The sequence below is a fragment of the Alkalimonas delamerensis genome, from assembly GCF_030717955.1.
Classification (GTDB): domain Bacteria; phylum Pseudomonadota; class Gammaproteobacteria; order Enterobacterales; family Alteromonadaceae; genus Alkalimonas; species Alkalimonas delamerensis.
In genome coordinates this window covers 1-57,671 of sequence record NZ_JAUZVY010000006.1, presented here as the reverse complement: position 1 = coordinate 57,671, position 57,671 = coordinate 1, and the positions used below count along the sequence as shown (strand labels likewise).

At 54.5% G+C, this 57,671-nt stretch carries 48 protein-coding genes (1 of these 48 running past the window's edge); 28 read left to right on the top strand and 20 right to left on the bottom strand.

Annotation, left to right across the window (positions count from 1 at the left end):
* Positions 1 to 39, top strand: partial view of a DUF3010 family protein gene (locus tag Q3O59_RS13400; RefSeq protein WP_305946067.1) — the 3' end only. 390 nt of this gene lie to the left of the window's left edge; 39 of the gene's 429 nt are visible here — the last part of the coding sequence; the start codon falls outside the window, past its left edge; its stop codon occupies positions 37 to 39.
* A gap of 36 nt (positions 40 to 75) precedes the next feature.
* On the opposite strand, the gene Q3O59_RS13395 is transcribed toward Q3O59_RS13400, so the two are convergent.
* Positions 76 to 429: a replication protein RepA gene (locus Q3O59_RS13395; protein WP_305946066.1), complete on the bottom strand. Its 354-nt coding sequence runs from the start codon at positions 427 to 429 to the stop codon at positions 76 to 78.
* Positions 389 to 1,084, bottom strand: a complete 696-nt coding sequence (locus Q3O59_RS13390) for a nucleotide-binding protein (protein ID WP_228592393.1) — start codon at positions 1,082 to 1,084, stop codon at positions 389 to 391. Before Q3O59_RS13390 ends, Q3O59_RS13395 begins: the two co-directional genes overlap by 41 nt.
* A 251-nt stretch (positions 1,085 to 1,335) precedes the next feature.
* Here Q3O59_RS13390 and Q3O59_RS13385 point away from each other — a divergent pair, with 251 nt between their 5' ends.
* Positions 1,336 to 3,171 (top strand): coiled-coil domain-containing protein, encoded by a 1,836-nt coding sequence (locus tag Q3O59_RS13385; protein WP_305946065.1) that lies wholly within the window; start codon positions 1,336 to 1,338, stop codon positions 3,169 to 3,171.
* Between the two features lie 17 nt (positions 3,172 to 3,188).
* Here the strand turns inward: Q3O59_RS13385 and Q3O59_RS13380 are convergent, their stop codons facing one another.
* From Q3O59_RS13380 to Q3O59_RS13365, 4 genes are all read right to left on the bottom strand, one after another.
* Positions 3,189 to 3,959 (bottom strand): peptidylprolyl isomerase, encoded by a 771-nt coding sequence (locus Q3O59_RS13380; RefSeq protein WP_305946064.1) that lies wholly within the window; start codon positions 3,957 to 3,959, stop codon positions 3,189 to 3,191.
* A gap of 160 nt (positions 3,960 to 4,119) precedes the next feature.
* Positions 4,120 to 4,926 carry a kinase gene (locus Q3O59_RS13375; RefSeq protein ID WP_305946063.1) on the bottom strand — a complete coding sequence of 269 codons (807 nt, stop codon included), beginning with the start codon at positions 4,924 to 4,926 and terminating at the stop codon, positions 4,120 to 4,122.
* Entirely contained in the window at positions 4,910 to 6,304 is a 1,395-nt protein-coding gene (locus Q3O59_RS13370; protein WP_305946062.1) for a sigma-54-dependent transcriptional regulator, read from the bottom strand. Before Q3O59_RS13370 ends, Q3O59_RS13375 begins: the two co-directional genes overlap by 17 nt.
* Positions 6,301 to 7,788 (bottom strand): sensor histidine kinase, encoded by a 1,488-nt coding sequence (locus tag Q3O59_RS13365; RefSeq protein WP_305946061.1) that lies wholly within the window; start codon positions 7,786 to 7,788, stop codon positions 6,301 to 6,303. Before Q3O59_RS13365 ends, Q3O59_RS13370 begins: the two co-directional genes overlap by 4 nt.
* A gap of 167 nt (positions 7,789 to 7,955) precedes the next feature.
* On the opposite strand from Q3O59_RS13365, the gene Q3O59_RS13360 reads away from it, so the two are divergent.
* From Q3O59_RS13360 to Q3O59_RS13340, 5 genes are all read left to right on the top strand, one after another.
* A complete protein-coding gene (locus tag Q3O59_RS13360; protein ID WP_305946060.1) occupies positions 7,956 to 8,327 on the top strand; it encodes a DUF4168 domain-containing protein in 372 nt (123 codons plus the stop codon).
* A gap of 130 nt (positions 8,328 to 8,457) precedes the next feature.
* Positions 8,458 to 9,765, top strand: a complete 1,308-nt coding sequence (locus tag Q3O59_RS13355; RefSeq protein WP_305946256.1) for a short-chain fatty acid transporter — start codon at positions 8,458 to 8,460, stop codon at positions 9,763 to 9,765.
* 52 nt (positions 9,766 to 9,817) lie between these two features.
* Positions 9,818 to 10,480, top strand: a complete 663-nt coding sequence (locus Q3O59_RS13350; RefSeq protein ID WP_305946059.1) for an SDR family oxidoreductase — start codon at positions 9,818 to 9,820, stop codon at positions 10,478 to 10,480.
* 144 nt (positions 10,481 to 10,624) lie between these two features.
* Entirely contained in the window at positions 10,625 to 11,953 is a 1,329-nt protein-coding gene (locus tag Q3O59_RS13345; protein ID WP_305946058.1) for a T6SS phospholipase effector Tle1-like catalytic domain-containing protein, read from the top strand.
* A gap of 164 nt (positions 11,954 to 12,117) precedes the next feature.
* Entirely contained in the window at positions 12,118 to 12,648 is a 531-nt protein-coding gene (locus tag Q3O59_RS13340; protein WP_305946057.1) for a DUF3617 domain-containing protein, read from the top strand.
* A gap of 20 nt (positions 12,649 to 12,668) precedes the next feature.
* Here the strand turns inward: Q3O59_RS13340 and Q3O59_RS13335 are convergent, their stop codons facing one another.
* The 4 genes from Q3O59_RS13335 to Q3O59_RS13320 form a co-directional block, all read right to left on the bottom strand.
* On the bottom strand, positions 12,669 to 12,992 hold the full coding sequence (locus Q3O59_RS13335; protein WP_305946056.1) for a DUF2845 domain-containing protein: 324 nt from the start codon (positions 12,990 to 12,992) through the stop codon (positions 12,669 to 12,671).
* A 166-nt stretch (positions 12,993 to 13,158) separates the two neighbouring features.
* A complete protein-coding gene (locus tag Q3O59_RS13330) occupies positions 13,159 to 13,902 on the bottom strand; it encodes an ABC transporter permease (protein ID WP_305946055.1) in 744 nt (247 codons plus the stop codon).
* Positions 13,899 to 14,810 (bottom strand): ABC transporter ATP-binding protein, encoded by a 912-nt coding sequence (locus tag Q3O59_RS13325; RefSeq protein WP_305946054.1) that lies wholly within the window; start codon positions 14,808 to 14,810, stop codon positions 13,899 to 13,901. The genes Q3O59_RS13330 and Q3O59_RS13325 overlap by 4 nt, the downstream gene beginning before the upstream one ends.
* Positions 14,811 to 14,815: 5 nt before the next feature.
* A complete protein-coding gene (locus tag Q3O59_RS13320; RefSeq protein WP_305946053.1) occupies positions 14,816 to 15,757 on the bottom strand; it encodes an alpha/beta fold hydrolase in 942 nt (313 codons plus the stop codon).
* A 186-nt stretch (positions 15,758 to 15,943) separates the two neighbouring features.
* Between Q3O59_RS13320 and Q3O59_RS13315 the strand changes: the two genes are divergently transcribed.
* The 3 genes from Q3O59_RS13315 to Q3O59_RS13305 all read left to right on the top strand — a co-directional run bounded on the left by Q3O59_RS13315 (position 15,944) and on the right by Q3O59_RS13305 (position 18,946).
* Positions 15,944 to 17,020 (top strand): sensor histidine kinase, encoded by a 1,077-nt coding sequence (locus tag Q3O59_RS13315; RefSeq protein WP_305946052.1) that lies wholly within the window; start codon positions 15,944 to 15,946, stop codon positions 17,018 to 17,020.
* Positions 17,017 to 17,613, top strand: coding sequence for a response regulator transcription factor (locus tag Q3O59_RS13310; RefSeq protein WP_305946051.1), 597 nt, complete (start codon positions 17,017 to 17,019; stop codon positions 17,611 to 17,613). Before Q3O59_RS13315 ends, Q3O59_RS13310 begins: the two co-directional genes overlap by 4 nt.
* A 103-nt stretch (positions 17,614 to 17,716) precedes the next feature.
* The gene (locus Q3O59_RS13305; protein ID WP_305946050.1) at positions 17,717 to 18,946 is read left to right on the top strand and encodes a hypothetical protein; all 1,230 of its coding nucleotides are present in this window, start codon (positions 17,717 to 17,719) and stop codon (positions 18,944 to 18,946) included.
* Here the strand turns inward: Q3O59_RS13305 and Q3O59_RS13300 are convergent.
* Complete coding sequence (locus Q3O59_RS13300) at positions 18,943 to 20,361, bottom strand: hypothetical protein (protein WP_305946049.1); 1,419 nt, start codon at positions 20,359 to 20,361, stop codon at positions 18,943 to 18,945. The two genes, Q3O59_RS13305 and Q3O59_RS13300, sit on opposite strands and share 4 nt — an antisense overlap.
* A 262-nt stretch (positions 20,362 to 20,623) precedes the next feature.
* Here Q3O59_RS13300 and Q3O59_RS13295 point away from each other — a divergent pair, with 262 nt between their 5' ends.
* From Q3O59_RS13295 to Q3O59_RS13260, 8 genes are all read left to right on the top strand, one after another.
* The gene (locus Q3O59_RS13295) at positions 20,624 to 23,464 is read left to right on the top strand and encodes a TonB-dependent receptor (RefSeq protein WP_305946048.1); all 2,841 of its coding nucleotides are present in this window, start codon (positions 20,624 to 20,626) and stop codon (positions 23,462 to 23,464) included.
* Positions 23,465 to 23,504: 40 nt separating this feature from the next.
* Complete coding sequence (locus tag Q3O59_RS13290; protein WP_305946047.1) at positions 23,505 to 27,479, top strand: alpha-1,6-glucosidase domain-containing protein; 3,975 nt, start codon at positions 23,505 to 23,507, stop codon at positions 27,477 to 27,479.
* Between the two features lie 111 nt (positions 27,480 to 27,590).
* Positions 27,591 to 27,884: a hypothetical protein gene (locus tag Q3O59_RS13285; protein WP_305946046.1), complete on the top strand. Its 294-nt coding sequence runs from the start codon at positions 27,591 to 27,593 to the stop codon at positions 27,882 to 27,884.
* Positions 27,885 to 28,048: 164 nt separating this feature from the next.
* A complete protein-coding gene (locus tag Q3O59_RS13280) occupies positions 28,049 to 29,956 on the top strand; it encodes an alpha-amylase family protein (protein WP_305946045.1) in 1,908 nt (635 codons plus the stop codon).
* Between the two features lie 3 nt (positions 29,957 to 29,959).
* Entirely contained in the window at positions 29,960 to 32,383 is a 2,424-nt protein-coding gene (locus Q3O59_RS13275; protein ID WP_305946044.1) for a glycoside hydrolase family 31 protein, read from the top strand.
* Positions 32,384 to 32,544: 161 nt separating this feature from the next.
* A complete protein-coding gene (locus tag Q3O59_RS13270) occupies positions 32,545 to 32,985 on the top strand; it encodes a YybH family protein (RefSeq protein WP_305946043.1) in 441 nt (146 codons plus the stop codon).
* Positions 32,986 to 33,097: 112 nt separating this feature from the next.
* Positions 33,098 to 34,603 (top strand): MFS transporter, encoded by a 1,506-nt coding sequence (locus Q3O59_RS13265; protein WP_305946042.1) that lies wholly within the window; start codon positions 33,098 to 33,100, stop codon positions 34,601 to 34,603.
* 3 nt (positions 34,604 to 34,606) lie between these two features.
* Entirely contained in the window at positions 34,607 to 36,337 is a 1,731-nt protein-coding gene (locus Q3O59_RS13260; RefSeq protein WP_305946041.1) for an alpha-amylase family glycosyl hydrolase, read from the top strand.
* Between the two features lie 61 nt (positions 36,338 to 36,398).
* On the opposite strand, the gene Q3O59_RS13255 is transcribed toward Q3O59_RS13260, so the two are convergent.
* Both Q3O59_RS13255 and Q3O59_RS13250 read right to left on the bottom strand, forming a co-directional pair.
* Positions 36,399 to 37,433 carry a LacI family DNA-binding transcriptional regulator gene (locus tag Q3O59_RS13255; RefSeq protein WP_305946040.1) on the bottom strand — a complete coding sequence of 345 codons (1,035 nt, stop codon included), beginning with the start codon at positions 37,431 to 37,433 and terminating at the stop codon, positions 36,399 to 36,401.
* Between the two features lie 148 nt (positions 37,434 to 37,581).
* On the bottom strand, positions 37,582 to 38,631 hold the full coding sequence (locus tag Q3O59_RS13250) for a S66 peptidase family protein (RefSeq protein ID WP_305946039.1): 1,050 nt from the start codon (positions 38,629 to 38,631) through the stop codon (positions 37,582 to 37,584).
* Positions 38,632 to 38,817: 186 nt separating this feature from the next.
* On the opposite strand from Q3O59_RS13250, the gene Q3O59_RS13245 reads away from it, so the two are divergent.
* From Q3O59_RS13245 to Q3O59_RS13230, 4 genes are read left to right on the top strand one after another with little or no spacing between them, the layout of a single operon-like run.
* The gene (locus Q3O59_RS13245; protein ID WP_305946038.1) at positions 38,818 to 39,672 is read left to right on the top strand and encodes a MipA/OmpV family protein; all 855 of its coding nucleotides are present in this window, start codon (positions 38,818 to 38,820) and stop codon (positions 39,670 to 39,672) included.
* A 14-nt stretch (positions 39,673 to 39,686) separates the two neighbouring features.
* Entirely contained in the window at positions 39,687 to 40,058 is a 372-nt protein-coding gene (locus tag Q3O59_RS13240; RefSeq protein ID WP_305946037.1) for a DUF3019 domain-containing protein, read from the top strand.
* The gene (locus Q3O59_RS13235) at positions 40,058 to 40,753 is read left to right on the top strand and encodes a response regulator (protein WP_305946036.1); all 696 of its coding nucleotides are present in this window, start codon (positions 40,058 to 40,060) and stop codon (positions 40,751 to 40,753) included. The genes Q3O59_RS13240 and Q3O59_RS13235 overlap by 1 nt, the downstream gene beginning before the upstream one ends.
* Complete coding sequence (locus Q3O59_RS13230) at positions 40,753 to 41,970, top strand: ATP-binding protein (protein ID WP_305946035.1); 1,218 nt, start codon at positions 40,753 to 40,755, stop codon at positions 41,968 to 41,970. The genes Q3O59_RS13235 and Q3O59_RS13230 overlap by 1 nt, the downstream gene beginning before the upstream one ends.
* Here the strand turns inward: Q3O59_RS13230 and Q3O59_RS13225 are convergent.
* Positions 41,959 to 42,633, bottom strand: a complete 675-nt coding sequence (locus Q3O59_RS13225) for a DUF3334 family protein (RefSeq protein WP_305946034.1) — start codon at positions 42,631 to 42,633, stop codon at positions 41,959 to 41,961. The genes Q3O59_RS13230 and Q3O59_RS13225 overlap by 12 nt on opposite strands.
* A gap of 38 nt (positions 42,634 to 42,671) precedes the next feature.
* The gene (locus Q3O59_RS13220; RefSeq protein WP_305946033.1) at positions 42,672 to 44,504 is read right to left on the bottom strand and encodes an SLC13 family permease; all 1,833 of its coding nucleotides are present in this window, start codon (positions 44,502 to 44,504) and stop codon (positions 42,672 to 42,674) included.
* Between the two features lie 148 nt (positions 44,505 to 44,652).
* On the opposite strand from Q3O59_RS13220, the gene pyrC reads away from it, so the two are divergent.
* Positions 44,653 to 45,684, top strand: a complete 1,032-nt coding sequence (gene pyrC / locus Q3O59_RS13215; protein ID WP_305946032.1) for a dihydroorotase — start codon at positions 44,653 to 44,655, stop codon at positions 45,682 to 45,684.
* Here pyrC and Q3O59_RS13210 read toward each other — a convergent pair.
* The gene (locus Q3O59_RS13210) at positions 45,681 to 47,186 is read right to left on the bottom strand and encodes a YifB family Mg chelatase-like AAA ATPase (RefSeq protein ID WP_305946031.1); all 1,506 of its coding nucleotides are present in this window, start codon (positions 47,184 to 47,186) and stop codon (positions 45,681 to 45,683) included. The genes pyrC and Q3O59_RS13210 overlap by 4 nt on opposite strands.
* A 240-nt stretch (positions 47,187 to 47,426) precedes the next feature.
* Between Q3O59_RS13210 and Q3O59_RS13205 the strand changes: the two genes are divergently transcribed.
* The 3 genes from Q3O59_RS13205 to Q3O59_RS13195 are packed head-to-tail and all read left to right on the top strand — an operon-like array spanning position 47,427 to position 52,141.
* Entirely contained in the window at positions 47,427 to 49,739 is a 2,313-nt protein-coding gene (locus tag Q3O59_RS13205) for an efflux RND transporter permease subunit (protein WP_305946030.1), read from the top strand.
* Entirely contained in the window at positions 49,708 to 50,502 is a 795-nt protein-coding gene (locus Q3O59_RS13200; RefSeq protein ID WP_305946029.1) for an outer membrane lipoprotein-sorting protein, read from the top strand. Before Q3O59_RS13205 ends, Q3O59_RS13200 begins: the two co-directional genes overlap by 32 nt.
* A complete protein-coding gene (locus Q3O59_RS13195; RefSeq protein WP_305946028.1) occupies positions 50,462 to 52,141 on the top strand; it encodes a FimV/HubP family polar landmark protein in 1,680 nt (559 codons plus the stop codon). The genes Q3O59_RS13200 and Q3O59_RS13195 overlap by 41 nt, the downstream gene beginning before the upstream one ends.
* A 7-nt stretch (positions 52,142 to 52,148) precedes the next feature.
* On the opposite strand, the gene Q3O59_RS13190 is transcribed toward Q3O59_RS13195, so the two are convergent.
* Positions 52,149 to 52,778 carry a trimeric intracellular cation channel family protein gene (locus tag Q3O59_RS13190; RefSeq protein WP_228592912.1) on the bottom strand — a complete coding sequence of 210 codons (630 nt, stop codon included), beginning with the start codon at positions 52,776 to 52,778 and terminating at the stop codon, positions 52,149 to 52,151.
* 112 nt (positions 52,779 to 52,890) lie between these two features.
* Here Q3O59_RS13190 and Q3O59_RS13185 point away from each other — a divergent pair, with 112 nt between their 5' ends.
* Positions 52,891 to 53,850 (top strand): aq_1923 C-terminal domain, encoded by a 960-nt coding sequence (locus Q3O59_RS13185; protein WP_305946027.1) that lies wholly within the window; start codon positions 52,891 to 52,893, stop codon positions 53,848 to 53,850.
* A gap of 53 nt (positions 53,851 to 53,903) precedes the next feature.
* Here Q3O59_RS13185 and Q3O59_RS13180 read toward each other — a convergent pair whose 3' ends face one another.
* Entirely contained in the window at positions 53,904 to 55,034 is a 1,131-nt protein-coding gene (locus Q3O59_RS13180) for a fatty acid desaturase (RefSeq protein WP_305946026.1), read from the bottom strand.
* A 98-nt stretch (positions 55,035 to 55,132) separates the two neighbouring features.
* Here Q3O59_RS13180 and fabR point away from each other — a divergent pair, with 98 nt between their 5' ends.
* Positions 55,133 to 55,729 (top strand): HTH-type transcriptional repressor FabR, encoded by a 597-nt coding sequence (gene fabR / locus Q3O59_RS13175; protein WP_228592905.1) that lies wholly within the window; start codon positions 55,133 to 55,135, stop codon positions 55,727 to 55,729.
* A 4-nt stretch (positions 55,730 to 55,733) separates the two neighbouring features.
* Here fabR and trmA read toward each other — a convergent pair whose 3' ends face one another.
* Positions 55,734 to 56,828, bottom strand: a complete 1,095-nt coding sequence (gene trmA, locus Q3O59_RS13170) for a tRNA (uridine(54)-C5)-methyltransferase TrmA (RefSeq protein WP_305946025.1) — start codon at positions 56,826 to 56,828, stop codon at positions 55,734 to 55,736.
* A gap of 83 nt (positions 56,829 to 56,911) precedes the next feature.
* Positions 56,912 to 57,379 (bottom strand): RNA recognition motif domain-containing protein, encoded by a 468-nt coding sequence (locus tag Q3O59_RS13165; RefSeq protein WP_305946024.1) that lies wholly within the window; start codon positions 57,377 to 57,379, stop codon positions 56,912 to 56,914.
* Between the last annotated feature and the right edge of the window lie 292 nt (positions 57,380 to 57,671).

Below are 57,671 nucleotides of genomic sequence, written 5' to 3'. Positions count from 1 at the left end.
TTTGAAACGGCATACAGCTGGTTGCAGCGTAAAGAATAACCAAGGTTCATCCTGCAGCAGAGCCGAGGATGAACACTAACTCGAGCCTGTTTTTCCCGGTGGCGTTGTCACAGGCTCTATCACGACATCCGGCCTTTGGCTGGCTTGCTGAATGGCTTGCAGGACCAGGTGTCGGACAATTTTCGACTTTGCCTCTCCGGTCATTTCACTTAATTGATTTAAGGCCTCAATGGCTTCCGGGCTAAGCGTAAAGGTAGCATGGCGCATTGGCAAACGCGGCCCACTCTCCTCGTCAGGAAGCAACTGACGCAAACTCACCACCTTGGGCAAGCCCATGGCGTAATTGTTGGCGTCCTCGATAAAGTCGTCTACATTAACGGGCCGTTTTTCAGACGGCGTAGACTTTTTTTTCAGATCCCGCAGACCCATCTTCTTGAATTGCCTTCATTGATAAAAGTTCAGTGATTATATCGCGGATTTCTTGCGCGGCTTTGCCTTCCGGATCAATGTCCATCACGGATAAGCCTTTTTCTTCGCTGTCATCGTAGATATTCCGACTGTGCGTAATGGCTTCTAGCACCCGAAGGTTAAACGATTTGCAGACTTCTTTGGCATCCAAAATTCGGTTGGCTTGATTGGGCAGCGACGGGCACTGTGTCATCACACAGCCAACAATCATGTCAGGATTCACCACATTGCTGGCGCTGACCAAGTCTTCCAGATGCTCCAGGGTTTTCAAGTCACGACGTTTGGGACGCAATGGTAACAACACATGGCTGGCCACCACCATGGCTGAACGCAGGGCGACACTGTCCTGACCGCCACAATCCACCACCACCACATCGTAATGCATTTCCAGGCTTTTCAATTCGTAGCGGATTTTGCCATACATCTGGACACAGTTGATCCAGGGCAAGTCTGCATTCAGATGCCGCTCTTGCACCCAGTCTGATGTGGTGCGCTGCGGATCGCAATCGACCAGCATGACATTGGCTTGCTTTTCCCGGGTAAAATACACGGCGATATTCTGTGCCAGACAACTTTTTCCGCTACCGCCTTTTTCTCCACCAACCAACAGAATCATCTGTCTTTCCTCATGTTGCTTCAAACCGACACTAAGGCCCAGCAGGACCAGTTTTCAGTATAGGCGGTAAATTAGCTTTCTGCGAACATTCAGATACTTTGTCAGCTTGCAGCACTGGTGCAGTAAAAATAGCCCCATGCTGTGTACCTAATGTAATCACTGCGCAAAAAAACAGCGGGAAAAGTTTCCTGTTTCTGTCAAAACGAAGTAATCTATAAGGCTCAGTGGTAGAAAATGACAGTGGGTACGCAATGGCAAATTACAGTGAAGTTAAAGCAGTGTGTGAGCGGTTGCATCGGGAGGGGCGCCCCATCACCCTGGATATTCTGGCAAAGCACCTGGATGGCAGTCGCTCCAGCATGATGGTGCACTTTGATCACTGGTGCAGTGAAAATCAATACACCCCTCCGCAGGACGAGCCAACCAGTGGAGGCAGCGTAGGCAAGGGGATGGCATCCTTGAGTGCGCTGACCGAAAAGATGCCTGGCTCGCTGAGTAAGATGTTGCAATTCGGCAAAAAGGTTTTGAAAGAGCAAGACAAAGTGGCCCCAGAACAAAACGTTGCCGATAGCTCAAAGGCGACTGCTCCGATCGGTGCCAGGCAAGAGCCGGCGCCTGCTGCCAAGGTACCGCAGGAAGCCTCTGCCAGTGATAAGCAGGGACAGGATAAAGATAAGCAAGCACCTGCCAAGGAAAAAGAAACCGCAGGCAGCGATAAGGCTGTAGCAGAGCCGTTGCAAGGCGAGTCAAAAGAAAACAAAAAAGCAGCGGTGCCAAAGCCTGCAGCTGCCAGTGCCAGTCAGGATGAGGCCATTGTGCGTGCAGCCGCCGCTGCTCAATCTAAATCACAGCCAGAAACAAAAAAAACAACCAGTCAGCAACCAGCCAGGGCCAATGCGCCAGAGGCTGCTTCATCCAATGTCGCAGGAGATTCAAAGGTGACCACCCCTACCGAAGATACCGATGCTTTAGTGTCGCAGCTGGAGCTGCATATTGAGAACCTGGAGCAGCAGCAGCAAGACTTGCAGCAAGAGATTGCTCAGTTGCGTGAGCGGGCTCGTGAATTAACCGAAGACAGTGAAGATCTGCACCAGCAGTTCACCGATGCTCAGCAGCTGGCTATCGAGCGTCAAAAGGCACTGAATGAACTGCAACAGACTCTGGTGCAACATCAGGCGGAGCTGAACCGGGTTAAAGATCAACTGTTAGAAGCAGAGCAGCAGCGTGATGAGGCTGTGCAGGCTAAGCGGCAGGGTGATGAACAGTATGAATTGCTGGCGCAAAAGCTGGATGCACTGCAGATGGCCAATGCTGAGTTGCAGGCTCAGGCTGGCTCCAAGCAGGCGGAACATGTCAGTCAGCTGGAAGAAAAGCTGGAACAAACCCAGCAAGAGCTTTCATTGCAAAAGCAAGAGTTGCCTGTGCTGCAGCAGCAGTTGAAAAAAGCCGAGGAAGCCCGAGCCGCAGCTCTGAAGCAGGTGGAAGAAGCTGATCAGCGTTATAAGCAACTGGAAAGTAAACTGAGTGAAAGTGAGCAGAGTGCCGCCGACCAAAGTGGTGCTGTGCAAAAGCTGGAACAAGAACGCGATGATTTGCGCCGACAGCTGGACGATGTCATTGATGCCAAAAATGAGATGACAGATCAGCTGAAAGAGCAAGCGCAGCAAATTGAGCAATTATCCTCCAAGCTACCTGAAATGCGCTCGCAGCATGAGTTTGTTGAGCAAGAGCAGGAGCTACAGCGGTTACGCTCGCGTGTGCAGGTGATGGAAAGCAAAATAGCGCACCTGCAAAACACCAACAACATGCTGAAAGAGCAAAGTGAGGTCACCTCAGGTCATCAGAGTCGTCAACGTGAAACCATTAAGTTGCAGCGCGAAGAAAACAAGCAATTGCGTGAGGCCCAGCAGCAGTATCTGCAGGAAAAAGAGCAATTGCAGCAGCGGTTGGCGAAGATGGAAGAGCAGCTCAGCTTTGTGAAAAGCAACTCGACCTCCACCATTGAGCGCTTGACCTTGTCGAACCAGCAGGCGCAACAGAAAATAACCATGTTGGAGCAAAAACTGAGCAAAGCCGGGGTGAGTTGAGACCCCGGCTTTAGCCACTAACCTCGTCTGCGGCGTATCAGTGTCACCAGGCCAAGCCCCATCACCAGCCAGACTAAGGCGCTGGCCTTAGCTTGGTCGGGTTCTTCGGCTTGGCTGGTATTTTGAACCGGGTTTAATCCGGCAGCCGTGTCGGCTCTGGCATCCACCACCACCACGCTTTCAATCAACACCAAATGCTCCTCAGTGACCGCTGTGTCTGCATCCGCATCCGCACTGGTGTAATTTCGTAATGGCATTTCGCTGGCCGCTCCGCCTAAATTAAAGCGCGGTAGCTCGGCAATGGCTTGCAGTACTTCCATGCCTTGTTCAGACACCTGACCAAAGACAGTAAAACCGCCATTTTGTGCATCCAGCTGCGGTCCGCCAGCATGATTGTCACTCAGGTTAAAAAACCATTGATTGGTGGCACTGTTGGGATTGCCCGCCAGTTTCGCCATGGCGATGGTGCCGCGGCGGTTGGACAGTCTGGGCTCATTCTGGACCGGCGCCCGGGCCGGGATCACAGTCAGTGGCAGGGAGCCTTCGTAGGCAAAGCCGCCGCCCTGCACCACAAAATCCGGCACAACACGGTGAATCACGCTGTTGTGATAACTTTCATCCTCAACATAGGCCAGGAAGTTTGCCACTGTTTGTGGCGTGATGTCATCAAAGAGGTTGACTTCGAAGGTTCCGAGTGAGGTGCGGAATTCAACAATGGTGGCCTGAAGTGATAGAGGCAACAAGCTGAGTAAGCAAGCACTGAGCCAGGGGGCGAGCCGGTGTTTCATGGTGTTTTCCTATGATGTTATTTGACCGCTTAGCATACTGCAGCAGGGAACCCGCTGCGAGAGCGGGTAACACTTAATCACTAATGGCTACCAAAAACCACAATCTATACCGTAGCGAGGCTGCGTAAAGGAGCAGCCTTGAAGTCGAGCTGGTCTTATTTCACCATGAATTGATGATGACAGTTGTGATGGGCTGCTGCTGATGATCCAGTTGGATTTGCAGATCTGCCCGACTCGGCAACTGCTGCCAGCTGGCGAGAGTTAAACGTTCAAAACTTAGCATAAACTGCGCCAGTTGCGCTTTGCTCATCCCCATGCCGCGCTGTTGCCACAGTTGTTGTTCCTGCTTTTGGCGCCAACGACAGACCGTCTGCCAATCTGGGGCTTGCAGCCAAATCAGCGGCTTTAGCAACTGCCAGTAATCGGCATAAGCCGCAGTTAGTTGTTGATTGACATAGCGCCGCCAGCGACCATCGGCATCCTGCTGATGCTCCAGCGCATTGATGGGTTGCTGCAGCGCCTGGTCACTCTGGGGAGCCAGCCCAAGACACCAGCCCTCAACCAGTAAGAGTTCGGCTTTCTGCGGCGAACAAGGTGAACCGGGTTCATCCAATGCTTTGTCGAAGTGAGGCCAGGCGACCGCTTTGCCTTGCAAAAAGTTGTGCGCATCGTCCAGTGCTTGCTCGATGCGGTGGGTGCCGGGCACGCCGCGTTGGGCCAGCAAAGGATGGACCTGCTTGGCCAGTTGCTGCCGCTGCGTGCGGTTTAGGTAGTAGTCATCCAGCGAGACAGCGGCAGTAGGACGTCCTTGGGCTGTGAGCTGCTTGGCCAATCGTGCTGCCAGAGTGCTTTTCCCTGTGCCTTGTGCGCCTGTGATGCCAATAATGGCAGGCCCGTCGATGGGCAACAGCAGTGCGGCTAACTGACTGACCCACTGCGCATAGAGATGATTAGTGGGCATTGTCATTCGGGCTGTCTTCTGTGTCTGCAGCGGTGGGCTCGGTGTTTTCCAGCCAGCGATACAGGGTGCGGCGGGTGATACCGAGCAGCTGCGCTGCTTTTTGTTTGTTGCCACCGGTATGTTGTAGCACCTGGCGGATGTAATTCAACTGAACCTGCTGCAAACTGGGCCAGCTGGTATGGCTCTGCGGTTGCTGGCTGGCCTCCGGCTGATAGCTGAGGATACGGCGGGGCAAGTCATCGGCCTGAATTTCGGTGCCACTGGCAAAGGTAAAACCACGCTCTATGGCGTTTTGCAACTCCCGCACATTGCCGGGGAAGGGATAGCGGTACAGGCAGTCCAGTGCTTCGCTACTGAGTCGCTGCACTGCTTTGTTTTGTTGTTGCTGCAGACGCTGCAAGAACGTCTGAGCCAGCAGCTCCAGATCGTCGGCGCGCTCTCGCAGTGGCGGTATCGAGAGGCTGAAGGTCTCCAGCCGGTAAAACAAATCGGCCCTAAAGTCACCGGCCGCGACTTTCTCGTCCAGATCCTGATGGGTGGCGGCTAAAATTCGCACATCGATCTGCTCTTCCTGATCGCTGCCGACCGGACGGATCTTCCCTTCCTGCAGTACCCGCAATAGCTTGGCTTGCAGCAACAAAGGCATTTCGGCAATTTCATCCAGCAGCAAGGTGCCGCCATCGGCTTCTTTTAACAAGCCTGCCCGGCTGTGTCTGGCGCCGGTAAAAGCACCGGCAGCATGCCCAAAAAACTCGCTTTCCATCAATTCAGCCGGGATGCCGGCACAGTTCACCGCAATAAAGGCTTGTTTGCTGCGGCTACTTTGCTGGTGAATGGCCCGGGCAACCAGTTCTTTGCCACTGCCACTTTCACCCAGAATCAATACTGCCCCCTGCGCCGGTGCTACCTGGGCGATTTGTTGATACAAGCGACGCATGGCCCGGCTTTGGCCAATCATACCGGCTGGCCCGGCCTGTTGTTGCCGTAATTGCTGAACCTCTCGCTGCAGCGCCTGGTGATTGAGCAGGCGCTGCACCGACAAAGTCAGGTGATCCAGGTCCAGCGGTTTGGTCAGAAAATCGTCGGCACCTTGCTTTAATGCCGCCACCGCCTGACGGACGGTGCCAAAGGCCGTGATCAGCAATAAGGCCGGTGCGGATGGCTGCTGCTTTAAACGGCTCAGCAGTTCCAGCCCGCTGATACCTGGCAACTGGATGTCACTGATCACCAGTGCAAAGGGCTGCTCTGGCAACAGGGCCAGCAAATCCTCTGCCTGGCTAAAGGCCGTTACCAGATAACCTTGCCCGGTCAGTTCTTCTTGCAGCAGCTCGAGCAGCGCTGGATCGTCCTCGACTATGGCCAGACGGCAAGGGGATGCGTTCATGGCTGTGTTTCCTTGGTTGGGGGCAGTGGCAGGCTTAGTGTTAAGCGGCAGCCTCCCTGTGGTCGGTTGCTGAGCTCTACCTTGCCCTGGTGCTCCTGCATAATTTGCTGAACTATCGCAAGACCCAGGCCAGTCCCCTGACCGGCAGGCTTGGTTGAGACAAAGGGTTGCATCACGCTGCTGGCACTTTGCGCTTCAGCTAAACCAGGGCCATCGTCTTCAATAATCAGGTGCAGCCAATCGTGCTGCAGGCTGACGCTTAAACAGACCGCTGAATCGGCTGCCTGAATGGCGTTGCGTAAGCCATTGACCAGGGCCAGCTCAAAGCGGTCGGGATCCAGATACAGCAGCAAATCAGGACAAGAGCCGGTAAGCCTTGGCTCCGGCTGTGTCGGTTGCAGCTCAAAGCTGATGCTGGTCAGGGCTTGTTGCAACAAGGTGGGCAGCGGGGTGCGCTGCCAGTTGGCAACCGGCGTATGCGCAAAGGCCTGCAATTGTTTGACCATGCGGCTGAGCCGCTGCACCTGGCCACGGATGGCATCCAGTTGACGCTGGCACTCGGCATCGGGCTGCATGCGGGCCAGCCGTTGCGCCCGGCCATCAATCACACTGAGCGGGGCACCCAGCTCGTGAGCCACCCCACTGACGACCTGACCAATGGCAGCCATGGTTTCTTGCTTTTTCAGTTGCTGCTCCATCTGCCGCTGTTGTTGTTGTTGTTGCAGCAGTTGCTGTTGTGCCTGGCTGATGTCATCCAGCATCTGGTTTAAGCCGGCGGCTACTTCGCTCAGCTCGGCCGGGCCTTGTTGCTCCGCCCGGTGCCCAGTGTCGCCGGCAGCGACCTGGCGCATGCTGGCCACCAGGCGGCGTACCGGCTCACCGATGGCTCTGTGATGACCGCGCCACATAATCAGCAAGCTCAACAGCGCCAGCGCCAGCCAGCTGAGCCAGGCCAATGTGGTCATCCGGGCCAGGCTGGTTTCAAAGTCACTGCCTTTGCGGTTAATTTGCAGCAGGCCATGGATTTGGCCGCTGCGGTCGATCACCGGTAAAAAGTGCGAGTACAAGGAGCGACCGGAGACGGAGCGGTAGCCATCTTGCTGCAAACCGGTGCGGACCACCTCTGAGGCCAATTGACTGTCGGATAAGTCGGTTTCGGTGACTCCGGTCGCTGCAACCAGGCGGCCATCGGTATCGTAGACGGAAGCGCCATAGACCCGGCCAATGGTGAACACCGACTCCAGATGCGCCTCAATGGCGGCCAGATCGTGTTGCAGCAGTGCATCGCTGATGGGCACCCGAATCGCCCGGCCAATCAGTTCTAGATCGGTGCGTAAGCTGTCGGTCACCAGCTCTGAAGTCAGGGCCAGACCAAAGCGGATGGTCAGGCCAACCAGCAACAGCATTGGCAGGATGACAAAAAGCAGCAGTCGTCGTTGCAGGCTGGCTTGCGGCCAGCGGCGCAGGTTGGATAATAATGTCACATAGCCTCCAAAAGTGTATCCTTAGTATACATCAATTGCTGGCATGGCACAGCAAGCGCGAGAAGATACCAATACTTCTCCTTTAAAAACAAATAGATAAATTTTATTTTCGTGTTGGCATGACTTTGGCAATACAGTAGGCGAATGCAAACTACAGGAGTGTTACTATGAAAAAAACAGCCATTGCCCTTTGCCTTGCCGCTTTTTCTGCCACTGTGTCTTTAGGTGTCGCGCAAGCCGATCCGGCTGCGATGCAGCCGCAGCAGCAACAGGTTGAAATCACCGAAGCGAAATTATTGCAATTTACCATGGCGATGGATGCCATTGGTGAGATCGGTGCCAAGTATGAAGCCCAGTTCCAGAATGCTGAAAGTGCTGAGCAGGCTCAGCAAATTCAGCAACAAGCACAAAACGAAATGGTTGAGGCCGTGGAAGCTGCAGGCTTAACCGCTGCCCAGTACAACGCCATTGCGCAACAAGCCCAGCAAGACGAAGAACTGCGTGATCGTATTCTGAGCATGTCGCGCGCTGATTCGTAACCGCAGCTTGCAACAATGAACCCTGCCCCTGAGGCAGGGTTTTTTTATGGTCGGAGCTGGCGTGAAACGCTGGCACTCGACGGCCAAAGCCGTTAGGCTAAATTCATGTTTCTCCAATGAATTGCTCAGCATGCTGCGTAACCTCTCCAAACCCTTCGTTCGCCTGACCGAGCGTTACCTGCCGGATCCTTTTGTGCTGGTGCTGTTGTTGACGCTGCTGGTCTTTGCACTGGCAGTAACCCTACAACAGCAGTCGCCTTTGGCGGTTCTACAGTACTGGGGCGATGGTTTTTGGGGCTTGCTGGGTTTTGCCATGCAGATGATGCTGGTGCTGGTGACTGGTTTTTTACTGGCCACCACACCTCTGGTGCAGCGAGCGTTGGATGGGTTGGCTGCCAAGGTGCAGAGTGCCGGTACGGCCATTGTGCTGGTGACCCTGGTGGCGCTGATGGCCAGTTGGCTGAATTGGGGCTTTGGTCTGGTGGTCGGTGCTTTTTTTGCCAAAGCGCTGGCACGGCGGGTGGCGGTGGATTACCGGCTGTTGGTGGCCAGTGCTTATTCCGGTTTTGTGGTCTGGCACGGTGGTCTGGCCGGCTCTGTGCCTTTGACCATTGCCACCGAAGGGCATTTTGCTGAAAACCTGATCGGGGTGATCCCAACCAGCCAGACCATCTTCTCTGGCTTTAACCTGACATTGACACTGTTGTTGGTACTCTTGATCCCTTTGCTGAACCGCTTGATGCTACCGAATAAAGGCGAATCGGTTTTCGTGGATCCTGCCAAACTGGCTGAGCCGGTTCAAGCTGCATCTGGGCCAGAGCGCCCGGCTGAGCAATTGGAGCACAGCCGCTGGCTCGGCTGGCTGTTCGGTGGTCTGGGACTTGGTTACTTGTGGCTGTATTTTAGCGATGGCGGTGGGCTGAATTTAAACAGTGTCAACTTTCTATTTTTATTTGCGGCTGTTTTTCTGCACCAAAGTCCGCGCAACCTGCTCAACAGTTTGCAGCAAGCAATTGGTGGCAGTGCCGGCATTTTGCTGCAGTTTCCATTTTACGCCGGCATGATGGCGGTGATGGTCCAATCGGGCATGGCCCAGAGCCTCTCCCAGGCCTTTGCCGGTTTTGCCAGCAGCGAGTCTTTGCCACTGTGGAGCTTTTTGAGCGCTGGGCTGGTGAATATTTTTGTACCCTCTGGCGGTGGTCAGTGGGCGGTGCAGGCGCCGGTGATGTTACCGGCGGCCCTGGAGCTGGGGGCCGACATCGAGCGGGTGGCGATGGCCATTGCCTGGGGCGATGCCTGGACCAACCTGATTCAGCCTTTTTGGGCTTTGCCGGTGCTGGCCATTGCCGGCTTAAAGGCGAAAGATATTATGGGTTTTTGTCTGCTGCAGCTGCTGCTGACCGGCCTGGTGATTGCCGCTGTGCTAAGCTGGTATTGATCGGTCTGCAGCCGTAATGGTTTCTTTAGATTGAACAGAACAGGAGTTTTTCATGCAACATGTTGTCATTACCGGTGGAAACCGTGGTATTGGTTTGTCCCTGGTAAAACAATACCTGGCCCAGGGCTGTCAGGTGACGGTGATCTGCCGCACCCTATCGGCGGAGCTGGCGGATCTGGATGTGACGGTACACAGCAGCATTGATTTCAGTCAGCCTGAACAGCTGCAACAGGTCGCACAGCAGTTTGCCCCGGATTCGGTGGATCTGTTGATCAACAATGCCGGTATCTTCAGCAATGAAACCTTGACTGATCTGGATCTTGCACGCATTCAGGCGCAGTTTCAGGTTGATGCGGTGGCTCCTTTGGTGCTTAGCCATGCCATGCTGCCGGCGTTAAAACAAGGCGGCAAGATTGCGATGATCACCAGTCGGATGGGGTCTATCAGTGACAATGGCTCCGGGGCTTATTACGGTTACCGGATGGCCAAGGCTGCGCTGAATGCGGCCAGTGTTTCATTAAGCCAGGACCTTGCCAGTCAGCAGATTTATGTCGGTATTTACCATCCGGGCTTTGTCAAAACCCAGATGGTGGGCTTTGCCGGTGATATCAGCCCGGATGAAGCCGCCCGCCGCCTGGTCGAGCGCATCAAGGCGCTTGATGCCAGCAACAGTGGCCAGTTTTTCCACAGCAGCGGAGAAGCGCTGCCCTGGTAACGCAGTGAGAGGGTAAAGAAAAATAGCCAATAAGGCTGTGTGTTTTTTAACCAGCTTGGACTATGCTAAATACAGGCGTAGTCACCGCTTGACGGTATGCCATTGTGCAACGGAAAAATTGTGCCACGCAAAGGAGGCATCGCCATGACCCCAAAACGCATTATTCTATGCTGCGACGGCACCTGGAATGAGCCGCAGCAGAACCCTACCAATATCGTCAAGATAGCCCGGGCTATCCAGCCGATGGCAGAAGATGGCCGCCATCAGGTGGTTTTCTACGATCAGGGTGTTGGCACACTGGGCGCAGTGGACCGCTTTTTAGGTGGGGCTTTTGGCATCGGGCTGGCCCGCAATGTGCTGCGTGCTTACCGCTTTTTGGCGCACAATTACCAGCCAGGAGATGACATCTACTGCTTTGGCTTTAGCCGGGGCGCTTATACGGCCCGAGCCGTGGTAGGTATGGTGCATGCCTTGGGGCTGGTCAACAAACAGCAGCTGGCTGAACTGGGCGATGCTTATGCCTATTACCGAACCCCGCCTGAGTTACGCTCTGAAAAGTGGTTGAGCAATCCGTATCAGTTTAATTACCGGCCAGAAATCCGCATGCTGGGTGTGTTTGATACGGTGGGAGCTTTGGGCGTCCCGGTATTGGCCCTCAATCATCTGGGGCAAAAGCGGATTGGCTTTTTTGATACCCACCTCAGTCCTTTGGTCAAGCACGGTTACCATGCGCTGGCGCTGGATGAAAAACGGGAACCCTTTGCGCCAGACTTGTGGACCGGCGAGATCCAGCCCGATCAGCAGGTGGAGCAATGCTGGTTTGCCGGTGTTCACTCGGACATTGGCGGTGGCTACCCACGCACCGGCTTGTCCGATATCTGCCTGGAGTGGATGCTGGAAAAAGCGCGGGCACTAGGCCTGAGCTTTGATGAGGCTTACCTGGAGCAGGAGCTGCGGCCAGCCGCCATGCAAAGAGAACATGACTCTTACGGCTGGCCATACCGTTTGCTGGCATTGCTCAACAATGGGGTCTACATTCGACGGCTGCAAGGCCGCTCTGCTGAGCCTGCTGTGCAAGTTCGGGTGCATCCCAGCGTCTATCAGCGGATAGAGTCCGGCTATTACCGACCACGGAATCCTGACTTGCCGCAAACCTTGGCTGAGTATCAGGCCGCTATTCCTTCCGCTGCTGCAACAACAAGGGCCAGCACCAGTGGTGATGGGAAGGAGCGTCGGGAGTTCCCGCGCCTGCAGCCAAGGGCCGAGCAGGAACTGGCGCGTTTGTTTCTGACCACCGAAGCCTTTGAGTGTCAGGTGATGGATTACAGTGAGCAAGGAGGCGTGCGGCTGCGTTGCAGCAAAAAAATTCCACCGGGTACCCGGATGCAGCTGGCTTTTGAGAAAACGGGCTTGCGAAAAGCGGTCTGCGTTTGGCAGCGCGGCGAAGAATCCGGGCTGCGTTTTGCCGCTTAAAGCAATCGAAGGTTCTGGACAGGTTTGATTCGTGCGGCAATCGCAACTAGGCTTAGTATCGGTGCTGCGTCACGCAACGGCTTTGTGTGAGCGCAGGCTTTGCAGGGATCAGAGCCATGCCGTACTGATTTTGAGGGGTTTAATCAACAACAAGGATGATTTATATGAAAGCTTTACCTTTTGGACTGCCAGCTTTGCTGGCATTGTTTTTTTCGTGCGCCTTGCCAGCGGCTTCGGTCCAGCTGGAGATGGATCCGGGCTTGTGGGAGCACAGTTTCAGTATGCAAAGTGAGAGTGGCGAGCTTGAACGTGCCATGGCCGAAGCGCAGCGCCAGCTGGATAGTTTGCCAGCAGCGCAGCGACGAATGATGGAGTCGATGTTGGAACAGCAAGGCATTCGCTTCGGCGGTACCAGCTCTTCGATACGGGTTTGTTTAACCCAGCAGGATATAGAGCAGGGCAGCCTGCCGCAGCAGGATGGTTGTGAGCAAACCTTAACGCCGAAAGGCGACAATCGTTTTGAGTTTAGTTTTCAGTGTCAGACCAACCCGCCGTCTCAGGGACAGGGAGAGATGGTGCTGGAAAACCGGCGGGCCTATCGCGGCCATGCCGAGTTTAGCACCGAAGTGAATGGTCGTGCCGAACGGATGACCATGCAGCAGCAGGGGAAATGGCTAAGCGCAGACTGCGATTAGGGCCTGCAGATGATCGAAAGCTAACGCCGCTGCTGCTGGCTTTCAATGGCGGTGACCCGGCCATTTTCCAGCCGGATACTGACCAGGTAGTTGCCGCCAATATCGCCCTTAACAATGTAAGACCAGGTTTCAACCCGCCGACCAGCCACGGCGGGTTCATTGCTCACTGCATGCACTTCCACATCTTTGCTCAGCGGCTCACCGGCCCTGTCCAGCAACTCAATCCGGCTCATGCCGCAGCTGAGCAAGCGGCCATCACTCAGTCGGAAGCCACAGGCTTCGGCCGAAAAAGTCATGAACGTCAGTGGCAATAACAAGACCAACACACTAAATACAAGGCGCATAGTGATTTCCTTAGCAATTTTTTTTCAGTCTAGTCTGAGAGATCTCCTTTGTATAGGGGGTAGGGCTCATACAGCATTGTTGTTCCCATCTCTGTCGTCGCAGGCTGAGGCAGAAAGTCATCAAACAGAACTGCTCGCAGTGCTGCAAGAATACTGATCCTGAACTTCATGCTTTTTCTTCAGTCAGGCGCTGGAACAACCAGCTTGCCAGGGCGGCCAGCAGCAGGGTGCTTAGCAGCAGGATCAGCAGGTGCAACCAAAGCGTATACCCCTGATCCATCGCAATTACCTTCAGGCCAATTTGCGACAAATGATAGCTGGGCCAGAACCAGGCGGTCAGCTGCAGTAGCTGGGGAAGTGAGGTGATGGGTAGCCACAGGCCGGACAAAAAGGCCATCGGCAGGTACAACAGATTCACCACACCAGGGGCAGCTTTATCACTCAGGCTCAAGCCTAAAATCAGTCCGATGAAGGCAAAAGGCAAGGTTCCGAGCAACAGAGTCAGCGCCAGCAGCAACCACTGGGTGGTGACTAGGCGCACATCGGCCAACAGCGCGGCGATGCTAAAGAGTACGACAATAATCACCAGTGCAAACACCAAGGCGGTACTAAGCTTGGCCAGCAAATAGGCCCCAAACGGCATTGGCGATAGTCGTTTCAAGGTTAGCCAGCCATGAGCTCTATCGCTGGCAATGTTTATAGCGAAATTAAACATCGCCGGCCCCATAATGCCAAAGCAGGCGTAGGTCACCAGCATATAGACGCTGGCTGCGCCGGTATTTAAAAAGACACCAAAAAACAAATAAAAAATAATCGGAAAAGCCAGACTCGGGATCACAAAGCCTGGGGTGCGCCAAACGCTAAGTAAGTCGTACCAGGCTTCTTTACGGTACACAATAGCTGTGTTCATAGGGCTTGCTCCTCTTTGCTGGTGTTTTGGGTCAGTTGTAAAAAAGCCTGCTCCAGTGCAACTGGCCGCACTTCCAACTGGCGGACGCTGTCGTCGGCCTGCAGCAGGGCTTGGACAGTGCTCTCAGCATGGCTGCTGTGGAGGATGCAAAGGCCTTGATCGCGCTGCAGCTGCTGAACACCGGGCAGCGACTGCAAAGCTTGATCACTCAAAGTGCTTTCGCACTGAATGACTTTGTAGCGGGTTAAGGCTTTCAGTTCAGCCGGGCTGCCGCTGGCCACGACCATGCCTTGATTGAGCACGGCAATCCGATCCGCCAGGTGCTCGGCCTCTTCCAGATAGTGGGTAGTGAGCACCACGGCGACGCCTTGTTGTTTAAGCTGGCGTACTTGCTGCCACAAAGCACGCCTTGCTTCGACATCCATACCAAGGGTTGGCTCATCCAGAAACACCAGTTTGGGTTTGGCAGCCAATGCCAGAGCGAACAACAAGCGCTGCTTCTGGCCACCGGATAAACGGCCAAAGCGCTGCTTGCTGTGTGCTTCCAACCCGGCCAGCTTTACCAACTCTGATGCGCTGTAGCCATGGACATAGTAGCTGCTGAATAAATCGCACTGTTCAAACACGGTAAGATTGGCGCTCAGGCTGCCAATTTGCATCATCACGCCGAGCTGTTGGCGTAAGTCGCTGCTGCGGCTGTTGCCTTGTTGCCGCTCACCCAAAATATGAATATCGCCTCTGTCTGCTTTAACCAAGCCCAAAATGGTGGCGATTAAGGTGGTTTTGCCAGCCCCGTTTGGGCCCAGGATACAGAGCACTTCACCGCCTCTAAGCGTCATATCGACATCCGTCAGCACTGTTTTTCCAGCATAGACTTTGGCCAGGTGTTTCACATCAAGTGCGAGCATCTCCCTTACTCCCCTTGCATGCGATGGCTACGAAGAAATTGCGTGATCTGCTGGTTCAGCCACTCAGGCGCATCGGCCATAATGAAATGCTTGGAATTTTCCGCAAAAGCAAAGTGATGATACTGCACCGGTGCATTCGCCAGTTGGTCTGCAAAGTTTTGCTGGACCTGCTCGGGCGTGCTGTAAGGTGCACCATGTTGCAGAGCGCCCAACGTCAGCACAGGCACGCGGATATTGCTTAATTGTGGTCTTAAGTCAGCTTGCATCAATTCGCCCATCACGCGGCCTGAGGTCATGCCATCGGAGCGGAGCATGTCGTTGACAATACGCTGATGCCAGCTTTCGTTGTTGGCCATTCCTTGTGCCATGGCCATAGGGTCAAAACTCGCCAAAGCATTTTGAGAGCTGTTCTGATTGGGTGCACTGGCAGCAGCTTGCGCAAAAAGCGCCCCCAATGCCGGTAAGCCGTCTACGTTCACTACCCCGCCGATAGCCTCGGGCGCCGTTGCGGCTAATGCCAGTGCCAGATAGCCACCCAGAGAATGGCCAATGACTACAGGTTTATCCAGTTGCTGCTCTTGGATATAACGCAAAATCCCCTGTTGCTGGCTGGACAAGAAGCCATGCGCCCAAGCTTTGTTCGTCAGCGGTGCCACTCCGCCAAAGCCTGCCAGGGTGAGCACATGCAGTTGATAGTCTGCCTGCAATGCCTCGACAGTGCTATGCCAGACTTCACCGGAAGAAGCCAGGCCGGGAATCAGAATGATGGCTGGGCCTTCTCCGGACACTGTCACATTAAAACATGCACAGCCTGCTTGCTCTGCCTCGATGATGGTTTTTGATTGAGTCACACTCGCTGGGACGGCTAATGAAGGCAGGCTAACCAAAGCGCCGGTTAACCCTAAAGTCAGAGTCAGGGTACGAACTGCGATGTTGAATGATTTCATGGTAAATGCCTCATGCTGGTTTGTCTGGTTACGATGAGGCTAGTCTAGGCCGATGGTATCGATTGCACAGCTAACGCTTGTCACCCATAACGGATGACAAATGCCATGCTGTCGTATGACTATTGTCACTGGAGCAGTCGCAGCCATTGCGCGTACACTGTTGGCAGGCAGGCTAGGGAGAACCAGATGCAATCCTTCGATAAACTGGAAACGAAACTCAGCTGGGTTTATCTGATCAACCTGGTGTTCTTTGTTATTCCCTTGTTTACCATGCGCTTTGAGCCTTGGCAGTACCTGGCTATGGCTGCAGCTTTGCTGGTTTTTCTTTATTGCTTTTTTTGGGCTTATCGTTGCAACCGCCATGGCATGCACAAGCCCATTGCCGGAATAGTGGCTGTTGCCACCTTAATCACGCCGGTAAACTATGGTGCTATCGCTTTTTTTGCCTATGCCGGCTTTTTTATTGGTTTTGCCTACAGGTTGCAGCGTTATTTGTTGCTTATGGCATTGCTGATCGTGCTTTTGGTGTTGCTGTATATCGTGCTGAGTATTCACTGGAACTTGTTTTTGCTAATGGGGGTCCCGGTTGTGGTGGGCGTTAGCCTGTTAGGCCGTGTTGAGCAAGCCAAGCAGCGGCACCGTATGGCAGAGCAACGAAGCGCCGATGAAATTAAACAGTTGGCAACCATGGTCGAGCGGGAGCGGATTGGCCGCGATCTGCACGATATTCTGGGGCATACCTTGTCCAGCATTATTTTAAAAGCCGATTTAGCTGAAAAGCTGCTGGCGCACCAACAATCAGAGGCTGCCCGGCAACAGCTTGGCGAGTTAAGCCAAATTGCGCGGGATGCGCTCAGTCAGGTGCGGCAAAGTGTGTCTGGCTACAAACATCAGGGCTTAACGGCAGAAGTAACCAAACTACTGAATCGCTTGCGCGATGCGGGGTTTCAGGCCGAGCTGCACGGGGAGCTGCCTAATTTGGATCCTCGCCGCGAAACAGCCGTGGTGTTGGCCTTAACCGAGTTGGTGACCAACATCATGCGCCACAGCCAGGGCGATAGTTGCCAATTACGCTTTGTGCAGCAGGGGAAGCAATTGCACATTCAGCTGCATGACAACGGCCGTTGCTCTGAACTCAAAGAAGGAAATGGCCTGACCGGCTTGCGCGAACGCTTGGCGGCCATTGGAGCCTCGCTGGCGCTGGTGCCAGGCGATGGCATGACGGCCAGCATTCAACTTCCATTGCAGGAGCCAACCGCATGAAAATTCTATTGGCCGAAGATCAGGCGATGGTGCGAACGGCCTTGGCCAGTTTGCTACGATTGGAATCCGGTTTCGAGGTTACGGAAGCGGCAGATGGTAACCAGGCGCTGACACTGTTAAAACAAGCTTCTTTTGACTTGCTGCTTAGCGACATCGAAATGCCTGGAAAAACCGGCATTGAGCTGGCGCTCTACATACAGCAGCAACAATTAGCCACCCAAGTGGTGATTATCACCACTTTTGGTCGTGCCGGCTATGTCAAACGGGCGATGGATGCAGGCGTCGGTGGTTTTTTGTTAAAAGACGCCCCAGTTGAACAGTTGGTGCAAGCTATTGCGCAAGTGATGGCCGGTAAAAAAGTGGTTGATAGCGAGCTGTTGTTAAATTCACTGGGTGAGCAGGACCCGCTTAGCGAAAAAGAGCGGCAGGCCTTGCGTTTGGCTGCTGATGGTAAGCCTACCAGCGACATAGCTGCAGCGCTGTTTATTGCCGAAGGCACAGCACGCAATTACCTGTCGGAGGCCATCAGCAAGCTGAATGCCGCCAACCGCATTGATGCCGCCCGCATCGCCCGGCAAAAAGGCTGGCTGTAAGGCGTGCTTAGCGATTATACTGCCGGCAATTCATAATCTGTTCAGCCAAAGGCTTGCAGAATGCCACCTTTTTGATAACTCCTTAACCTGAATACTGCATCCGATGATCACTCGCACACGCACTTTCTTGACGGCTTCTTTCTTGTTGATGACTCCGATGGTACAGGCGGCCTTGGGTTGGCATGGTCCGGAGCCTTTTCGGTTGGACCGGCTGGATGGCCGCCAGTTTGATTACAACAAAGAAAGTTTTTTGCAGCGCTTAAGCTTTACCGAGCAGCCGTTGCAGGGGCAGCAGCTTTGGTGGCAGCAAAATGGCTGGTACGGCAGCGGCGGCAGCAGCCGTGGCAAGGAGTTTTACATTCACTCACTGCTGCAACAGCGTCTGACCTTTGATGCGCCGGTTTTTTTGGGTGTGCGCCATAAACGCTCGGAGGATTTGGATGGCGTCTATGACCGTACCTTGTTTGGTGCGGGCTATCAAAGTTCCCAGGGCTGGGATCTAGGCATTTGGGGTGAAGTCAATGCTGCCAAAGAAGACATGGATATCCAGCTGGAAGCCAACCGCGTCTTTGCCGATGGCAGCTGGTTGACCGGTGCTGTGGTCTTTACCGATCTGCAATACAACAGCAAAACCTATGGCGAGAACCGCTATCAGCAATACCCAATAACGCTTTACGCGACGGGAGGCACAGAGTTGGCCGGACAGCGTCTGGCGGCATTTGTGAATCTGAACTTAAAAGCCCGTTACGACAATCTTGAACAGCAGCAAAGCTTTTCCGATGAGCAAGTTTCAGCGGGCATCAGTTGGCAGCGGAAGCTGACCGAACAGCATCAGCTGACACTGGAAGCGCAGGGGCTCTATGGCAAGCGCAGCGCTGAAGCACTGACAGAACAATCAGAAGCCTTGTCCTGGCAACTGACCCGACGTTTCCAGCAGTTGACGCTGGAGTGGCAGTGGTTTGCCCATGCGCAGCAGCCAGCGCTGGGCCTGCAGGCCAGTCGGCTGGATGAAAACGACAGCCGCTTTGCCGCTGGCGATAGGGCTGCTGAATACCGGCGCGAAGCTTTTGCCTATTTCCGGCTGGAGCGGCCATGGAGCGAGCAATGGTCCTGGCGTCCAACCTTCTACGCGGGTTATGCCAGCGTGCGCAGCGAGCTTCGCATCCACAGCGATGAGCCATTGCACGACCGGGCCTGGTTAGGCAAATTCAGCCCAAACTGGGTGTGGCATTTAAGTGCTCAGAGTGGTGCCTATCTGCTGATCAACCCTACAGTCAAGCTGCACAACCTGCAATTTGGTGGCGGCAATATTCAGGTCCATATTCCGTTTTAGCCCTTATTCCACAAGTTCTGATGCGCTGGCTGGCTAAAAAAGTCGTTTGGTTGCCAGCAGCGCGGCAACCACTGACGTAAAAAACGCTGTTCGGCATCGGCAAAAAGTTTCGTCAAGATCTCACGCAGCCGTTCTTGCGGCACCACTTCCAACTGTTTGCGCGCTGGTCGGAAGTACAGATTTTGTGCTGTCGGCACCAGGCAGTCTTTGCCGGTATTGCGGTACTGCAAATCCCGGGTCACCACCCGGCATTGGGGGACATGAGGCTCCGCCGGATAGAGCGCATTCACAATGGCAAACTCGTATTTATCGCGGCCTTTGGGGCTGGGTTTTGACGGGATAAAGGCCAGACCATAGCCCTGCGGAAACAGCCCTGTGATGCGCAGCAGCTGGTCGACCCAATCTGCACTGTATTGCTGCTGCTGCACCCCTTGCCGTAACAGCAGAGCGGCTTTAGGCAAGGCTTCGTAGTTAAAGCGCTTGCGGCCAGGCATCACGATGGACGCATAGACTTGCGGCACTTTAAGCAAATTTCCACGGCCCTGTCCAGCGACCTGAGCGGCTTCGAGCAGCTCAGTAATCCATTGTTGCTGTGTTTGTTGCTGCTGTTCATGCCGGAGCCGGTCGGCTTTGTCTTTGCCCTGATAGGGCCAGGCACCAAGACCGTGGCGCAACAATGCAAGACTGCCTTGATGGCTTTGCAGTAAAAACTGATAGCGGGCCTCGTTGTCGAGCTCGGTCAGCGGATCCAGTCGGCGCTCGGCATTGAACAGCAGCCTTTGGGCGGCATCATGCAGCTGGCCATATTCCTGCAGCATCACGGCCAGCAATACCGGCAGCTGCAGATGGTTGCGGTAGGGGCAATGCAGGGCAGCTTCAGGCTGTCGGGCTTGCCAAATCAGCTGCCAGCTGGCAGGCATCAACTCCTGCTCCAGCCGGTGCTGCAGCAAGCGCAAGGTGAGCGTCATTTTGTAGAGCAGCTTGTAACTGAACTGCACCTCCAAAGAGCGCTTGGACTCGGTGGGCACCAAGAGTTGCAGGCTGCCCAGTAACCTGGCAGATCGCATCAGGGTTTCGGCTTTGCTTTCTCCTTCACAGAGTTGCAGCAGCTGTTCGCAGCAGCTAATGGTTTGCTCAAGTCGCTGCAAGCGCTGCTGCTCCAACTGATGGCTCAGGGCGGTATAACGGCGACGGTAGTCGCTCAGAGCCGGGTCTTTGTCTGCCCGTGCCTGACGCCAGCGTTGCTCGGTTTGCTGCAACTCTGCCAGCGCACCTTCGTCCTGCTGAAAATAAGCGCGCATCAAACCGAACAGAGACTGCTGTGGCTGACTGGGGTGATACAGCATCTGCAGCAGGCTATGTAGTTGACGTATAAAGACATTGCTTGCCGGTTTTTTGCTGGGTGTTTTTACCAAAGCTGTACTCCATCATGGCAAGACTATGAGCTTAAACATACGCGATCCGCTTTAAAAGTAAAGGTCTCCACCTGGCTTGCTGTTGCCATTTGTTGGTGCAACTGATGATGAAAAGTTCGGTGTATGAATACGTATTCATCTTGTCCATTGGTTAATTTCTGTCCATAACAGTGCAAGGCATCACCGATGCCGGGTGGGCTGTTGCGACAGGGTGCAATAGGAAGTGCCTGCCATAACAACAAAAAAACCGGGGACAACAGACATGTTGAAGACCAAAAAAACACTGCTGACACTGGCGCTTGCGGCTGGTACCAGCGGTTTTGTCGTGGCTGAAACGGAGCCGGACGCGGTCGCCACCAGCGACGATCAAGTGGAAGTGATTCAGGTGCGCGGCTTTGCCAGCAGCTTGTTTCGCTCTCTGGATGCCAAGCGTTACAGTGACATTGTATCCGAGACCATTTCGGCCGATGACTTAGGGGCCTTGCCGGATGTGTCGATGGCCGATGCGCTGACACGGCTGCCGGGCATTTCGGCCGTCCGCACCGGCGGCCAGGCTGCCGAGATCAATATCCGCGGAATGTCGGGCGGCTTTGTTTTTTCCACTTTAAATGGCCGTGAGCAGGTGTCTACCAGCGGCAAGCGTAATATTGAGTTTGACCAGTACCCGTCGGAGCTGATCAACTCGGCTGCTGTGTACAAGTCACCGAAAGCCTCTTTGATTGAAGGAGGGGTGGCCGGAACCGTTGAACTGGAAACGGCCAGCCCATTGCGCAATACCGAACAGCATACCTTTACCGTGAATCTGCGCGGCATGAAAAATGATCGCGCCAGTGAAGTGCCGGATGGCCAAAGTGTGGGGCATCGCTTTAGCTTTTCCTATCAGGGCAAGTACCTGGACGACACTCTGGGGCTGGCGCTGGGGTATGCCCGCTTGTATCAGCCCAGTGTGGCCACTCAATTTATTGGCCTGGCGTACAACGCGCAAAAAGATGTCACTGGCAATGATCAAATGGAGTTTCTAAGCGAAGGCTTTGAAATCCAGCACCGCGGCGGCGAAGAAACCCGCAACGGCTACCTGGCCTCCGTTGAGTGGACGCCGGTCAGCAACTTTACCTTAAAAGCCGATGCCTTTTTGTCGCGCTTTGATAAGGAAGCCTTTGCCCGAGGCTTTCGGGTCAAACTCGGCGGCGCCAGTGCTGCGGTCGGCAACCCGGTGCTGAACAACAGCTCGGTCATTGGCGGCACTTTCAACCGTACCTCACAAAGCTTCACCCGGGTCGAAATTGTCAACGACGACAACCGCGACTTCAACAAAGTCAACAGCTTTGGCATCAACGCCGACTGGGATGTGACCGACCGGCTAAATCTGTCGCTGGATGTTTCGCGCTCGACCGCCAGCAGTGATTTTCGAAATGGCCTGCTGTGGTCCCTGGTGGCTGAAGACGCCAATGCCGAGGTGCCGGTGCTGGATACCAATGTCTCCATCAGCTACTTGTTGAATGGTCTGAACCTGCCGGATATGGGCTTTAATCAGGCAGCGGCCTTTTCCGATATCGATCGGGTGATGGTCAGCAAGTACGGCATTTACCCTTATGTGAACTCGGATGCGGTCAATGCGTACCGGTTGGATCTGAGCTATGAGCTGGACCTGCCGGTGCTGCGATCGATTGAAGCCGGTGTCCGTTACTCCGAGCGGCGTTACAGCAACGATCGCTCGGTGTTTGAATACGGCAGTGACGGCGCCTTCTTAAGCTCACAGCCACCGCTGCGTTTAACGCAAGATATGGTGAGCGTGGTCGACTTTAAAGGCAAATTCAGTTACTTCCCCAGCTATCTGGCGATTGATTTGGATAAGGCGCTCAATGCCTGGTTCCCACAGGGTACTCCACAACCGGTGCAAACCTGGGGCACAGGCAACCCGGATGTCATCAACAGCCCGACGCCTGGCGTCGGACCCAACTACAGCTGGTCGATGCAGGAAAGTGGCCGAGTGTTTGAGGATGTGCTGGCCGCATATCTGATGGTCAATTTGGATACCGAAATCTTTGGCCTGCCGCTGCGTGGTAATGCCGGGGTTCGGCGGGTGCACAGCGATCAGTCAGCCACCGATTTGGCCAATGTTGCCGGCGATCCATTGCAAGGGGCCCAGTTTATTGTCGATGAAGTTGGGCTGATCAATGGCCGTTATGCGCCAGGCATTATTGGCGATAGCTACACCCACTACCTGCCCAGCCTGAACCTGAACCTGGGACTGACCGACAACACCCAACTGCGCTTTGCCGCTGCCAAAGTGATGTCGCGGCCGCCGATTAACCGCTTGGCTTCCAATACCGCTATTTTTATCAGCGATGATGGCGAAGTCAGTGGCAACAGCTCGAACAGCCCGTTCTTGCGGCCTTTTGAAGCGACCCAGTACGACTTGTCCTACGAGGTGTACTTCCCGGCAGGCGCTTTTGTCGCTGCAGTGTTCTACAAGGACATCAAGTCCTTTATCAACGACTTCACCATTCAGGAGTTTGACTTTAAAGGGGCTGGCTTCCCGGTGCCGGATCAGATCATCAACGAGGATGATGTTCCGCGCGTGACCTTCGATGGTGCCTTCTCCACCGCAGTGAACAACGACGATGGCGGCTACATTCGCGGTCTTGAGCTGGCCTATACCCAGGTCTTTAACTTCCTGCCGGAGTTTTGGTCTGGCCTTGGGGTCAGTGGCAGCTACTCCTACACCGAAAGTGAGGTCAGTCTGGTGAATCCGTTGGGCGGCGATCCGGTGCCGATGAGCTTTGAGGGCTTATCGAAAGAGGTGCTGACAGCCACTCTGTTCTGGGAGTATCAGGGTTTTGAAACCCGGGTCAGTGCCCGTTACCGCTCGCCCTTTGTCTCGACCCAGATTGGCATCGATGAGCAGGTCACCAACTTCCACAGTGAAACGGTGGTGGATTTGCAGGCCGGTTACCAGTGGAACGACAACCTGAAGTTCTTGTTTCAGGTCAATAACCTGACCGATGAGCCAACCAAGAGCTACTTTGGCCAGCAAGCCCAGACCGGCACGCTGCAATTTTTTGGCCGGCAATACTACCTGGGCGCTGTTTACGTCTTCTAAGGCTGAGCACTGAACTGAATTCGAATTGGAGCAAGAAATCATGTCTATCATCAAACAAAGCCTGAAACTGGCTGCCAGCGCGCTGCTGTTGCTGTTGCTCAGCGCTTGCGGTGGCGATTCCACCGAGCAGGGGCAGGTGATGCTGACCTGCGCTGTGCCGCAGATCCCGAATGCTGCCGGTACGGCCTGCATTGACCCGCCGCCAATCCAATGCCCGTCGCCGACGGTACCGGATGCGATGAACGAAAGCTGTGTGGTGGGGGCGGATCCCAATGCACCGGATCCGGTCATTTTCCCCAATGAAAACCAGGCGGTGCTGTTCTACAAAAGGCCGCAGGATGGCAACTACGATGGCTGGCGGCTGCACACCTGGAACAACGATGCCTGCGATGCTTATCAGCCGGAATCCATTGCGCCGTCCTGGGACAATGGCTTGCCGATCACCGGCATCGATCCCAACTACGGTGCCTATTGGTTGCTGGAGCTGAAAGAAGGCTATGCCGGTACCGAAGGCGCTTGCGGTAACTTTATCATCCACATTGGCACCGAAGACTCTGGCAAGGAGATGGGCGGCAGTGATTTCATCATGCCATTGTCGCAGGATGACCCTGACTTTGCCCGGATGAACTGGACCTTCTCCGGGGTGGCTTCGGTGTTTGAGTACCCGTTGCTGTCGCTGGGCGTCAGTGTGCAGGGTGCCGCTGGCCACTGGATTGATCAGCATACCCTGATCTGGAACGCCGATGTCTGGACCGCCAACCGGGTTCGTTTATTTCACGATGCCGACGCCGGCATTGAAGTGATGGATGACGATCTGACCGGTCAGTCGATTGAGCTGGTGCCGGTTGATTTAACCGATGCGCAGCGGGCACTGGTGCCGCACCTCGCCGGGCAACCCGCCTTTATGCTGGATCTCGACCGCGAGCAGGCGCAACAGCTGGCGCGTCAGCAACTGGCGCTGGCCGCCTACAATGAGGACGGTGAGCTGTTAAGTGCAACCTGGGTGCAGGCCGCCAAAGTGCTGGATGACCTCTATGCCTATGGCGAGAACAGTGCCCTGGCGGCCCAATTGGGGATTCATTACGAGGCTGGCAGCATCCATACCGCGGTCTGGGCGCCTACCGCCCATGAAGTGCGTTTGCAGGTCTACAATGCTGCCAAAGAGCTGCAAGACAGTGTGCTGATGGACTACCACAGCGATACCGGCGTTTGGTCGTACAGCGCTGATCGCGACGAGCTGGATCGGTTGTTTTACCGTTATCAGGTCACTGCTTACCACCCTCTGACCCGTGCTGTGGAAGTGATGGAAGCGACCGATCCTTACTCGCTGAATGTTTCGATGAATGGCCTTTTCAGTCAGTTTGTCGATCTAAACGACGACGACTTTAAACCGGAAGGTTGGGATCAGCGTCAAGTGCCTGTGGTGCAGCACCCGGAAGATATCGTGATTTACGAAGGCCATATCCGTGACTTTAGTATCCGCGATATGAGCACCCGGGCCGGCTGGCGCGGCAAGTACCTGGCTTTCACGGAAGAGGACTCGGCACCGGTGCAGCATCTGCGGCGTTTGGCTGAGGCCGGCGTCACCCACTTTCACGTGTTGCCAGCGACCAATCAGTCCAATATCAATGAAGATGTCAGCCAGCGAGTGGAAATCACCGATACCGTGGGCCGGCTGTGTCAGCTGAACCCGCAGGCGCCGGTCTGTGGAGTCGAAAGCAACAGCGCTACCATCATCTCGGTTCTGGAAAGCTACCTGCCGTATGAAACCAAAGCTCAGGCACTGGTGCAGTCGATGCGGCATCTGGATGGCTTTAACTGGGGCTATGACCCACACCACTTTATTGCGCCGGAAGGCAGTTTTGCCACCGCGGTAGAGGGACCGGCCCGGGTGCGGGAAGTACGGGCCATGATCCAGGCCTTGAATGAGATGGGACTGCGGGTGGCGCTGGATGTGGTCTACAACCATACCAGTTCGTCCGGTCTGTTTGATAAGTCGGTGTTCGACAAAATAGTGCCGGGTTACTACCACCGCTACAACGAAAGCACCGGGGTGATTGAACGCTCGACCTGTTGCGAGAACACCGCCACCGAGCACCGGATGATGGATAAGTTTATCCGCGACTCGCTGGTGATCCTGGCCCGGGACTTCGGCTACAACGATTTCCGCTTCGATATCATGGGCCATCACCGCAAAGAAGATATTCTGGCGGCCCGTGAGGCAGTCCGTGCGGTCGATCCAGACACCTACTTCTACGGCGAAGGCTGGAACTTTGGCGAAGTGGCCAACAACCGCCTGTTCACCCAGGCCAAGCAGCAGGATATGGCTGGCACAGCGGTCGGTACCTTCAACGATCGCATTCGGGAAGGGGTGCGCAGCGCGGCGCTGTTTAAATCGGAGCTGAGTGATCCTGATCGCAGCGAACTAGACATCATCCGGGTTAGCCTGGCAGCTACTTTAAAAGACTATGTGTTGCTGACGCATCGTGGCAGCTCGGGCCCGGCATCCAGCTTAAACTGGAATGGTCAGCCGGCTGGCTATGCCGAAATGCCGGCCGATATCATCAACTACGTCTCCAAACACGACAACGAAACGTTGTGGGATCAGCTGCAGTACCGGTTGGATGAGCAGATGTCTGCGGCAGAAAGGGTTCGGGCGCAAAACATCTCCATTGCCATTCCGCTGATGAGCCAGGGCATTCCCTTCCTGCAACTGGGGGGTGATTTCCTGCGCTCCAAGTCGATGGACAGAGACAGTTACGACTCCGGCGACTGGTTCAATTACGTCGACTTTACTTTCCAGACCAATAACTGGGCGGTGGGGCTGCCATTGGCAGAAAAAAATGAAGGCAACTGGGATGCGATTGCCCGTTTGTTTTTAAACCCCAATACCGCGGTACAGCCGGAGGATATTTCCTTTGCTGCGGAGGTCTTTAACGAGTTCCTGCGCATTCGCAGTCAGCATCCGTTGTTCCGCTTACGGACCGCCCAGGATGTGATGGACCGGGTAGGTTTTCACAATGTTGGCAGCAACCAGACGCCCGGCTTGATTGTGATGAGCATCGACGATGGGTTGGGGCTGGCCGATCTGGATCCAACCATCGATGCGCTGGTGGTGGTGATCAACGGCAGTGCCCATGAAGTGGCGCACAGCATCCCAACCGCACAGGACTTCGATTTGCACCCTATCCAGCAGGCTTCGGTTGATAGCCGGGTGCGTTCGGCCTATTTCCAGCAAGGCCATGACGAGGGCACCTTTGTGGTCCCGGCGCGTACCATGGCGGTCTTTATCAAACCACAGCATGGTGACCAGGGCGAAGGCCTGTCAGCCGATGCAACCACTGGCGCACCGGATATTCCTCCATATGAGGCGACCAGCGTCTTTGTCCGTGGTGGCATGAATGGCTGGAGCACCGACGATGAAAAGCAGTACGAAGGTGGCAATGTCTATGCGCTGGAGCGTCATCTGGAAGCAGGCGACTACGAGTTCAAAGTGGCTTCCTCCGATTGGAGCAGCGTGGACTTTGGCGGCGGCGATGATGGTGCAGAGGTGGTGCTGGGCAGCAACAAGACGCTGGCGCGTCAGGGCGCCAACTTGCAGCTGAGCATAGCAACAGCCGGCACCTATCGCTTTAGTCTGAATGCCAGCAATCCGGAAGCGCCGGTGCTGTTGGTGGAAGAGAAACGGCCTTATGGGGCCACCACCATCTACCTGCGCGGCAGTCTTACGGATTGGGGGACCAGCATGCCCTTCCAGTACATTGGTGCTGATCAGTATCAGGTTACCATGACATTGGAAGCGCAAAACTACGAGTTTAAGTTTGCCGATGCCGACTGGGCCGACATCAACTACGGTGCCGGTGAGGATGGCGGTGCCATGGAGCTGGGGGTAGGGAAGACGCTGGTGTTTAACGGCGGCAACCTGAACCTGACCTTCCCGGCAGCCGGTGATTACACCTTTACCATCGATGCCAGCGAGCCAACGGCACCGGTGTTTACCGTGACCGCGGATTAACGGCTTTTTTCCTGGCCTTGTGGGGGACCTTCGGGTCCCCTTTTTTATCGGCCAGCAAAAAACTGGGAGCCTTTGCTATACTGCATAGTCTTCAACACGTGGAGCGTCGCAATGAAAGCTTGGTTCTGTTTCCTGTTATTCAGCTTGCCGGCTCTTGCTGGCCAACCTCAAACCACCCAATGCACCAGCGGTGACTCGGTGCGTCTGATTGAGGTGGTCTACCCCGAAGGTGGTGAACTGCCGTGTGAAGTGCGTTACACCCGCGATGGTGAACAGCAGGTGCTGTGGCGGGCTCGGAATGAAGTGGGGTACTGTGCGCAAAAAGCTGCTGAGTTTATTGAGCGACAGCGTGGTTGGGGCTATCAGTGCCACTTGCTGCCTGCCAGCCACTCAACAACGGAATAAATTGACTGCGCCGCGCATCAGCCGCTTTGCCCGAATTGAGTGACAAGGGTATGGATCTGCATACGTATTCAGTGCAAAAAATGCGGACCTGCTTTAAAAAAGTGCGTTAGTTTAAGGCTAGGCATTTTTTCGTCAGTCATTTTTTCTTTGCGGGGAGCAGAGCAATGCAGTTAAAACCATCCTTATTGGCGCTGGCCGCCAGTGCCGCCTTATTGGCCTGTCAACCGACGTCGCAGCCAGATCAGTCGGCTGCGGCCAAGCCAGAGGCAGAGCCCGCCGTCGAGCAGACTGCGGAAGCAGGCAAGGCGGTGGTGTATCAAGTCTTTACCCGGCTGTTTGGCAACACCAACACCACCAACAAACCCTGGGGCACGCTGGAAGAAAACGGCGTTGGCAAATTCAGTGATTTTACCGATGAAGCCCTGGCCGGTATTAAAGAGCTGGGCGTAACCCATGTCTGGTACACCGGGGTGCCGCATCATGCGGTGATCCGCGACTACACTGCCTATGGCATTTCGCTGGATGACCCCGATGTGGTGAAAGGCCGGGCCGGCTCACCTTACGCGGTGAAAGACTACTACAACGTCAGTCCGGATCTGGCTGATGACCCGGCCAATCGCTTGCAGGAATTTCAGGCCCTGATTGCGCGCACCCATGCCCATGGCATGAAGGTGCTGATTGATATTGTGCCCAACCACGTGGCGCGCAACTATCACTCCATCAGCCGGCCGGAAGGCGTGGCTGATTTTGGTGCCAACGACGACACCAGCGTGGCCTACGCCCGCGACAATAATTTCTACTACATCCCGGGCGAAGCCTTTCAGGTTCCGGCCTGGCCCGAGGATTATCAGCCACTTGGCGGTGAACCGCACCCGCTGGCCGATGGCCAGTTTGACGAGTATCCCGCCAAGTGGACCGGCAACGGCTCGCGCTCTGCCCAGCCAGATTTTGACGACTGGTATGAAACGGTCAAAATCAACTTTGGCGTGCGGCCCGATGGCAGTTACGACTTTGATAGTCTGCCAGCCGAGTATGCACAGAAAAGCATTGAGGATCACTATACCTTCTGGCAAGGCCGGGATGTGCCAGATTCCTGGGAAAAATTCCGTGACATCGTGCTGTACTGGATCGACATGGGTGTCGATGGCTTTCGTTACGACATGGCCGAAATGGTACCGGTTGAGTTCTGGAGTTACCTGAACTCCCACATCAAGCAGGTCAACCCGGATGCCTTCCTGCTGGCCGAGGTGTACCAGCCGCATCTGTACCGCGATTATCTGCATCTGGGCCGGATGGATTACCTGTACGACAAGGTCGAGTTTTACGACAACCTGAAGTGGGCGATGCAAGGCCACGGCAGCACCGATGCGTTGGTGGAGGTGCAGGACAGCATGGCGGATATTGAGCACCATATGCTGCACTTTTTGGAAAACCACGATGAGCAGCGCATTGCCAGCCCGGAATTTGCCGGCGACGCCCGCTTAGGGATGCCCGCCATGCTGATTTCAGCCACCATCAGCACTTCGCCAACCATGCTGTACTTTGGCCAGGAAGTCGGCGAAGCAGCCAGCGACGATGCCGGTTTTGGTAAAGCCAGCCGCACCACCATTTTTGATTACTGGGGCGTGCCGGCCCATCAGCGCTGGATGAACGGTGGCAAATTTGACGGCGGCGCTCTGACTGAGGCTGAGCGTGAGCTGCGTGATTTCTATGTCCGTTTGATGCGCTTTAGTGCTGAGCAGCCAGCCATGAACGGCCACTACGCCGAAATTCACCGCGCCAACCGGGCGGCCACCGAGCATTACGACGACAAACTGCTGTCGTTTTTGCGCTGGACCGATGAACAGAAATTACTGATTGTTGCCAATGTGCGGGATGCGGCTTACCCGCCGATGAACTTGCAGATCCCGGCAGAGCAAATTGCCGCCTGGGGCCTGACCGATGGCAGTTACACCCTGACGGAACAGCTGTATGGTGAGCTGTCGGTGCCATTGACGGTGCAAAACGGTGTCGGCTCGGTGCCATTGACGCTGGCGCCTTTGGCATCCTTGATCCTGCAACTGGAGCACTAAGCAATGCTTAAATCCATAGGTGCACTCTTTGTTAGCCTGCTGGTGTTTGCCAGCTGGCTGCTGCCAGCGCAGACACTGGACTACCAAAGTCATCAGCTGACGGATGAGGGCCTGCTGATCCAGACCAGCGCAGGTCAGTTGACGCTGCGCTTCCATCAGCCGGCGGTGGTGGAAGTGTTTTATCAAAACGAGGGCGTAAAACAACTGCCATCCTTTACACTGCCACAAAAACCGCAATTGCTGGCGGCTGGGCTGGAAACCAAGGGTGAGGTGCTGTATTACGGCACCGAAGCCCTGACGGTACGGGTTGCGACCCAGCCGCTGCGGCTGAGCTTTTTGCGCGACGGCGAGGTCTTTCTGGCCGAGGAGCAAGGCCTCTTTGTACACGATACCCTGCGCGGTTTTCGTTTTCAGTTAAAGCCGGATGAAAAGCTACTCGGCGCCGGCCAGCGGGTGCTGGGCATGGACCGACGGGGTCACCGGCTGCCGCTTTACAATAAAGCGCACTACGGTTACACCACCGAGTCCGAGCAAATGTACTTCAGCATTCCCGGGGTGATTTCCAGCCACAACTACCTGCTGTTGTTTGATAACTCGGCCAGCGGCTTTATCGACCTGGGCAAAACCGAAGCCGATGTGCTGCAGTTTGAAGCCGTCGGTGGCCGCACCGGTTACCTTGTTGCTGCTGGCGACAGCCATCAGGACACGCTGCAGCAGTATCTGCAGGCCAGTGGCATGCCGCCACTACCTCCACGCTGGGCGCTCGGTAACTACGCCTCCCGCTTTGGCTACCGCACCGAGCAAGAAGCCCGCGACACCGTGCAGCGTTTCGTCGATCAGGGTTTTCCGCTCGATGCCATCGTACTGGACCTGTTCTGGTTTGGCCCCGATATTCAGGGTCATATGGGCAATCTGGCCTGGGATAAAGCAGCCTTTCCTACCCCGGAGCAAATGATCGCCGATTTTCGTGAGCTGGGCGTGAAAACCATTCTGATCACCGAGCCTTTTATGCTGACCAGCTCCAACCGTTGGCAAGAAGCGGTGCGTGAGGATGTGCTGGCGCTGAATCTGGCCGGCAAGCCCAGAACCTTTGATTTTTATTTTGGCAACACCGGCCTGATTGATGTGTTCAAACCCGAGGCGGCAGAGTGGTTCTGGCAGATTTACCATGGCCTGATGCAGCAGGGCGTAGCGGGCTGGTGGGGCGATCTGGGCGAGCCGGAAGTGCACCCACACGATGCCATTCACCGCCTGCCACAAGGCACCGCCACTGCCGATGAAATTCACAATGCCTATGGCCATGAATGGGCCAAACTGGTGTTTGAGCGCCATGTGCGCGATTATCCGACGCTTCGGCCCTTTATCATGATGCGCTCCGGCGCACCGGGATCGCAGCGTTATGGCATGATCCCTTGGACCGGCGATGTTGACCGTAGCTGGGATGGTTTAAAGCCGCAGGTCGAGCTGGCGCTGCAAATGAGCCTGTTTGGCTTTGGCTACATTCACTCGGATCTGGGCGGTTTTGCCGGAGGTGAGACTTTCGATGCCGAAATGTACACCCGCTGGATGCAGTTTGGAGTCTTTCAGCCGGTGTACCGGCCGCATGCGCAGGAGCACATCGCGCCTGAGCCGGTGTTCCACGATGGCACCACCCAGCGCATTAGCCGTGACTTTATCCGTTTGCGCTACCGTTTAACGCCGTACAACTACACCCTGGCCTATCAGCACAGCACCCGCGGTCTACCGCTGATGCGCCCGCTATTTTGGCTAGAGCCGGACAACCCGGATTACCTGACAGAGAAAAACAGCTACCTTTGGGGCGATGCCTTTTTGGTGGCACCGGTCACCAAGCCTGGCGTTAGCAGCTGGACGGTCAATGCACCGACCGGTGTCTGGTTTGATTTCTTTGCTGGCACTGCCTATCAAGGGGGGCAAAAGCTCGAGGTGCCGGTGACGCTGGAAACCATTCCTGTGCTGGTCAAAGCCGGTGCTTTTGTGCCGATGGTGGCGCCGCTGCAAAGCCTGGATCAGTACAGCACCGAGCAGCTGGAGCTGCACTACTGGCACCATGCCAGTGTGGGCCAAAGCGAAGGCGAGCTGTACGATGACGATGGCCATAGCCGCACCAGTTTAGAGGGCGGCGCTTTTGAACTCTTGCAGTTCAGTGCCCGCAATCAACAGGATCAGCAACTGGCAATCACCCTAAGCCGTCAGGGCGACTTCCCCGGCATGCCGGCAGCGCGTCAGCTGATGCTGGTGGTGCACCAGGCCCCGGCGCACTGGCAGCAAGTACAGCTGGGCGAGCAGCGTTTTTCCGTTCAAGCCGAAGCGCTGGCCGAAGGCGAAACCGGCGCCTGGCGTAACCGCGATGGCGCCATCGTGGTGCAATTTAACTGGCAGCAGGATACTCAGCTGCAACTGCGTTAACCACCATTTCTCCCGTAAAAAAACCAGCACAGTGGTCGGGTGCTGGTTTTTTGTTTTCTGAGACGTCCGCTTACATCTTTTCACCACTTCTTTCTGTCGTTTTTGTCGAAATACGACATCCTTAACCGACTAGCCTTAAAAGCAGTTCATAGGAGAGCGTGATGACCGATCAAGAGCATGCGAAGCAGATCCGACAGTTGATAGACAGTTGGAGTAAGGCGGTAGCCCGTAAAGATGTCGAAGCCATTATGCAGTTTTACAGCCCGCCACTTCGGGCTTTTGATGCGATAGGGCCGCTGCAGTTTCAAAGCCGTGATGCCTATCAACAGCACTGGCAGCACTGCATGACGTTCTGCCCCGGTGAGTTTCGCTTTGAAGTACACCAGCTGGAAGTGCAGGCCGATACCGAACTGGCTTTTTGCCACTTCTTAAATTATGGCGGCGGCACGGACCACCAAGGCCAATTGCATCTGTGCTGGCTACGCTGTACTCAGTGCTGGCAACTGCAACCTGATGGCTGGAAAATCATCCACGAACACTTCTCAGTACCGGTGGAGATGGGATCCGGTCAGGGGCAGTTTGAGTTGCAGCCGGATCAGTAGGGTCTTTGCACCAGTAGATGACACTTTTGCTGGCTTGAATACGTATTCATCTTGTTGTTGCACCATAATAGGGTTATCAAAGACAGATCAACAGTGGTTTTAGAGAATAACAATGCAACAACAAAAACCTGATCTTAGTTTCTGGCAAATCTGGAACATGTGCCTGGGCTTTTTTGGCATTCAGTTTGGCTTTGCCTTGCAAAATGGCAATGTCAGCCGGATTTTCCAAACCCTGGGCGCCGAGATGGACCAGATTGCCATCCTCTGGGTAGCAGCGCCGTTAACGGGTTTGCTGGTGCAGCCGATTGTCGGTCATTTTAGCGATAAAACCTGGACCAAACTGGGCCGTCGTCGTCCTTTCTTCCTGTATGGCGCCATTGCTACCACCCTGGCGCTGATTTTTATGCCGAACTCACCGCATTTGTGGGTAGCGGCCATGATGCTGTGGATTTTAGACGCGGCCATTAACGTGACCATGGAGCCGTTCCGGGCCTTTGTTGGTGATAACCTGAACAAGAAGCAGCGGCCGCAGGGTTTTGCCATGCAAAGCTTCTTTATTGGCGTGGGCGCCGTTGTTGCCTCGGCGTTGCCCTGGATGATGACCAACTGGTTTGGCGTGTCCAACATTGCGCCGGAAGGCATGATCCCGGACTCGGTGGTCTATTCCTTCTATGCCGGTGGTGTGGTACTGTTCCTGGCGGTCGGTTGGACCATTTTGCGCAGCAAAGAGTACAGCCCGGATCAGCTGGCGGCCTTTGAAGCGGCCGAGCAGCAGGCCAACCCAGTGGAAGTCGAAGTAGTCAAAGTACGCGATAACTATTGGGCCAGTGGCGCTGCGGCTGTGGTGATTGGGGTGGCTTTCTGGGCTTTTGTTTACCTGCAACAGCTGGATCAAAACCTGTACTTGCTGGGCGCCCTCATTGCCTCCTTCGGTGTGCTGCAGTGGCTGACCAGCTGGTTTAAGCAGCAGAATAACCGCAACATGCTGGTGCAGATTATCGATGACCTTTACGCCATGCCGGGCACCATGAAGCAATTGGCGGTGGTGCAATTTTTCTCCTGGTTCCCACTCTTTGCCATGTGGATTTACACCACGGCCGCGGTCACCAGCCATCACTATGGCACTTCGGACACCACCTCGCTGGCCTACAACACCGGCGCAGACTGGGTTGGTGTCTTGTTTGCGGTGTACAACGGCTTTGCCGCTATCGCTGCCTTGATTATCCCCTGGCTGGCCCGCCGCATTACCACTCAGCGTACCCACAGTATTAACTTGACCTGTGGTGCCCTGGGGCTGTTTTCCTTCTTCTGGATCCAAGACCCTGCGCTGTTGTGGTTGCCAATGATCGGTATCGGCATTGCCTGGGCTTCGATTTTGTCCTTGCCCTACGCCATGCTGTCGAACAGCCTGCCAGCCCACAAAATGGGCATTTACATGGGCATCTTCAACATCTTTATAGTGTTGCCGCAGCTACTGGCGGCGGCCATTTTGGGCAGCTTGCTGAAGTACTTCTTCGGCGGCGAGGCCATTTATGCGTTGGCACTGGGCGGGGTCAGTTACTTGATCGCCGCTGTCTATGTGCTCTTTGTTCGAACCAGCAAAACAGTCAAAGGATAAGTGATGCAACTGAATCCCTGGTTTTCTACCACGCTTAAGGCCGCTGGCCTGGCGACCGCTCTGGCTGCGGTCAGCGCTTGCCAGCCGGCACCCGAGTCGGCTTATCAAGCCCCAACTGCAGCGCCTGTCGAGCAGACCGAAGCGCCCTGGTGGGACGATGCGGTTTTCTACCAAATCTGGCCGCGTAGTTTTTACGATACCAGCGGTGATGGCCATGGCGACTTTAATGGCATGACCGCCAAACTGCCTTATTTGTCTGAGCTAGGCATTGATGCCATCTGGCTAACGCCGATGTTTGAGGCGCCGTCTTATCATGGCTATGACTTTACCGAGTTTTATCAGGTGGAATCGGACTATGGCACCATGGCCGACTTCGAGCGCTTTTTGCAACAAGCTGAAGAGCGCGGTATCCGGGTGATTCTGGATCTGGTGATCAACCACATTTCCCGTGAGCACCAGTGGTTTAAGCAGTCAGCCCAGCGCATTGAGCCGTACAGCGATTACTTTATCTGGCGGGAAAGCCTGCCAGAAGCCGGCAAGGGCTGGGGCCATGCCTGGTCGGATAACGATATGCCCGAAGCGGTCTGGCATTTTGATGAGACCCGGGGCGAGTACTACTACGCCGCCTTTGGTGCCACCCAGCCGGATCTGAATCTGGAGCACCCGGATGTGATCGAAGAAATGAAACGGATGGCTAAATTCTGGCTGGATAAAGGGGTCGATGGCTTCCGGCTCGATGCGGTGCGCTTTGTGATAGAGCGCGGCCCGAAAGGCCAGGCCGACTTGCCCGAGACCATTGATTACTGGAAAGACTTCAACGCCTTTGTCAAAAGCGTTAACCCCGAAGCCTACTTAGTGGGCGAAGCCTGGGTTGATATTCCGGTGGCAGCCAAATACTGGGGTGAAGGCAAAGGGCTGGATCAGGGCTTTGATTTTGAGTTTGGTTACATCGTGCTGGATATGCTGCAGCAAGGGCTGGCCACGGAAGCCCAGTTTGGCACCATGAGCCAGCAGTCCGGTCAGGCTGAAGATGGCGCTTTGCATCCACTGGCGCAGAATGTGCAGCGCCGCCTGGAGTCGGGCGCACCGCTGGCCTTCTTCACGCCCTTTTTAACCAATCACGATCAGGACAGAGTTGGCTTTCAATTGCTGGAAAGTCAGGCCAAAGCCAAACAAGCGGCGGCGCTGTTATTTAGCTCGCCGGGCACCAAGTACATCTACTACGGTGAAGAAATTGGCATGACCCAGCTAAAAAGTGGCCATGATGTTTACAAGCGGGCGCCAATGTTGTGGGATCAAGGGCATCAGGCCGGCTTTACCCAGGCAGAAAAGGCTTGGGTAGAGCAAAAAGATTTATTCAGCCGCCATTTTGATGCCTGGTGGCCGGATTTCCTGACGCAGCAGTTGGCAGTCGGCGATCGGACAGTGGAAGCACAACGTGCACAGCCGGACTCCTTGTGGAACTTGCACCGTCTGCTGATCGAGCTGCAAAAGCAGCGGCCGGAAATGCGTTTGGCGGGCTCGTACCAGGTGCAATCGCCACAGCAGGGTATTTTGACGGTGGTGCGGGAGCTGGATAACAGCCGCTCGGTCTTTGTGTTGAATCTGGCTGGTGAAACGGCCGATATCGCATCGGTGATCGCTGCCTACGGCGAGTTGTCAGTCACTTGGGGCTTTGACCTGGACGGCAGTTTGCTGGCGACCGACGGTCTGGTCATCTTGCAATCGCGGTAATATCCGGCGAAGGGCTGCGCCTTCTGGCGCAGCCCTTAGGTTACCAGCTAGTCTAACCTGGTTATCCTTTCGGAGGCGTACCGCAGGAGCGGCGTACTATAATTTTGGGTTCAATCTGGTTGGTTTCAATGGCTTTGTTGTTGACCAACCGCAGTAGGTTTTCGACCAGCATCTCACCAGCCAGGCTGGTGTCTTGTTGAATGGTGCTAAGCGGTGGCGTGGTGTAGGAGGCCACAGGAATATCATCGAAGCCCATCACCGCAATATCGTCCGGTACCCTCAGCCCGCGCTTTTGAATGCCCTGCATCACCCCAATAGCAATTAAGTCACTGGCGCAAAAGATAGCATCGACCTGCTCGCCGCTATCCAGCAGGTTTTGCACGGCCAGTTGGCCTGCTTGTTCCGTTGAGATAGCATTGAACTGAGCAATGGCGTTGTGGCGGATGCCCGCTTGCTGCAGGGCATCGCTAAAGCCCAAAAAGCGTTGATTAAACTCAGGGCTGCCAGCTGAGGCATTGCCAATAAAGGCAAAGCGCTGGTGGCCCAAAGCCAATAAATGCTCGCCCGCTAATCGACCACCCTGGCGGTTGTTGCTGCGAATGGTAAAATCCGGGTGGCCTTCGACATCGGCCCCCCAGCAGACAAAATGGGTTTCCTGCGCCAGCAGTTTGTTTAGTTTTTCTTCGTAATCCTGGTAATCGCCATAGCCCAGCAGAATGATGCCATCGGCTTTTTTCGTGTCTTCGTAATCGGCATGCCAGTCATCGCTGAGCTGCTGAAAGGACACCAGTAAATCCTGCCCACGCTGCGCGCAGGCGCGGGTGATGCTGCCGAGCATGGATAAAAAGAAGGGGTTGATTAGCGACTCGTCGGTGGTTGGGTCTTCAAACAGCAACAAGGCCAGCGTGCTGCTGCGTTGTTTGCGCAGATTGCTGGCATTTTTATCCACTTTGTAGTTCAGCTGTCTGGCGATGGCATGCACTTTGTCCCGAGTCTCTTTATTGACCTGAGGGCTATTGCGTAAAGCCCGGGACACCGTGGACTGTGAAACACCAGCCAAGTAAGCAATATCAAAGGATGTGGCTTTTTCTTTCATGGAATACGCTCATCTATGGCTCGTGGCCTGAATGGCTTGGTTACGAGCCAGGCAAAGAAAGATTCGGAGCGACAACGACTTATCATGGCCTTTGCTGACACCTGCTTCCTATCATAGTCGGAAGCGGAATGGGATTCAAATGCCGCGGTTAAGCCGGCTGCAATACCGGTTGCAGCAAGCGGAAAGTGCCGGCATCTGCATCCAGCTCGACCTGCCCCCCGACCGGCACTATGAATTGCCGTGCAATATGGCCAATCATGGCGCCGCGGTAAGCCGGGATCTGCAGTGGCAGCAAGTAATCCTCCAGAATGTCATCCAGCGTTAAACTACCCCAGCCGCCACCGGGCTCGCAGCGGGCACAGTCGCCAAATATAAAGCCGCGGATCTGAGCCAGAGCACCGCTAAGGCGCAGGGTACTGAGCATGCGATCGATTTTATAGGGCGGTTCATTGATGTCTTCAACAAAGAGGATGGCATTGCGAAAGTCCGGTAGGTAAGGCGTGCCTACCAGGGATGTCAGTACGGTGAGGTTGCCGCCCAAGAGTTTGCCTGTGGCCTTGCCACCAAAAATGGTGCTGGTCCGGTTGCTGCGAACAATCAAATCGTCCTCAGATCGCTGCTCATTTTGGTAGTGCAGCAACTGACGTTTAAAAAACAGCTGCTCAAATTGCTGCACATTAAAGTCAGGCCAACGGCTGCTGCCATTGGGGCCATGAAAGGTCACCAGGCCCGTTTTGGCATGCAGTGCACTGTGTATGGCTGTGATATCGGAGTATCCCAGCACCACCTTGGGGTTGTTTTGCACCAGCCGATAGTCAATCAGTGGCAAAATACGGGCGGCACCAGAGCCGCCGCGTAGGCAGATCACGGCTTTGACCTCCGGATCAGCAAACATGGCATTAAAGTCTGCAGCCCTATCTGCATCCTGCCCGGCCAGGTGACCATGGCGGCTGCGCATGTGCTGGCCGCTTTTGACTCGAAAACCCAACGCTTGCATCGATTCGATGGCAAAGTCCGCCTCCTGGCGGCTGGCGATCGCTGCCGAGGGGCTGACAATACCGACGGTATCGCCCGGCTTCAGCGCTATGGCCAGCATTGCTGCTGGGCTGACAGGTGGGCTGGCGGCCTGACCGGTGCTTGTCATTAGAGGCAGCAGCGCCGAGCCAAGCCCAAGTTTTAGAAAGTTGCGTTTATTCATAGCCGTTTCTGTTGGGTTGCGTGTTTTTTATCAGTGTATACCCAAAGCTCCGGCCTTGTTAGCCCCAGTCCCTGTTTGGGGGGGAAGGTCGTGAGGCGCGGCTAAATTGTGAAACATTGTTAACTGTATTTTGTCGGGCCCGGCCGGGTGATACACTCAAGTTGAGTGTATTGGGAGCAGTGTGGCATGAAAAAAATCTGGGTCGTTTTGGGACTCTTGCTCTCTTCGATGGCGATGGCAGGGGACAAGGTGAAAACCGATGACGGCTATGTCGAAGCATCCCGCTGGCAGTTGGCGCTGGCCTTTGGGGCGGGTCAAAGCTCCAGCCCACTGGTGGGTGGCAAGTCGATGCCTCTGTTGATCATGCCAGATGTCAGTTACTACGGCCGGTTGTTGTTCTTTGACAATGGCATTCTTGGCGCCGGGCTGGATGTATCGCCTAACTGGAGCATCAGTCTGGTGAGCCGGCTAAATCCGGAAACGGGTTACTTTTACCGTTGGCACTTGTCCCGCTTACCCAGCTTTAATCCAATGGTGGCAGATACCCCCACTGTGATGCAAGACTCGAGGGCAGATCTGGAATTTGTCTCGGTGCAGGAGGTGCAGCGTCGTCCTACCGCCTGGGATGGTGGTGTGCAGTTTAATGCCTGGTTTGACAACTGGATGCTGCGGCTCAATGCCTGGACCGATATCAGTGGTCAACACCATGGTCATGAGCTGCGTGCGGCCATGGGTTATCATTTTCCTTCTGCGGTTGGCGACTGGCGCCTTGGTACGGCCTTGTCCTGGAAAAGTGAGCAGTTGATGCAGACTTACTATGGCCTGGGTGCCAATGAAGCCAGCTATCTGCCGCGTTATCAGGCCAGTGCCAGCTGGCAGCCCGAGGTGGAACTCCATTGGTCGTTGCCTGTTCGGGCCGGTTGGCGCATCATGGCGTTTTATCGCTTTCGCTGGTTGGACTCGGCCATGACGCAAAGTCCGCTGGTGCAAGACTCCAGCCAGCACAGTTGGTTTATTGGCTGGAGTTACCGGTTTCTCTGATGAAAGGATACCTAGTGAAGTTTGCATGGATGCTGTTGCTCCCATTGGCCGCTTTGGCTGAGGAAGCTTGCCGGCAAGCCGTATGCTGGTCAGTGACCCCTTTGGTCTGTATTGCCAACGACAGCAGAGGTCGCTGCCAAGGCGACTTGACGGTGCACTGGTCCAGTCCAGATGCTGTGGTCTTGTGCCTGTTTTTGGCCGAGGAGTCACTGACCTGCTGGCCGAAGCAGCAGCAAGGCAGCTGGCAAGCACCTCTGTCCTGGCCGGATGAAGCAACTTTAACCCTGCGAGCAGCGGATCAAGTGCTGCTGGAAGAAGAATTGAAAACCGTCCGGCGAACCCCGTATCGACGTCGCCGCCTGGTTGCCCCCTGGAGTGTGTTCTGATGAGTAAAGTACTGTTGGTAGAAGACGATGTCCGGTTGGCAGAGCTGGTGCAAAGTTACTTGACACAGCATGATTTTCAGGTACAGGTCGAAGGCAATGGTCTGGAAGTATTGGCACGCTGTCAGCACTTTCAGCCGGATCTGGTGATTCTGGATTTGATGTTACCCGGTCAGGATGGCTTTGCTGTCTGTCGTCAGATTCGGCCACTCTTTACCGGGCCTATCCTGATGCTGACGGCGCGGCAAAGTGACATTGATCAGGTGCTGGGTCTGGAGCTTGGTGCCGATGATTATGTGGTCAAGCCGGTTGAACCCCGGGTGTTACTGGCCAGGATCCATGCACTGTTGCGTCGCCACAAAAGCGCTGAGCCGGAGCAGCAGCATGAGCTGCAGTTTGGGCAGTTGATGCTCAAGCGACGGGCCAGGGAGGTATTTCTGGCAGATGTTAGGGTTGATTTGACCAGCTACGAGTTTGATCTGCTGTGGATGCTGGCCAGTCATGCCGGGCAGACGGTGCGGCGAGAAGAAATTCATCAGCAAGTGATTGGTCGGCCCTACGATGGGCTGGATCGAACCGTCGATGTACGGGTGTCGCATTTGCGCAAGAAGCTCAATGACAATACCGAAACACCGTTTCGCATCAAAACGGTCTGGGGCAAAGGCTATCTCTTTGTCGCGGATGCCTGGTCCAGCTGATGCAGCGGCTTTTTATCCAGTTCTATTTTTTTTTGCTGGTGTTGCTGCTGGCGTTGGGCTGGGGCATGGAACAGCTGTGGCAGCGCTGGTCACAGCAAAGCTTGCCGCCTTCGGTGGCGCTCTGGCAACAGCAAATTGAGCAGTTACGGCAACAGGCTGATCCAGGCTGGCCTGAGCTGCTGGCATTGCCTGCGGAACAGCTGGCCCGTGACAGTGTCCCTTTCAGTGTCGATGAGCAGGCCGCATTGCAGGCTGGTGCCGTGATTCCTTTTTTTGGTCATGGCGACAGCCTGTATTTTTTTGCACAGCAGCACGAACAATTGTGGCAGTTTGGTCCGGTTGCGTTGGAGACGCCAGGTTCAGCCCGGCTGGTGATCACCCTGCTTTTTTTTGTGCTGCTTGGATTGGGGGTGGCGCTTTGGCTTTGGCCTTTGGCCCGTGATATCCGGCAATTGCAGCGTGATTTGAATCGGCTGGGGCAAGGGACTGAAACGCAGATTCAATTGCCAGCGTATTCGATGGTGGCTCCCATTGCCGAGAGCGTGCGGCAAATGCAGGCTCAGATCCAGCGATTGTTATCGCTGCAAAAAGAAATGACCCATGCGGTGTCCCATGAGCTAAGAACACCACTGGCCCGACTCAGTTTTGCGTTGGAAATGGCCAGTCAGCTGCCTGAACAGGAGCGGGGATTGATGCAGCAGGATGTGCTGGTGTTGCAGCGGCTGGTGGATGAAATGCTGGACTATGCCCGGCTGGAGGTGGCCATGCCACAACTGGAACCTACGCCGGTCGATGTCGCTGAGTTGCTGCATAGCATTCAGGAGCAGTTGGCGGTACTACCAGGCCCTGCGATTGAGTTGCAGCTGCCAGAAGTCTGTATTTGCCGGGCCGATGGTCATTATCTGGAGCGCGCCATTGTCAACTTGCTGCAAAATGCCCGTGGTTTTGCCCGGAGTCGTATCCAAGTCACGCTCGAACCCCGCACCAGTGGTTGGCTGCTGCATGTCGATGACGATGGGCCGGGGGTGCCAGAGGCACTCTATACGCAGATCACCAAGCCGTTTCAACGCCTGGAAGGGACTCGGCGGGACGGAACTGGCGGCTTTGGGCTGGGATTGGCCATTGTCAGCCGTATTATGGAGTGGCATCAGGGGCGGCTGTTGATTGCAAAAAGCCCCCTGGGAGGGGCTCGTTTTAGTTTAAGCCTACAGGCCTAAATCACGCAGAAAATCATCGTCAACATCCGGGCTGACTTCATCGGCCACTTCATAGCCACCCTGTTTGGCGTTCTCCAGAATGTCATCCGGGTTTTCTTTGGCAGCCTTTTCAAATTCATGCAGCTGAATGAACTCGGTTTTATCCATCGCCAGTTCCAGATAAAAAATATTGTGCTCTGGCGTACTGAAGGTCACTCGTCTGGCTTGAGGCTGATCCAACTGCGTATTGATCAGAATTTGTACCTGCTTGTTGATCGCCATCATTTTGGGCTGGCTTTGATTGATGGAGGTTTGCAGGTCCAGTCGTACCTTGTTGGTAAAGTCACCGACAATCTGATTCATCAGCTCGCCCATCACATTGCCGACCTCGTCCGAGGTATGAAATTGTGCCAGCTCGGACTCGGGCATGCCCATGCTCATCATGTACTTGCGGTAGATTTCCATCGCTGCCGGGGCGGTAAAGTTAATCACCACCAAGCCGGAAAAGCCACCATCAAACAGCACAAAACAGCCGAGATCGGGCCGCAGGCAGGTTTTTTGGATCTTCTGCACCATGGGTGAATAATTGACTTCACGATTGCCAGCGGCAGCCAGTACCTCGGTAAGCGATTGGCACAAGGTGAGTAGAATATCTTCGGTGGCTACGGTTTTACTTTTTTTCATGGGGAGTCCTGTCACTGCATCTATCCCATCAGTATCTGTTATAACGGCCAAAACAGCAATAAGGCGGGGATGGCCACGGCAATGACCACCAGCTCCATCGGTAAACCCAGCCGCCAATAATCACCAAAGCGAAAACCGCCTGGCCCTAAAATCAGGGTGTTGTTCTGGTGACCAATGGGCGTTAAGAAGGCGCAGGATGCGCCAATGGCGACGGCCATCAGAAAGGGATCGGCCCGCACCGACAGTTGCTCCGCCACACTGATGGCAATGGGACACATCATCGCAGCAGTGGCAGCATTGTTCATAAAATCGGATAAGGTCATGGTCAGTACCAAAATCAGTACCAGTGCCAAAATGGCATGATCGCCAGCCAGATAATACAGCATGGTATGGGCCAGCATGTCAGCAGCGCCAGTGGTGGCCATGGCGCCGGCCACCGGGATCAGGCAGGCCAGCAGCACGATCACAGGCCAGTCGATGGCGCTGTAGACTTTGCGTAGAGGCATCACTTTGAGTGCCATAATGGCCAGCATGCCAGCGGCGAACGAAATGGCCGCCGGCAGCAAGCCAAAAGCTGCCCCTGAAATGGCTCCCAGCATAATGAAACTGGCGAGCAGGGTGTTGCGCTTCTCAGGGACCCGAATTTGCCGCTCTGCCAGCGGCACACAGCCAAAGTCGGTGGCAAAGACCGCCAGCGCTTCTTGCTGCCCTTGCATCAAAATCACATCGCCGGCCTGCAAGCTGGTCCGTCGCACGCGTTTGTAAGAGCGCTGGCCTTGCCGGGACAAGGCCAGCAAGTGAATGTTAAAGCGTTTGCGCAGGTTGAGGGTCACGGCCGTACGACCAATCAGATCCGAGTTGGGCAAGATAGCCAACTCTTGCAAATGCAGCTCTGAATCGCTATCGACCTTGGTTTTTTCTTTATCTTTGCTGGTCTCTGCTTCGTGCTGTCCGCTGGACACTTCTTTGTCTTTTTGATTGGCCGGGCTCTCCTCCAGCGACAGGCCTAGATTGGACAGCAAAGCACCCAGGCTTTCAGGGTCGGCTTCAATGATCAGCACATCCTGGTCGACCAGACGGTAATAGCCCGGCGGTGAGGGGGCGCGGTAATTATTGCGGACAATGCCGACCACTTGCGCATCTAGCTCTTCCAGCTTTTTTTCGAAGTCCCGTAGTGGCATATTGACCAGTTTGCTGTCCGAGGTGATCCGAACTTCGGTCAAGTACTTGCCGGTATCAAAACTGCTGGCATCCGCCCTGCTGCGAGCCGGTACCAGCCGCCAGCCAATCAGCGCGACAAAAGCAACCCCGACCAGAGCCACCAGCACGCCAACAGGGCTGTAATCAAACATGGCAAAACCACGCTCGGCAGTTTCAGCCCGAAAACCGGAGACGATCAAGTTAGGAGGGGTACCGATTAAGGTGGTCATGCCGCCTAAAATGGAGCCAAAAGCGAGTGGCATCAGCACCTGACCTGGGGCAAGTTGAATGCGGGCGGCGACCTGAATGGCAATCGGCATCAGCAGCGCCAGAGCTCCCACATTGTTCATAAAAGCCGACAAAATGGCAGCCAGCGCGGTCAGAGCGCTAATGGTCACAGTGGGGCCGGCTTGTTTGGGTAAGACTTTCATTGCCAAAACGTCGACCGCACCGGTGGCCTGCAGCGCCTGACTAAGCACCAGCACACAGGCGACGGTGATCACCGCCGGGTGACCAAAGCCACTAAAGGCCTGATCGGTGGGGACCAGGCCCACCAGCACACAGGCCAGCAAACTGGCCAGTGCTATCATGTCATGCCGCCAGCGCCCCGATAGAAAAAGGGCAACCGTTATGGCAAGAATGGCGAAAATCAGTCCTTGTTGAAATTCCACTGGCGCTGCCCTGTTGGCGACTGGGATTGCATGAACTAACTATCCAACAGCCCGTTAGTTTTCGCAAGTTCCTTCTAATATCGCTGCCGGGTCGTAATTTGGGTATACTAGCTGCAAAAGCAATCAGGCTGGCAACAGGACTTTTCTTATGCATCAACTGACCCTTCAAACCCCGGATGACTGGCACCTGCATTTTCGTGACGGTGATTTGTTGCAGGATACCGTGCCGGCGACGGCCCGTACTTTTCAGCGCGCTATTGTCATGCCCAACCTGGTGCCACCGGTGACCACGGCCGAACTGGCTGTTGCCTACCGTGAACGGATTCTGGCGGCACGCCCTGCCGGCAGCAACTTTGAGCCCTTGATGACGCTATTTCTGACCGATAAAACCACCGCGCAGGACATTGCTGCCGCCAAAGCGGCGGGTGTCATTGCCGCCAAGCTTTATCCGGCGGGCGCTACCACCAACTCCAGCGATGCCGTCAGTGCGCTGGACAGCCTGTACCCGGTGTTTGAAGCCATGGCCAAAGAAGGCATGCTGCTGCTGGTGCACGGCGAAGTTACCAACGCCGATATTGATATTTTTGACCGGGAAAAGGTGTTTATTGATCGCTATCTGCAACACATCGTAGCGCGTTTGCCGGAGCTCAAAGTTGTGTTTGAACACATCACCACGGCCGATGCTGCTCATTTTGTGCAGCAGGCTTCGGCCAATGTGGCAGCCACCATCACGCCACAGCACCTGATGCTGAACCGCAACGACTTGCTGGTGGGGGGCATTCGGCCACACAATTATTGTTTGCCGGTGCTAAAACGCAGCACCCATCAGCAGGCACTGCGGGCCGCTGTGGCATCGGGCTCGCCAAAGTTTTTCCTCGGGACAGACTCGGCACCCCATGTGAAACATCGCAAAGAGTCCAGCTGTGGCTGCGCCGGTTGTTACAGCGCACCTTGTGCCATTGAGCTCTATGCTGAAGTCTTCGACGATTTAGGCTGTCTGGATAAACTGGAAGGTTTTGCCAGCCATTATGGGCCGGACTTCTATGGGCTGCCGCGCAACAGCGGGCAGATCGTGCTGCAACGACAGGACTGGGTGGTACCGGATGAGCTGGCACTTACAGATGGCGACACCATAGTGCCATTTCATGCTGGCCTGCCATTGAAGTGGAAACAGCTTTAATTCTTCAGATAGCTCAGCAGCCGCTCGAGTGCGCGGTAGCTGAGCGCTTCCATCAGATGCTCTTTGCGGATCGCTGGCAGTTGCTGTAAGTCGGCAATGGTGCGCGCGACTTTGATCAGCTTGTGGTAGCTGCGGGCAGACAGCTTTAAATGGTGAATGGTGTCTTCCAAAAAAGAAGCATCCTGCGCGCTGAGCGGGCAATGCTGATTGATCTCTGCCGCTGTTAGTCGGGCATTGGCTTTGCCTTGTCGCCTTAGTTGAATGGTCCTTGCTGCCACTACCCGCTGACGGACGTCGGCGCTGGTTTCACTGCTGGCGTCGTGCTGGCTTAGCAACCCCTTTGGCAGCAGCGGCACATCAATTTGCAGCTCAATCCGATCGAGAAAAGGCCCGGAAATCCGGTTTAAATAGCGCATCACCTGCTCCGGGCTGGCGCGGCCGTCGTCGTGATGGCCGGTCGGGCTGGGGTTTAGGGCGGCAATCAATTGAAACTGCGCTGGAAACTCGGCCTGGCGTGCTGCTCTTGATATGTGGATCCAACCGGTTTCCAATGGCTCTCGCAGAACATCCAATACTTTTCGTGGGAACTCGGGCAGCTCATCCAGGAATAACACCCCATGGTGCGCCAATGAAATCTCACCGGGTCTGGGCACTGGGCCGCCACCGACCAAAGCGACCGCTGAGCTGGTGTGATGCGGCTGACGAAAAGGGCGCTCTTGCCAGTCCTGCATTGAGCGGGGCATGCCGGCAATCGAATACAAGGCGGCGGTTTGCAGGGCTTCCTCTTCGGTCAGGTCCGGTAAAATGCCCGGCAACCGCTGCGCTAACATCGATTTTCCGGTACCCGCTGGCCCCAACATCAATAGGTTGTGCTCGCCAGCTGCGGCGATTTCCAACGCTCGTTTGGCCGCAGTCTGGCCTTTCACCTCGGACAGGTCTGGGACTGGTGCTTTAATGTGTTGCTGCAAAGCCGGAATAGCCGGCAAGGCCTGAGCGCCTTGCAAAAAACTATGCACTTGCAGCAAGTGCGTCGCGCCCAGTACCCGTGCTTTGGGTACTTGCTGAGCTTGCTCGGCATTGGGCATAGGCATCAGGCTGGAACGACCGGCATCGCGGCAAGCCATGGCCACCGGAATCTCGCCCACAATGGGGCGAATGTCACCGGATAAGGCCAGCTCACCGACAAATTCATAGCCCTGAATGTGCTGCTCTGCCAGTTGGCCGCTGGCAACAATAATGCCCAGAGCAATGGGTAAATCGAAGCGGCCGCCCTCTTTAGGCAGATCAGCCGGGGCCAGGTTTACGGTAATTTTTCGATCCGGGAAGGCGAAACCACTGTTGATCAGGGCACTGCGGACCCTGTCTCTGGACTCTTTGACCGAGGCTTCGGGTAAGCCAACCAAATGAAAGGCTGGTAAGCCATTGGCAATATGCACTTCGACGGTAACAAGGGGGGCGGCCAATCCATGGCGCGCCCTGCTAAAAACAATGGCTAATGACATCCTGTCTCCACAATTACCGACGAATGAAATCACATCTTGAACAGTATTGATCATGTGGTTTTAAAAATGCAAATAAATTGATTATTTTTTGGTTTTTTCTGCTTTGTGGTTGTCGATGAGGCAGGCATTCCTTTCGGTTTAGGCTAGACTAAAGCCTTGCTGATATTAGGTTTTGTTGAAAACTCCCGTGGTGAGGTCTTGTTTGAATGAATACAGCAACGCTCGTTATGGAGGCTTTTTATGCAGCAACTCTGGCTGAATAGTGCGCTGCATCACCCCTTAAAGACCATCTGTCTGGCTTTGTTAGCGGTTGCCATTATGGCTGCCGGCATGAGCAATCTGTATTTTCGGGGCGATTACCGGATTTTTTTCTCACCCGATAATCCTCAAATGCTGGCTTTTGAACAAATGCAGGATGAGTTCAACAAAACCGACAACATTCTGATCGCCCTTGCGCCCAGTGACGGCGATGTGTTTACCGAGCATATGCTGGAGCTCATATGGCGCTATACCGAAGAAGCCTGGCAGACGCCTTACTCCAGCCGGGTGGATTCCCTGACCAACTTTCAGCATACCGAAGCGCTGGATGATGACCTGTTGGTTGAAGACTTGCTGTTGCATCCCGGTCAACTGAGTGCAGAGAAAGTTGTAGCGATTCGCCGTGTTGCCATGTCGGAGCCGGCCCTGTACCGAAACTTGGTGGCGGCTGATGGGCGGGTTGCTGCCATTAATATCACGGTGCAACTGCCCGAAATCGATCAGAATCAAGAAGTGGTGGACGCTTACGAGTTCGTGCTGGAACTTAGCGCACAATTTGCAGCTGATTTTCCTGGGGTGCGCTTTTATCATGGTGGTATTCTGCCGCTCAATTATGCTTTTGCCAGTGAAGCGGAAAAGGATGCCAGTACCCTGGTGCCTTTGATGTTCCTAGTCATCGTCTTGATGCTGCTGTTGCTGTTGCGCTCCTTTGCTGCAGCGATGGCAACAGTGATCATTATTGTGGTGACCATCCTCAGCACTCTGGGCATTGCCGGTTGGCTGGGAATTTTTCTAAGTACCGCCACTGTCAATGTGCCAACCATCGTGATGACCTTAGCGGTGGCCGATTGTGTCCATGTGATTGCTTCGATGCAGTACGCACTCAGACAGGGAAAGTCAAAAGATGATGCCATTCAGTACAGTATGACGCGCAACCTGATGCCGATCTTTATCACCAGCATCACCACCTCGATCGGCTTCTTAACGCTGAATTTTTCCGAAGTCCCAATTTTGCGCGATCTTGGCAATATGACAGCGTTGGGTGTGATGTTGGCCTGCCTGTTTAGTGTGACCTTGCTGCCTGCCTTGCTGCGCTTATTGCCAGCCAAAGTTGTTCCGGTCAGTCATACCGCCAATGGCATTGAGAAACTGGCCGACTTTGTGGTGGCGCAACACCGCACTATACTGCCAGTTGGGCTCTTGCTGATGCTGGTGTTGGCTGCTTTTGCAGCCACCAATCAAGTGAATGATGTGGCGGTGAAGTACTTCGACAAGCGTACCGAGTTTAGGCAATCATTGGATTTTATTGAAGACAACCTGACCGGCACGGCCAATCTGGATTTTGCCATTGACAGCGGAACCACCAGTGGTGTCAACAACCCTGCGTTCCTGGCTGATGTGGCTCGTTTTGTCGATTGGCTTGAGCTGCAACCCGAGGTCACGCACGTTGCCAGCATCACTCATGTATTTAAGCGGTTAAACAAGAACATGCATCAGGATAATCCGGACTATTACCGCTTGCCTGAACAGCAAGATTTGGCTGCTCAGTATTTGTTGATGTATGAAATGTCGTTGCCATTTGGGCTGGATCTTAACAATCAACTGAATCTGGATAAAAGTGCGACCCGGGTAACGGCCACCTTGCAAAGTTTAGGAAGTAAGGAGTTAACAGGCTTTGAGCAACGAGCATTGGACTGGCTGGCCCTGCAGTTACCCGATTATCAGAGCTCTGCGGCCAGTACCCCCTTGATGTTTGCCCATATTGGGGAACGAAATATGGCATCGATGCTTAAAACCTTACCCGTTGCTTTGATTTTAATTTCAGCCTTGTTGGTGATCAGTTTGCGCTCCTGGCGACTTGGGCTCTTTAGCCTGGTGCCCAACATTATGCCTGCGTTGGTTGGTTTTGGTATCTGGGCCTTGTACTCGGGGGAAATTAACCTTGGTTTATCGGTGGTTGCCAGTATTAGCCTGGGCATTATTGTGGATGACACTGTGCATTTCTTAAGCAAGTATCAACGAGGTTTGCGTGAAGGACAGGATACTGAAGGCGCAGTACGCTATGCTTTTTACAGTGTAGGCCGCGCTCTGTTCGTCACCACTGTGGTGTTGGCAGCGGGTTTTGCCGTTCTGACGATGTCTGGTTTCCGTCTTAACTCGGACATGGGCTTGCTGACCGGGTTAATTATCCTGCTGGCACTGGTTATCGATTTATTGGTGCTGCCAGCACTGTTGTTGCGTTTTGACAAGAAAGGAAAAACTGATGAGACAATACCTGCCCACAATGCTACTTAGCCTGACTCTGGCTGCTTTGTGCTTGCCGCTTCAAGCCAATGATCAAGCAAGTGAGGAGGGACTGCGCATTGCCACCGAACGCAAAGTCCGGGATACTGGCTGGGGGGACACCGAAGCCCATATGACGATGATACTGCGCGATGCCCGGGGGCGGGAGAGTCGTCGGGAAATGCGTACCCTGACGCTGGAAGTACTGGATGATGGCGACAAGGCTCTGACCATTTTTGACGAGCCGCGCGATGTGCGAGGCTCTGCATTCCTTACCCACACCAAAACCCTGGTACCGGATGAACAATGGCTGTTTTTGCCAGCCGTCAACCGGGTAAGACGCATCGTGTCCCGCAATAAATCCGGTCCTTTTATGGGCAGTGAATTTTCCTACGAAGACTTAAGCTCCTTTGAGCTGGAAAAGTTCCGCTTCAAGTACTTGCATGATGATGAAGTGCATGGCGAGCCGAGCTATGTGGTGGAGCAAACTCCGCTGGATGAGTTCTCTGGTTACAGCCGGATGTTGGTCTGGATTGATAAAAGCCACTACCGGGTTCAGCAAATTGAGTACTACGATCGGCGGGGGGCTTTGCTAAAAACCTTAACCATGCATGATTATCAGGTGCACCAAGAGCGCTTTTGGCGGCCACACCGGATGGAGATGGTGAATGCGCAGAACCAAAAGAGCACAACTTTGTTGCTCAACGAGATCTTGTTTGAGCGTGGCTTTACCGATGCCGACTTTGATCAAAATGCTTTGCAGCGTGCGCGCTAAGCCTTCGGTTCGTCACCGCAGCTGGCTGCAGCTGGGCTGTGCTGCTGTCCTGGTCATGAGCCATAGTTTGCACGCACAAAGCCTGAGCCAGCAACATCAGGTGCAGCCGGATGAAACTTTATGGCGTATTGCCATCGCCATTCGTCCCAGCACTGAAGTCAGTATGGATCAGGTGTTGCAGGCCATTGTGGCCTTGAATCCAACAGTATTCCCTCTGGGAGATATCAACCAATTGCCCGCTGGGGCTTGGTTACAGTTGCCAACCAAGGCGCAAATTCTGGCGCAGCAATCACAGCTGGACAACGAGGTCGTGGCAGAATTTCCGGCAAAGGCAACGGAGGATACTGATACAGAAAACCCGGTTGCAACTTCGGCCTCTTTGGCCTCTTCGGACTATGACGGTGATACCGCACCGACAATGTCGCAGCAGCCCATGTCTGAGCAAGCCGAAGCTGTTGCTGTACCAGTGGCATCTGCTGCTACTCAGGATGCTGGCGCTGCAAACCAGCCTTCACTTTGGCAGGACATCGAATGGTTTTCGCAACTGAACCTGATGCCTCGCTGGTATTCGCAAACGGGGTTGCAGCAACAAAGTCAGTGGCACCCGGCGGCCAGTTTTGAGTTTGAAGCTTACTGGCAGTCGGATGACCGCAGCCATACTCTGGTTTTTTCACCCTATTTACGTTGGGATCAGCAAGACAGCCGGCGCCATTTGGTCGACATTTCGGAGGCCTACTGGTTGTACTATGGCGGGGATTGGGAGCTGCGTGCCGGCATCAATAAAGTCTTCTGGGGGGCTGTGGAGTCGCAGCGTCTGGTGGATGTGATCAACCAGCGCGATTTGCTGGATCGACCGGACGGTGAAAGCAAGCTTGGGCAGCCGATGCTGCAGCTGAGTCTGATCCGGGATTTTGGCACCCTACAGGCATTTGCATTGCCCTACTTTCGTGAGCGCCGTTTTGCCGGCGACGATGGTCGGTTACGGCTGCCTTTGCCGGTCGATACGGCTGCGGCCAGCTATCAGTCGCGCCATGGTCGCAACCACCTGGATTGGGCGCTGCGCTGGTCCCAGCAGTTTCGTGGTTTGGACCTTGGCCTGAGTTATTTTCAGGGCACCAGTCGTGAGCCTGTGCTGCTGCCAGCAGAAGCACAGCTGCAACCTTATTACCCCCAATTAAAGCAGGCCGGCTTGGATGCGCAATGGATCTTGGGTGCCTGGCTCTGGAAAACCGAAGCGGTCTACCGCCACACGGATCTACAGCACTCCAAAGCCCTGGTCAGTGGTTTTGAATACACGCAAATTGGGATTAATGAGCAGTTTTGGGATTTGGGCTGGTTGCTGGAGTATCAGTACGACAGCCGTGGCATTGCGGGCGATACCATTGCCCAAAATGATCTTTTTGTTGGCTGGCGCCTAGCATTGAATGATGCTGCTGGCTCTGAGATTTTGCTGGGATTCATGCAGGATCTGGACAGACGTCATAGTCGCAGTGCCTACATGGAAGCATCTACCCGGCTTGGCGATCGCTGGCGGCTGCGTGTCGACGGCTGGTTGTTTCACAGCCGCTATCCGGATGAATTGCTGTTCTGGCTGCGCCGCGACGATTACATTCAATTGACGTTGGAGTTTTACTTCTAGCGCAGTCTCAGGGCTCGCCCAGATCCGGGTTTTGTTTGCCAAAAACCGGGATGGTGAGCTGCCACTTGATGGCGGCCAGTCGCAAACTCAGCAAACTGCTGATGCCGATCAGCATGGCGATGAAGGTACTGGCGCCGGCCCATTGCGTTAGTATGTAAATGGTGGCGCCAAAGATGCAGGTAAAAGCGTACAACTCGCCGCGAAATACCATCGGAATTTCGCGGCAAAGCACATCACGGATCATGCCCCCGGCCACACCACTCATGGTGCCCATCATGACGGCAACAAAGTAAGATGTGCCATGATCCAGCGCCTTCTGGGTGCCCATAATGACGAAAAAAGCCAAGCCGATGGCATCAAAAAATTGCAGGGTGTTGTTTGGGATCGTCATCCGGCGCCGCAATAACACTATGGTAACCAGCGCTGCACTGAAAATGGTGATGAAGTAATTGTTGTTGTTCATCCAGACCACGGGTACATCCAGCAACACATCCCGCAAGGTACCGCCTCCTATCGCCGTCACGGTTGCCAGCACCAATACACCGAAACCATCCATCTGCTTGCGCCAGGCTGCCAGGGTGCCTGTAATGGCAAAAACGGCGATGCCCAGTAAATCAAACCAGTGTAGATAATCCATTGCCAATCCGTTGCTCCGTCTCTATTGCTGATGCCTGCTCTATGCTAGCATGCCAGTTACCAGATTATTTTGCTATGACATCTTGCCACCGTGTTGGCGTAGTCGGGGAATTATGAAGAAAACTGTACTTGTTCCTGTTGTGGTGCTGGCTGTTTTGTTTGTCGGAATGCAGCTGGCCAATCGTCATGCTGCAAAGGTTATTGAAGCGCAGATAGCGGAAGCGAATGTATCCTATGCGGAAATGGCAGAACACGGCGCTTTGCCAGCTTTGCAGCTTGAGTATCGTAAAGTGTCGGCCAACGTGCTGCGAGCCCGCTATCGCATTGAGGGTGTCCGTATAGAGCTGGGCGAGTTTGGCCCGCTGTTTGCCATCGAGCAGCTGCAGTTGCGTGGCATTCAGCCCAACCGTTTATCCACTCAGGGGGAACTGAAGGTAGACAGCTTAACCCTGGGGAGTGGAGCGGCGCAGCTGTTGACGCCTGAGTTGTCAGAGCTGATGAGCGGTCTGGTGGTGCATGGGGATTATCGTTATCGGTATCAGGAACAAGACGGACGTTTGACTCTGGATCAGCAAACACGGATTAATCAAGAGTTTCTGTTTGGGTATCAGCTGCAATTTACCGGGCTGCAAGCGCTATGGCAGCAGTTGGAACTCATTACGACGATGAGCGCCGATGAGCAGCAGGCGCTGTTGGAGTCGGAGCAGGGGATAGCAAGCTTTACCGCAGCGTTATTGCAGGGCGCTTTGAATCAGGGCGAGTTTCGCATTGAGAATATGGGATTTATTCAGCGTCTGACCACCCAGGCGGCCGCCCAGGGTCAGACACCTGACTTTAGTGTGCTGCAAGGCATGGCGCTGATGCTGTTGTCGACAGCAGAAGGTTTGCCAGTGGCATGGCGGCAAAGCTTGATTGCCTTTGTGCAGGAACCGATTTCTCTGACACTGGCATTTCAATTTCAGCAGCCATTGCGCTTTGCTGAGCTGGAAACCGGGACTGCTTTTGCCAATATAGAGAGTCTGGAAGCCTTGGCTGACTTTGCCGGTATTCGTCTCAGTGTCAATGATCTATAAAAAAACGGGCATCGTCTGCCCGCTTTTTTATATGCTGTGCGTTAGTCTTTAACTCACGCCAGCTCGGTGGTTAGTCGCCGCCAGTGCCGGCGTTGCTCGGTGAACAGGGCTTTGAGCTCCTGATACTGCTTTTGTAGGTTCAACTCGGCATAGTGTTCGTGCAGACTGCTTTGCAGCTGCTGTTTTTTGAGCAGCAGCCGATTCTTTTTCAGCTCGTAATAGGCTTGCATCCGCTCCAGCAGCAGTTCGTATTCCTGTTCGATTTTCTGCAAGACCGGGTCGGCATCTGGCAGTCGGGACAGGCGGGCTTTGGCGCGCTTGAGTTGCATCGTGGCTTTGGCCTGCTCAATCCGCTCCTCCGGACAGGTGCGCAACCTGGATGTCAGCCCGACCCATGAACCGGCTTTGATCAGCCACTTGGTCGGGTCAAAGTGCCACCACTTGATGCCATTGCGGTAGTCGTATTCAAAAATATGGTGGAAGTTATGGTAGCCTTCGCCATAGGTCAGCAGGGCCAGCACACCATTATCACGGGCAGTGTTTTGATCGGTGTAGGTCTGCTTGCCCCAAATATGAGCCAGCGAGTTGATAAAGAATGTAAAATGGTGGCTTAACACCAGTCGCAGCACGCCAACCAGTAAAATCATGCCCCAAAGGTTACCAAACAACAGCCCTAATCCAATAGGGATACCGAAGTTGGTCAGCAACGCCAGGGCGAGATAATGCTTGTGCTGGAAGCGCAAAATTTTATTCTTTTGCAAGTCACGCACATTGTCGTAGTTGTAATGGTCAGGGCCCTGGTAGTCGCGGAGCATCCAGCCGATATGGCTGAACCAGAAGCCGCGCTTGGCGGAGTAGGGATCTTTATCGTTGTCATCAACATGGCGGTGGTGCACTCTGTGATCCGAAGCCCAGTGAATGGCACTGTTTTGCAGTGCAAAAGCGCCGCCAATGGCAAAAATAAACTCCAACACCGGATGGGCCTGGTAAGATTTGTGAGACCACAAACGGTGGTAGCCTGCGGTAATTGACATTCCACAGTAGCCAAGGCATAAAAACATGGCAATGATTTCTGCTGTGCCAAAACCAACGGCGATGGCATACCAGGGAACTGCAATAGCTGCAATTAGCAAGGTACTGCTAAACACCAGAATATTGGTCCAGATAAGGGGGGCTTTTTGCATAAAGTAATTTCAGCTTACAAATGTACGCTCAATGTACCTGTACCCTGTTATCAGGTCAAGCTGGATACGATGAATGACGTTGAAAAAAGGACTGGGCTATGAGCCGGGCTGAACAGAAAGAGAAGACCAGACGTGCCATTATCAATGCAGCTTTTCAGCAGCTTAGTGCGGATAAAAGCTTTGCCAGTCTGAGCTTGCGTGAAGTGGCGCGGGAGGCGGGTATTGCGCCGACCTCCTTCTACCGCCACTTTACCGACATGGATGAACTGGGACTGACCCTGGTGGATGAGGCGGGCTTAATGCTGCGCCAGTTAATGCGCCAGGCCAGGCAACGCATTGTCCACAACCGCAGTGTCATTCAGACTTCGGTTGAAACCTTTATGGAGTTTATCTTGGAGCACAGCAATGTCTTTCGTTTGCTGCTGCGGGAGCGCTCTGGCACTTCGCCGGCTTTTCGCAGTGCTGTGGCCCGTGAAATTCAACACTTTTGCGCTGAATTAGCCGATTACCTGCGTAAAGAAAACAAGAGCTCCGCTGAGATGGCATTAATTCAGGCAGAAGCCATGGTCATTCTGGTGTTTCACGCTGGGGCAGATGCGCTTGATGCCAGTGATGAAGTACGGCAGCGTATTACTGTAAAAACGATTCAGCAGCTTCGATGGCTTGCCGGAGGCACTAAGCCCCCGGCTGGCTAAGTTGTTAGCGTGATTGTTTCCGCAGCCAGACACCGCACTCGAGGTGATGGGTATAAGGGAACTGATCAAAGACAGCAAAGCGCTCGATGCTGTGTGTTTTCACCAACTCAGCCAGATTCGCTTTTAATGTTTCTGGGTTGCAGGAAATATAAAGAATATCGTCAAAGCGGCTCACCAACTCTACGGTCGCCGGATCCAGGCCAGCCCGAGGGGGGTCGACCAGCACGGTATTCAGCTGCAGGCTGGATAAATCAAGTTTTTTAAGCTGTGATCCTTTTAGCAAGGCAGCGGACACATCTTCTGCCGACATTTGCAGCACCTGCACATTCTCGATCTGGTTTAGGCAGCAATTATACTCAGCTGAGCGAATCGATTTGCGCGAAATTTCCGTCGCGACAACCTGGTTAAAATGGGGAGCCAGCGCCAGGGAGAAATTGCCATTGCCGCAATATAGCTCCAGCAAATCCCCTTGCAGCTGCCTGGCAACGCTGCAGGCCCAGCTCAGCATGTTTTGATTCACCACACCGTTGGGCTGGGTAAAGCTGTTTTCAATCTGCTGATAATGCAGTGTGCGGTCGTCGACAGTGAGTTGCTCAATAATAAAGTCGCGGTTCAATTCGATCTTTTGCTTGCGGGCCCGACCAATCAAGTCGAGTGGGCCAGCACTTGCCAATGTGGCTTTCAAGGCTTCTGCCTGTTGTTGCCAGTGCGCATCCAGTTGCCGTTTGTAAATCAGGGTAATAAGCAACTCACCACTTAAGCCGGTTAGGTAATCGATTTGATACAGACGGCGGCGCAGCTCCTCGTTTTCCTTCAACGCCGCAATCAGCCGTGGCATCATGGTGCGGATGCGCTGATCTGCGACAGGAAAGTCATCGATGCGGATCCGCTCTTTGCTTTCAGGGTCAAACATAATGTGGTACAGATCATCACCATCGTGCCAGACCCGAAATTCAGCCCGAAGCCGATAATGCTCGGGTGGGGATGGAAAGACTTCTGGCTCGGGTACTTGCAAGGGCTGAAACAAAGCCTGTACAGCGCTGACTTTATCGGCAAGTAAGGTATCGTATTGCTGCGGATGAGTTTGACCTGGGCGCATGGGGATCCTGAAACACGGTAAAATTGCGATCTTACGTGTTTTTCTACAAGCTGCCAAATGCAAAGCGGCATTGCCGCTTTGAGTTATGCCTCTTGCCGCTCTTTGGCCTCACGGACTTTCAGGGTTCTTTCCTGAAACTCTGTATCATTGAGTGCCTGAATCATCTTCTCGGCATCCTTGGCTGCCACCTCGACAAAACCAAAGCCACGCCGACGTCCGGTTTGACGATCCTTCATTAAACGGACATTGATCACCACGCCTTTGGTTTCGAACAGATGCTGAACAGCTTCTTCATTGGCACGGTAAGGCAGGTTACCCACATACAAAGTAGCGGTTTCACCTTCGTACATTTTTTGGATCATGTCGTCACTTAAGTTGATGGCATTGCCCTTAACATCGCGCAAAATAGGCACCAGCACACCAGACAGCAACACACCCAATACCACCAAAACCGGAGCTGGCAAGGCAGGATCGAGCAGGAAAAATACCAGATAAGCAAGAATGGCCACGGCTATAGTATAAGGAAGTGTGGCGCGCAGAGTCGGAAACATAAAATTTATCCTATAAGAGTCAGTGTATTAGTTGGTAAAAACCTGAGCATCAGGTGATTTAATCTTAGCGGTTGTGCGCGAACTAGCCAACCGAAATATAAGAAATGACAAATATCGATTTTGCACCTTGACAGCAAGATTTAAATCCCTAAAATGGCGCCCTCGCTTGCAGATGAGCCTAAAGCTCTCAAAAAGCGATGCGAAGTGAAGCGGTTTGAACAAATAATTTCGAAACCAGCTTGACTTCACAATCGGACGATGTAAAATGCGCGTCCTGCTTCGGAATGAAGCG

Coding starts and splice junctions, on each gene's coding strand:
- Q3O59_RS13350 (WP_305946059.1), top strand. CDS start 9,818: ATGCAACATGTTGTCATTACCGGTGGAAACCGTGGTATTGGTTTGTCC.
- Q3O59_RS13195 (WP_305946028.1), top strand. CDS start 50,462: ATGCCGACTTTGATCAAAATGCTTTGCAGCGTGCGCGCTAAGCCTTCG.
- Q3O59_RS13190 (WP_228592912.1), bottom strand. CDS start 52,778: ATGGATTATCTACACTGGTTTGATTTACTGGGCATCGCCGTTTTTGCC.
- Q3O59_RS13315 (WP_305946052.1), top strand. CDS start 15,944: ATGCAATCCTTCGATAAACTGGAAACGAAACTCAGCTGGGTTTATCTG.
- Q3O59_RS13335 (WP_305946056.1), bottom strand. CDS start 12,992: ATGCGCCTTGTATTTAGTGTGTTGGTCTTGTTATTGCCACTGACGTTC.
- Q3O59_RS13340 (WP_305946057.1), top strand. CDS start 12,118: ATGAAAGCTTTACCTTTTGGACTGCCAGCTTTGCTGGCATTGTTTTTT.
- Q3O59_RS13230 (WP_305946035.1), top strand. CDS start 40,753: ATGCAGCGGCTTTTTATCCAGTTCTATTTTTTTTTGCTGGTGTTGCTG.
- Q3O59_RS13185 (WP_305946027.1), top strand. CDS start 52,891: ATGAAGAAAACTGTACTTGTTCCTGTTGTGGTGCTGGCTGTTTTGTTT.
- Q3O59_RS13265 (WP_305946042.1), top strand. CDS start 33,098: ATGCAACAACAAAAACCTGATCTTAGTTTCTGGCAAATCTGGAACATG.
- Q3O59_RS13180 (WP_305946026.1), bottom strand. CDS start 55,034: ATGCAAAAAGCCCCCCTTATCTGGACCAATATTCTGGTGTTTAGCAGT.
- Q3O59_RS13390 (WP_228592393.1), bottom strand. CDS start 1,084: ATGATTCTGTTGGTTGGTGGAGAAAAAGGCGGTAGCGGAAAAAGTTGT.
- Q3O59_RS13290 (WP_305946047.1), top strand. CDS start 23,505: ATGTCTATCATCAAACAAAGCCTGAAACTGGCTGCCAGCGCGCTGCTG.
- Q3O59_RS13385 (WP_305946065.1), top strand. CDS start 1,336: ATGGCAAATTACAGTGAAGTTAAAGCAGTGTGTGAGCGGTTGCATCGG.
- Q3O59_RS13245 (WP_305946038.1), top strand. CDS start 38,818: ATGAAAAAAATCTGGGTCGTTTTGGGACTCTTGCTCTCTTCGATGGCG.
- Q3O59_RS13295 (WP_305946048.1), top strand. CDS start 20,624: ATGTTGAAGACCAAAAAAACACTGCTGACACTGGCGCTTGCGGCTGGT.
- Q3O59_RS13280 (WP_305946045.1), top strand. CDS start 28,049: ATGCAGTTAAAACCATCCTTATTGGCGCTGGCCGCCAGTGCCGCCTTA.
- Q3O59_RS13375 (WP_305946063.1), bottom strand. CDS start 4,926: ATGACAATGCCCACTAATCATCTCTATGCGCAGTGGGTCAGTCAGTTA.
- Q3O59_RS13355 (WP_305946256.1), top strand. CDS start 8,458: ATGCTGCGTAACCTCTCCAAACCCTTCGTTCGCCTGACCGAGCGTTAC.
- Q3O59_RS13275 (WP_305946044.1), top strand. CDS start 29,960: ATGCTTAAATCCATAGGTGCACTCTTTGTTAGCCTGCTGGTGTTTGCC.
- Q3O59_RS13260 (WP_305946041.1), top strand. CDS start 34,607: ATGCAACTGAATCCCTGGTTTTCTACCACGCTTAAGGCCGCTGGCCTG.
- pyrC (WP_305946032.1), top strand. CDS start 44,653: ATGCATCAACTGACCCTTCAAACCCCGGATGACTGGCACCTGCATTTT.
- Q3O59_RS13305 (WP_305946050.1), top strand. CDS start 17,717: ATGATCACTCGCACACGCACTTTCTTGACGGCTTCTTTCTTGTTGATG.
- Q3O59_RS13310 (WP_305946051.1), top strand. CDS start 17,017: ATGAAAATTCTATTGGCCGAAGATCAGGCGATGGTGCGAACGGCCTTG.
- Q3O59_RS13380 (WP_305946064.1), bottom strand. CDS start 3,959: ATGAAACACCGGCTCGCCCCCTGGCTCAGTGCTTGCTTACTCAGCTTG.
- Q3O59_RS13225 (WP_305946034.1), bottom strand. CDS start 42,633: ATGAAAAAAAGTAAAACCGTAGCCACCGAAGATATTCTACTCACCTTG.
- Q3O59_RS13255 (WP_305946040.1), bottom strand. CDS start 37,433: ATGAAAGAAAAAGCCACATCCTTTGATATTGCTTACTTGGCTGGTGTT.
- Q3O59_RS13320 (WP_305946053.1), bottom strand. CDS start 15,757: ATGAAATCATTCAACATCGCAGTTCGTACCCTGACTCTGACTTTAGGG.
- Q3O59_RS13200 (WP_305946029.1), top strand. CDS start 49,708: ATGAGACAATACCTGCCCACAATGCTACTTAGCCTGACTCTGGCTGCT.
- Q3O59_RS13325 (WP_305946054.1), bottom strand. CDS start 14,810: ATGCTCGCACTTGATGTGAAACACCTGGCCAAAGTCTATGCTGGAAAA.
- Q3O59_RS13205 (WP_305946030.1), top strand. CDS start 47,427: ATGCAGCAACTCTGGCTGAATAGTGCGCTGCATCACCCCTTAAAGACC.
- Q3O59_RS13165 (WP_305946024.1), bottom strand. CDS start 57,379: ATGTTTCCGACTCTGCGCGCCACACTTCCTTATACTATAGCCGTGGCC.
- fabR (WP_228592905.1), top strand. CDS start 55,133: ATGAGCCGGGCTGAACAGAAAGAGAAGACCAGACGTGCCATTATCAAT.
- trmA (WP_305946025.1), bottom strand. CDS start 56,828: ATGCGCCCAGGTCAAACTCATCCGCAGCAATACGATACCTTACTTGCC.
- Q3O59_RS13345 (WP_305946058.1), top strand. CDS start 10,625: ATGACCCCAAAACGCATTATTCTATGCTGCGACGGCACCTGGAATGAG.
- Q3O59_RS13235 (WP_305946036.1), top strand. CDS start 40,058: ATGAGTAAAGTACTGTTGGTAGAAGACGATGTCCGGTTGGCAGAGCTG.
- Q3O59_RS13250 (WP_305946039.1), bottom strand. CDS start 38,631: ATGAATAAACGCAACTTTCTAAAACTTGGGCTTGGCTCGGCGCTGCTG.
- Q3O59_RS13370 (WP_305946062.1), bottom strand. CDS start 6,304: ATGAACGCATCCCCTTGCCGTCTGGCCATAGTCGAGGACGATCCAGCG.
- Q3O59_RS13210 (WP_305946031.1), bottom strand. CDS start 47,186: ATGTCATTAGCCATTGTTTTTAGCAGGGCGCGCCATGGATTGGCCGCC.
- Q3O59_RS13395 (WP_305946066.1), bottom strand. CDS start 429: ATGGGTCTGCGGGATCTGAAAAAAAAGTCTACGCCGTCTGAAAAACGG.
- Q3O59_RS13360 (WP_305946060.1), top strand. CDS start 7,956: ATGAAAAAAACAGCCATTGCCCTTTGCCTTGCCGCTTTTTCTGCCACT.
- Q3O59_RS13330 (WP_305946055.1), bottom strand. CDS start 13,902: ATGAACACAGCTATTGTGTACCGTAAAGAAGCCTGGTACGACTTACTT.
- Q3O59_RS13285 (WP_305946046.1), top strand. CDS start 27,591: ATGAAAGCTTGGTTCTGTTTCCTGTTATTCAGCTTGCCGGCTCTTGCT.
- Q3O59_RS13270 (WP_305946043.1), top strand. CDS start 32,545: ATGACCGATCAAGAGCATGCGAAGCAGATCCGACAGTTGATAGACAGT.